Below are 55923 nucleotides of genomic sequence, written 5' to 3'. Positions count from 1 at the left end.
CCTCCCAGCTCAGGTGCTTGGGCTTGGGCATCAGCTGGTTGGACTTGACCAGGGCGATCTCGGCGAGGCCGCCGAAGTTCGTCTCGAAGCCCCAGATCCGCTGCTCGGGGTCGAGCATCGTGTCGTTGTGGCCGTCGGAGGACTCGAGCTCCACGGACAGGCAGTGCGCGACGACCTCGTCGCCCGGGCCCCAGGCGTTGACACCGGGGCCGGTGCGCAGCACGACACCGGCGAGGTCGGAGCCGATGACGTGGTAGGGCAGGTCGTGGCGCTTGGTGAGCGGGGAGAGGCGGCCGTAGCGCTCGAGGAACCCGAACGTCGACACCGGCTCGAAGATCGAGGTCCACACGGAGTTGTAGTTGACGGAGGAGGCCATCACGGCGACCAGCGCCTCACCGGGGCCGAGCTCGGGCACCGGCACGTCTTCGACGTGCAGCGACTTGCGGGGGTCCTTCTCCTTGGACGGCACGCCGGCGAACATCTCGGCCTCGTCCTTGTGCACGGTCACCGCGCGGTAGGACTCGGGGATGGTCAGCGCGGCGAAGTCGTCGCTGGTGGTGTCGGTCGCGAGGATTGCGTCCAGGATTTCGTTCACGGTGTGCCTCCGGCGAGTGGGATCTCCCCTGCTCGTCGGCGCCCCCTGCTCGACGGGAAGCCGAGAGCTGGGGCGGGCCGGGAGCTCGGGGAAGCGTTGAGGGAAACGCTTGGGTGGAACGTCGGGGGTGGTGCGGAGGTGGTGCCGTCGGTTCGGCCGGGTGGCTCCGTTTCCTCGGCTCCCGCGGTTGTCGCGGGGCGTCGGTCGCGGCGCCTGGCAGCGCTGGTGAGCGCAGTGTCGCCTGGTGACGCAGGCATCCGGGCGAGCAGCCACGGTTGGCTTGCTGGGACAGCCGGCGTACGAAGGTGCACTGCACGCCGGCCGCCCGGACACTCTCAACGTATGACACCGCGTGCCACTCGACAAGACACTGAGTGCCAACAATTTCTCTCAGATGTCATCCGGCGGGCACGCATGAGCAACAGACCCGCTCCTGGGGAGGGCAACCATCACTCTTCGCATTGATATGCGTGCGTCAGGTGGGCATGGGTGGGTTAGCCCATGCGGGTCGCAATGGAGCGGATTTCTCTCAGCGAGGGAACGCGGGCCGGCACGCCTTGCCGGAGGAAGAGCGTGGGCGGGCTCTCGGGGGAGCCGCGGGTCCTTGCGAGGGGCTGCCGTCCGGCAGCGGCCGGGGAGCGGCGATGGGGCCGTTCCGGCCGCGTCGCTCGCGTTCTCCCCCGTCGTGAAGAACGCGAGCGGATCGGTGCGTCAGCGCGTCACCGGATCAGTGCTCAGTTGCGGTCCTTGATGGCCTTGCGGATGGTGCGCATGACCTCGTCCAACGGGGCGTCGGTCCGCGCCACCGCGACCAGGACCTCGCCCTCCCGCGAGACGGCCGCCGGAGGAGCCTCACCGGCCGAGGTGCGGCCCGCGCCGATGCCCGAGCCGAACGTCTCCCGGACGATCTCGAAGGCGTGGTCGAGCTGGGCCTCCACATCGCCCTCGGCGCCCGCCCGCAGCCAGCGGCGCAGCACATGGTTGTGCGCGGTGACCACGGCGGACGCGGCGACCTCGGCGAGCAGCGGATCGTCGTCGCCCTCGCGGTGCGCGCCCTCGTCGAAGTGGCCCAGGAGGTAGCGGGTGAACAGCCGCTCGTAGCGGGCCACCGAGGCGATCTCCGCCTCGCGAAGGGTGGGCACCTCGCGGGTGAGGCGGTAGCGGGCCACGGCCACGGCCGGGGAGGCCGCGTACATCCGCATGACTTCCTTGATGCCGCGACAGACCGTGTCGAGCGGATGCTCGTGCTGCGGCGCTGCGTCCAGGACGGCCTCGGCACGTACGAGGGTGTCGTCGTGATCGGGGAAGATCGCCTCTTCCTTGGAGCGGAAGTGGCGGAAGAATGTGCGGCGGGCGACGCCCGCGGCGGCCGCGATCTCGTCGACCGTCGTCGCCTCGTAGCCCTTGGTCGCGAACAGTTCCATCGCCGCAGCGGACAATTCGCGGCGCATTTTCAGCCGTTGGGCGGCTGCGCGGCGGGTGCCGGGAGTGCTGGTCTCGGGTGTGTCGGTCGACGGCGTGCGAGCGGGCTGGGACATGTGGGGACGGTACTGCATGTTTACGCGGCCTGCGGCATCGGCTGCCGTCTGCGCCCCCCTGACCTGGGGCGGGCCGCCGGATGGTGCCAGCAGCCCGCCCCACGTTCCCCCGTCTTTCGACCGGGGATGTCCCCACCCGTCAGCGCCGGGCGTACTCACGGAAGCCGCGGCCGGTCTTGCGGCCGAGGCAGCCCGCGGCGACGAGGTGCTCCAGCAGCGGCGCCGGGGCCAGCCCGGGGTCGCGGAACTCCGCGTGCAGCACCTTCTCGATGGCCAGCGAGACATCGAGTCCGACGACGTCCAGGAGCTCGAAGGGCCCCATCGGGTACCCGCCGCCGAGCTTCATGGCCGCGTCGATGTCGTCCAGGGTCGCGTAGTGCTCCTGGACCATCTTGATCGCGTTGTTGAGGTACGGGAACAGCAGCGCGTTCACGATGAATCCGGCACGGTCGCCGCAGTCCACCGGGTGCTTGCGGACCTTCGTGCAGACCGCCCGCACCGTGGCGTGCACGTCATCCGCCGTCAGGACCGTGCGCACGACCTCCACCAGCTTCATCGCGGGCGCCGGGTTGAAGAAGTGCATCCCGATGACGTCCTGCGGCCGCGAGGTGGCACGGGCACAGGCCACGACAGGCAGCGAGGAGGTGGTGGTGGCGAGGACGGCGCCCGGCTTGCAGACCTTGTCCAGCGTGCCGAACAGCTGCTGCTTGACCTCCAGGTCCTCGGCGACCGCCTCGACGGCGAGATCGACGTCCGCGAAGGCGTCGAGCGAACCGGCCGGGGTGATCGCCGCCAGGGCGGCGTCCCGGGCCTCGGGGGCGAGCCGGCCCTTGTCCACCGAGCGGCCCAGCGACTTGGTGATCCTGGCCTTGGCCTTCTCCGCCTTCTCCAGGCTGCGGGCGGCCAGCACGACCTCGAAGCCCGCCTTCGCGAAGACCTCGGCGATGCCGCTCGCCATCGTCCCGGAGCCGGCGACTCCGACGCTGCGCACGGTGCGGCCGGCTGCGGCCTCGTCGGCCGCCGCGGGGGTCTCGGCGTCCGGCACGACCTCGCCGCTGCCGGGCTCGGCGTAGCTGTAGAAGCCGCGGCCCGCCTTGCGGCCGGTCAGCCCGGCCTCGGCCAGCTGCCCCAGGATGGGCGCGGGGGCGTGCAGCCGGTCGCGGGAGTCGGCGTACATCGCCTCAAGAACCGTCCGCGCGGTGTCCACGCCGATCAGGTCGAGCAGCGCCAGCGGGCCCATCGGCAGCCCGCAGCCGAGCCGCATCGCGGCGTCGATGTCCTCACGGGTGGCGTACTTGGACTCGTACATCGCGGCGGCCTGGTTGAGGTAGCCGAACAGCAGGCCGTCGGCGACGAAACCCGGGCGGTCGCCGACCGCGATGGGGTTCTTGCCCAGGTCGCGGGCCAGTTCGGTGACGGCGGCGACCGCGGTCGGCGCGGTGAGCACCGAGGACACCACCTCGACCAGCTTCATCGCCGGCGCGGGGTTGAAGAAGTGCACGCCGAGCACCCGCTCGGGCCGCAGGGAGTCGGCGGCCAGCCGGGTCACCGACAGCGCGTTGGTGCCGGTGGCCAGGATGGCCTCCGGCCGCACGATGTCGTCCAGCGCGGTGATCACCTGCCGCTTGAGCTCGTAGTCCTCCGGCACCACCTCGATGACGAGGTCGGCGTCCGCGGCGGCCTGCAGGTCCGAGAAGGTGCGGAACCGGGCGAGGATGTCCTGCCGCTCCCGCTCGGTGATCCGCTCGCGCTCGACGCCACGCGCGGTGGAGGCCGCGAGGGAGGCGACGGCGTGCCGGGCCGCGGCTTCGTCGGTGTCGATGCCGATGACCTCGCGGCCGGCCCGGGTGAGCACCTCGGCGATACCGGTGCCCATGGTGCCGAGGCCGACGACGGCCACGGTGGAAAGGGACGAGGGGGAGACTTCAGTTGAGAGGTCCGGTGTGGACTGAGGGCCCATCGCGAGACTCCAGAGAGTGTTCCCCTGAGGCAGGGGAGAGGTGACGACTGAGGGGTTGAGTCCGCGGACGCGGGCAGCAATGCGCTACGGCGGGGGGCGGCGGTGAGCCGCGGGGGCCGCAGCACTGCGGGAGCGCCGGCGGGAAGGGAGATCGGGCAAGCCCTGTCCCGGGGCCGTGCCGTGTTCTCCGTACAGGTGTCGTGCTGTGCGGTGCCGAACCGATGTCACTCATGGCGGCTGCGTCACCAGGCCGCCCGAGCAGGGGTGCCGCTCGTTCCAGCAGGTTAACCGGTGGGTAACCGGAGCGCCAGGGGTAGTCGGGGTCATTAGGCTGTGGCGCAGGCCACGTCGCACGGACCGGGGTGGCCCGGCGGGAGGGGAGCGACAAATGGAAGAGGAATTCCACGAGTTGACGGACCGGGTGCGGGCCGAACTCCGCTCCCCACAGGATCTGGTCGCCTACGAGCGGCTGCTGGGGCTGGCCCGCAAGAGCACCCCGGCCGCCCGGGAGGAACTGGCCAGGGTGCTGGTCGCGGTCGAACGCCCCCTGTGGGCCAGGGAGATCGCCGCCTTCGTGCTCGGCTGCGCGGGCGACAAGCGGGCCTTCGAGACGCTGGTGCTGCTGCTGAACTACCGCGATCCGGTGCGCTGCGCCACCGCCGCCCACGCCCTGGGCCGGCTCGGCGACCCCCGTACCGCCCGCGCGGCCGCCGCCCTGGCAACCAACCCGCTGCGCACCGCGTACGCCCTGCATCCCGTACGGCTGCTGGCCGAGCTGCGCGCGCCGCAGTCCGTGCCGGCGCTGGTCGCGACGCTGGAGCGGCTGCTCACCCCGCACAACCCGTACTGGCGGGTGGCGCTCGCCTGCGTCGAGGGTCTCGGTGCGCTGGGCGACCGGCGGGCCGTCCCCACCCTCGCCGCAGCCGCCGGACATCCGCGGCTGGCGGCCGCCGCGGCGGCGTCACTGGCGCGGCTGGGGGTCCAGGAGGACGCGGCGACGGCCCGGCCGGGCGATGCCGGCGGAGGGGGCGGCCGGGTTCACGCTCCCCGAAGGGGCGAGGACGAAGCGGTGCACGACGGTCCGGCGGACGGCGGGCCGGCCGCCGACGGGCGCCGGTAGCGCAGCTCGGGGACGCTCCTGCCCCCGACCTCGTACGCCTCCTCCGAACCGTCCGGCACGAACCCGGCCCGTTCGTAGAACCGCCGGGCGCGCGCGTTGCCGCGGACCACCCACAGATACAGGGTGCCGAAACCGGCGGCGCGGGCCCGGCCCATGGCCGCGGCCAGCAGGGCGCGTCCCACTCCGGTGCCGATCAGGGCCGGCATGACGTAGAGGGTGAGGAGTTCCCCCGGCGGCTCGCCCCCGGTCAACGCGCCCTCGGGCGGGGCGATATCGGGGTCACGGGCGGGTCCGACACACGCCCAGCCGACGACCTCGCCGTCCCGCTCCGCCACCAGGTCGGACATCTTTGGCGGCCGTCGCCCGAACCACGAGCGCCGCCGCTCGGCGTCGGCCGCGACGCTCATGGCGTCCAGATACGCCTGCGGCATCAGCCCGCGGTAGGCCGCCTGCCAGCCCCGTACCCGGAGCGCCGAGACGGCGTCGATGTCCGCCTCGGTCATCTCGCGTATCCGTACCCCGTCCGGCGGCCGCGCCGGCATCCGTTCCACAGACCCCTTCATGTCCGAGAGGGTAGGAAGCGTGGGTGAGGGGTCAAGGGCTTTTCGCGCTCCGGCAGCGCGGCGCTTGACCTTGCCCCAGGGGTAAGGGTTCGACACTCCCGGCATGGACAGGACCTCGCAGACCGCGCCCGGCGCGACCCGAACCCCGCGCAGAATCGTCATCGTCACCGGTGCAGGCACCGGTATCGGACGCGCCACCGCCCACGCCTTCGCCGACCGGGGAGCTTGCGTGCTGGCGGTCGGCCGCCGGGCCGCGCCGCTGGCGGAGACCGCGGCGAACGCCACCGGGGACGGCGAGATCGTTCCGTACGTCGCCGACATCACCGCGGACGGCGCACCCGAGGAGATCGTGCGCCACGCGGTCGAGACCTACGGGCGGCTCGACGTGCTGGTCAACAACGCCGCGGTGGTGGGCAGCGGGGCTCTGGGCACCTACAGCAAGGAGGGGATGGCCCCGCTCCTGGCGACGAACCTCGTCGCGCCGGTCCTGCTGACCCAGGCCGCCGTGCCGCACCTGGAGCGGACCGGTGGCGTGGTGGTCAACATCAGCACCTCGGTCGGCCAGCGGGGCTGGCCCGGCAACTCGGTCTACGCCGCCACCAAGACCGGCCTCGAACTCCTCACCCGCAGCTGGGCGGTGGAGCTGGCACCGCGTGGCGTACGGGTGGTGGCGGTCGCCCCCGGTGCGATCGAGACCCCGATCGCACTCCACCAGGGCTGGTCAGCGGAGCAGCGGGCGGCGGTCCGCACGTGGCAGATCGAGCACACGCCCATGGGGCGGGTGGGCCGTCCCGAGGAGGTCGCCCGGGCCGTCACCTGCCTGGCCGGGCCGTCCGCGTCGTTCGTGACCGGAGTGGTCCTTCCGGTCGACGGGGGAGCGGTGGTCGGCTGAGCGGACCGCCGGCCACGACCGGCCGGGGCAAAAGTCGGCACGACGACGCCACGACCCGCCACCGCCCTGGTAGAAACGGAGCCGGAGGGGGAGGTGGTTTCGTTGCGGATCGGGGAACTGGCCCGGATCACGGGCGCGTCGCCGCGGGCGCTGCGGCGCTACGAAAGCGATGGCCTGATTCATTCGGAGCGAGCGGCGAACGGCTATCGCGTCTACGACAGCGGCTCGGCCGTCCGCGTGCGGAACATCCGGCACCTTCTGGCAGCCGGGCTCACGCTCGCCGACGTCCACTGCTTCGCCGCTTGCCTGGACGGCGACATGGCCACCGCCCCGCCCTCGGCCGAGGGCCTGCGGATCGCCCGGGAGCGGCTCGCCGTCATCGACGCGCGCATCGCCGCCCAGACCGAGGCACGCGATCGTCTGGCGCGCGCCCTGGACGCGGCTCCGACCGCGGTGGCGTAGGGCCGGTGGACGCCCGGAGGCAGCCAACGAGGCTCAGAGCAGGGTCAGTTGGGTGGGCCCCGCCGTGGGCTCGTCCCGGCCGGCGGGCTCCGGCGGCGGAAGGCGACGGGTCTCACCGGAGCGGGCGGGGCCGATGCCGTACTCCGTGGCGAGTTCGTGGACCTGGCGGGTGATCCGGCGCTGGTACCACTTCGGGGCGTACGAGCCGCCGGCGTACATCCGCTCGTAGCGCGGCACCAGCCGGGGGTGGTGGCGCCCCAGCCATTCCATGAACCACTCCCGGGCGCCGGGCCGCAGATGGAGCACGAGCGGGGTGACGGAGCCGGCGCCGGACTCCGCGATGGCCCGGACCGTGGCGCGCAGCTGGTCCGGCGCGTCGCCGAGGAACGGGATCACCGGCGCCATCAGCACGCCGCACGGAATGCCGTGCGCGGTGAGCGTGCGCACCACGTCGAGGCGACGGTCCGGGGCGGGCGTGCCGGGCTCGACCGTGCGCCACAGCTCGCGGTCGACGAAGCCGACGGAGACCGAGATGCCGACGTCGGTGACCTCGGCGGCCTGCCGCAGTAGCTCCAGGTCGCGCAGGATCAGCGTGCCCTTGGTGAGGATCGAGAAGGGATTGGCGTGGTCGCGGAGGGCGCCGATGATGCCGGGCATCAGGCGGTAGCGGCCCTCGGCGCGCTGATAGCAGTCGACGTTGGTGCCCATGGCTATGTGCTCGCCGCGCCAGCGGCGCGCGGTCAGCTCGCGGCGCAGCAGATCCGGGGCGTTGACCTTCACCACGATCTGGGAGTCGAAGCCGAGCCCGGTGTCCAGGTCGAGGTAGCTGTGGGTCTTGCGGGCGAAGCAGTAGACGCAGGCGTGCGAGCAGCCCCGGTAGGGGTTCACGGTCCATTCGAACGGCATCCGGGAGGCGCCCGGCACACGGTTCACGATCGAGCGTGCCCGCACTTCATGGAAGGTGATCCCACGGAATTCGGGGGTGTCGATCGTCCGGCTGACGACGTCCGTGCCGAACAGCGCGGACGGGCTCTCGCCCAGATTGTCCCAGCGCATCGGGCCTCCTCCTGAGTCGTGCCGAGTCCCCCCGTTCATATTAGAACAGGTGTTCCCTTGAATGTCCGTCGACCCGGAATTTGGGCGTGCCGCCCGGTGGTGGTTGGCTTGGCGGCGCACCGCAGGACCGGCAGCCGATACTGGAGGAAGACACACATGGGTCAGGTCGAGGCCACCACGCAGCGCGAGATCGCGGCGGACCCGGAGGACGTGTTCGACGCGCTCGCCGACTACAACGGCACGCGCCGGCAGCTGCTGCCCGAGCACTTCAGCGAGTACGAGGTCCGTGAGGGCGGCGACGGCAAGGGCACCGTCGTCCACTGGAAGCTCCAGGCGACGAGCAAGCGGGTGCGCGACTGCCTGCTGGAGGTCGACGAGCCGACCGACGGCCAGCTCGTGGAGAAGGACCGCAACTCCTCCATGGTGACCACCTGGGTCGTCACCCCGGCCGGCGAGAAGCGCGCCCAGGTCGTCGTGACCACCACCTGGCAAGGCGCCGGCGGTGTCGGCGGCTTCTTCGAGAGGACGTTCGCACCCAAGGGGCTTGGCCGGATCTATGACGCGATTCTCGCCAATCTCGCCACCCACATGGAGAAGTGAGCGTCACGCCGGCCGCGCCGTCACCCTTTCGGGGTTTCGGCGTGCTCACCGGTTCGGGTGGTTTCCGATGTGCCGGGGTGTCCTGACCGCGTCAGGCCCGTTCGGCAGAAACCCCTGATGGGGGCCCAATAGGCGCCCCGGGCAACGTACTTGGCGCCCGTCCCGCCCCGCACGCTCCGATTCGCCGCGCTTGATCCCTGTTGTCGCCCGATGCGAGAAATGGGCGGCGACAGCAGGCGTGACGAGGGGAGCAGTACGTGGGCGGGACCACCCTGACCGAGCGGGACGAGCGGGTCGATCCGCCTGCCTCCGGCACCCCGGCGGACCCGGCGCGCGAACGGGGCCCCGATACCGGGGAGATCGGGGCGGGGGCGCACGTCCCGGCCCGCGAGGACGCCGGACCGGCCGCGACGGGTGACGAGTCCACGGCGCCCGCCCCCGGCGCAGCCACTGTCCAACTCAGCCCCCGCCGGGTGCGGTTGGTCTTCGTCGGCCTGATGCTGACGCTGCTGCTCGCGGCGCTCGACCAGACCATCGTCGCCACCGCCCTGCCGAAGGTCGTCGGCGAACTGCACGGTCTGGACAAGATGTCCTGGGCGGTGACGTCCTACCTGCTGGCCTCGACCATCGGTCTGCCCCTCTACGGCAAGCTCGGTGACCTCTTCGGCCGCAAGCCGGTCTTCGTCTTCGCCATCCTCGTCTTCATCGTCGGCTCGGCGCTGGCGGGCTGGTCGCGCTCGATGGACGAACTGATCGCCTTCCGCGCCGTCCAGGGCGTCGGCGGCGGCGGTCTCATGATCGGCGTCCAGGCGATCATGGCCGATGTCGTACCGCCCAGGGAGCGCGGCCGCTACATGGGTCTGATCGGCGCCGCCTTCGGACTGGCCTCCGTCGCCGGGCCGTTGCTCGGCGGCTTCTTCACCGACCACGCCTCCTGGCGCTGGTGCTTCTACATCAACGTCCCGTTCGGCGTCCTGACGCTCCTCGTCATCGCCGTCGTCCTGAAGCTGCCCAGGCCCGCGGGCCGGCCCAAACTGGACATCGCCGGCGCGCTGCTGCTCGCCGCGTTCTCCACCTGCCTTGTGCTGCTGACCAGTTGGGGAGGCACGGAATACGCGTGGGGCTCCCGGGTCGTCCTCGGGCTCGGCGCCGGAGCGCTCGCCTCGGCTCTGCTGTTCCTCGTCGTCGAGCGCTTCGCCACCGAACCGCTCATCCCGCTCCGGCTGTTCCGCGACTCGATCTTCAACCTCACCGGACTGATCGGCGCCGTCGTCGGCGTCGCGCTCTTCGGTGCCGCGAGCTATCTGCCGACCTTCCTCCAGATGGTCGACGGCGCGACCGCCACCGAGTCGGGGCTGCTGATGCTGCCGATGATGGGCGGCGTGGTGATCGCCTCGATCGTCTCCGGCCAGCTCATCAGCCGTACCGGTCACTACAAGGTCTTCCCGCTCCTCGGCTGCGCGGTGGCCGCGGAGGGCATGTGGCTGCTGTCGCGGATGGAGGAGGACACCTCGCGGGGTGTCTACAGCCTCTGGATGGGCATCCTGGGCCTCGGCATCGGCTTCGTCATGCCGGTGCTCGTGCTCGCCGTGCAGAATTCCGCACGCCCCGCCGACCTCGGCACCGCGACCAGCGCCAACAACTACTTCCGGCAGATCGGCGGCAGCGTCGGCGCGGCCGTCTTCGGCACCCTCTTCGCCAGCCGGCTCGCGGACGGGCTCGGCCGCGAACTGCCGCGCGACGCGCGGCTGCCCGACCCCGAATCGATCACCCCGCAACTGGTGCACGAGCTGCCCACCGCACTGCGCGAGGGCTACATCACCGCGTACGCGCAGGCCATGCCGGGGATCTTCCTCTACCTCGTGCCGGTGCTCGTCCTGGGCTTCCTGCTCGCCCTCTTCCTGAAAGAGAAACCTCTGGTGTCCCACGCCCCGCAGACCTCGCAGGCCCCCTACGCCGACCCGGACGCCCCCGCCGTGCCGCAGGCGCGTTCCGCCCCCGGTACCGACCCGGCCCCCGCCACCGGCGGGTTCGGCCCCGCGCCGGACTCCTACGGCTCGGCGACCACCTACACCCACGCCAACGCCTACGCCGCGACCGGCCAGCCCCCGGCGATGGCAGGGATCCCGGTGTGCGGCACCGTCCAACACCACGACGGCACCATCGTCCCGCGCGCCGCGCTGACCCTCATCGACGTCGCGGGCCGGCAGATCGGCCGCGGCGCCACCGGTGAGGACGGGCGGTACGCGCTGAGCACGCCGGGCGCGGGAGCGTACGTCCTGATCGCCGCGGCGGGCGGGCATCAGCCGCAGGCGGTCAGCGTCACCGTCGGCGAGCGGCCGGTCGACCTGGATGTCGTCCTCGGCGGCGCCGGCCGCCTCGCCGGCACCGTGACCACGGGCGACGGCACGCCGGTACGCGACGCCATGGTGACCCTCACCGATGTGCGCGGCGAGGTGGTGGCCAGCACCCGCAGCGGACGCGAAGGCGGCTATGTCATCGGGGAGTTGGTGGCAGGGGAGTACACCCTCGCCTCAAGCGCCCCGGCCTTCCGGCCCGCGGCGCTGCCGGTGACCGTCCAGGCCTCCCGTGAGACCCGCCAGGACATCGAACTCGCGGGCGGGGCCGTGCTGCGCGGCACGGTACGCGCGGGCGGCGGGCGGCCGGTCGAGGACGCCCGGGTCACGCTGCTGGACGCGGCGGGCAACGTCGTCGACACCGCGACCACGGGCCCCGACGGCCTCTTCCGTTTCGTGGATCTGTCGGCCGGCGAGTACACCGTCATCGCCGCCGGATACCCGCCGGTCGCCACCGTCCTCCAGGTCGCCGGCGGCGGACGCACCGAGCGGGACCTGCAGTTGGGGCACGAGGACTGACCTGCCGCCCCGGGCGCGGAGGAGGGCCCGCGCCCGGGGATGTGCCGCGGCGGTGATGCCGTGCCCGGCCGGTCAGGTCGTGAAAGCTCGCCCGTGGTGGGCGAGTTCGGCGTGTGGATCGCCGCCGCCGGTGCGGGTGGGGTCGGGATGGATGAGTGCCCCGGCCAGCCGGGGGACCGCGTGCAGCAGGGCGTGCTCGGCGGCCACGGCGACGTGGTGGGCGGCGGACAGCGGAAGTGTGCCGTCGATGACGACCGCGGCCTCGGCCCGCAGCCGGTGGCCTATCCACCGCATCCGCAACTCGCCCACCGCCAGCACACCGGGGACCTGACGCAGGGTCTGCTCGGCGGTGTCGACCAGCGCCGGGTCCACCGCGTCCATGAGGCGGCGGAAGACCTCCTTGGCCGCGCCGCCGAGAACCAGCAGGATCGCGCCGGTGATCAGCAGGCCGACGACCGGGTCCGCCAGGCGCCAGCCGATGGCTGCCCCGCCCGCGCCGAGCAGTACGGCCAGGGAGGTGAAGCCGTCGGTGCGGGCGTGCAGCCCGTCGGCGACCAGCGCTGCCGAGCCGATCCTGCGACCGGTGCGGATGCGGTAGCGCGCCACCCCTTCGTTGCCGAGGAAGCCGATCACCGCGGCGACGGCGACGGCCGGGAGGTGGCCGATCTCGCGCGGGTGGAGCAGGCGGTCGATCGCCGTCCAGGCCGTGAACACGGCGGACGCGGCGATGGTGAGCAGGATGACCAGACCCGCGAGGTCCTCGGCCCGGCCGAATCCGTAGGTGAACCGCCGCGTCGCGGTCCGCCGCCCCAGAAGGAACGCGATGCCCAGGGGCACCGCGGTCAGTGCGTCAGCCGCGTTGTGCACGGTGTCGCCCAGCAGCGCAACCGATCCGGACAGCGTCACGACCAGCGCCTGCGCCACGGTGGTCAGGCCCAGGACGACGAGGGAGATCCACAGGGTGCGCATGCCTTCCGCCGAGGTCTCCAGGGCGGCGTCGACCTTGTCGGACGCCTCGTGGCTGTGCGGCGTGACCATGTGCCGGAGCTGATGGGACCAGCGTGACCAGCGGCCCTGCGCGGGGCAGTTTTCCCCCTGGGGGTCACTGCCGTGCCCGTGCCGGTGCTCGTGGGGTCCATGGGAGTGCGGGGTGGCCCTGTCGTGGCGGTGGCCGTCGGCGGGGAGGCGGCCGTGCGCCTTGCCGGACGGGTCCTTCTCCGGGTCGTCGTGCAGGTCACTCGCGTCGTTCACGGCAGTTCCCACCTTCCGCTCCAGGGGCACCGGTGGTGGACACCGGTCGACTCCTCGGACCATTATGTGCGTATGAGCGCACGCATGCACCTATCAGATGCGCACGGTCCGCAAGAGCAAGACGAGGGCGCTCGGCTGGCCGTGGCCGCCGAGGTGCTGGGCCTGCTCGCCGACCGCACCCGGCTGGCCCTCCTGGAGCGCCTCGCGGAGGGGGAGGCGGATGTGAGCACGCTCACCGAGGCGTGCGGTGCGGCGCGCCCCTCCGTCAGTCAGCACCTCGGGCGGCTCCGCCTGGCCGGTCTCGTGACCCACCGCAAGGAAGGCCGCCGGGTCGTCTACGCCCTGCGCCACGGGCATCTGCGTCGCCTGGTGGAGGAGGCGTTGAGCGTCGCCGACCACCAGCTCGGCCACCTCCCGCCGCACGACTGACCTCACCGGTCGCGCTGCCTCGCGGGCAGCCGGGCAGAGCTCCTCACCTCAGCCTTCCGCTGTCGGGGTTGGTGAATGTCACAGCCCAACAGGTCGGGCAAAACGGACATTTCTACCTGGTTTTCGGGAGTGCTCCCGCAGGGGCCGCGTAGGGTCTTCCGTGGCGATGAACGCAGCCGCGAGCCCGGAGCAGATCGAGGCCGGCCCGCGTTCAGCGACTTCCGAGGCCCTGCACAGGCGCCCGGATCGATCGGCCCGCCCGCACCCCACTTCGCGGAACGCCGCGCGACGAAGCGCGATGAAGTGCGGCGCGAAGGCGGCAGAGGACGGCAGGCACGGCGCGCGACGCCGGCCCGTCACCGGTCGCGCCGGGCCCGGCACCGGACCTGGCGACACCCAGTGGGACGGAAACGGACGGATCATGCACGCATCACGGATGAGCCGCGGCACGCGCCGCGGGCTGGCCGCGCTGGTGGCTGCCGCCGCCCTGCTCGCGGCTCTCGGCACCGTCTTCACCATGACGCGCTCCTCGGCCGCACCGGCCCCGGCCACGCCGACCACCGCCAGTGCCGCGGTGGGCGGCGCGAAGGTCGAGTGCACCTCGAAGAAGCCGGGCCTGGCGCCCGAGCTCTCCCGGGACATCGCCCACGCCCTGCACGGGCGGCAGGGCGCGGCGGCACTGGCCGTCTACGACCGGGACACCGGCACCACCTGCGACTACCAGGCCGGTACCGCCTTCGACTCCGCGAGCGTGGTGAAGGTCACGGTGCTCGGCGCGCTGCTCCGGCAGGCCGACGAGGCGCACCGCAAGCTCACGCCCAAGGAGGTGGAGCTGACCACCGCCATGATCACCAAGTCGGACAACGACGCCACCTCCGCGCTCTGGCGGCAGATCGGGGAGGACGGGATCAAGCGGTTCCTCTCCCTGGCCGGAATGCGGCACACCGTCCCCGGCGCCGACGGGGCCTGGGGCCTCACCCAGGTCACCGCGAGCGACGAGCTCAAGCTGATGGAACTGCTCACCCGCAAGAACACGGTGCTCAGCGCGCACGCCCGCGGCTACGCGCTCGACCTCATGGAGCGGGTCGCCCCCGACCAGCGCTGGGGCACGCCCGCCGGAGTGCCAGGCGGCACCACGACGCATGTGAAGAACGGCTGGCTGCCGCGCGAGAACAACGGCTGGCGGGTGCACAGTGTCGGCGCCTTCACCGGCGGCGGGAACGACTACGGCATGGCCGTCCTCTCGCAGGGAAACCGCACCATGGACTACGGCGTCGACACCGTCGAGGAAGCCGCCGAGGTCATCCACCGGGATCTGGCCGAGGCCGGCTGACCGGTCGCCCCGGTGAGGCCCGGCCTCCCCGGACCCGCCCTACCGCGCCGGTCGATGATGTTGACGCGAGTCCGCGGGGGCCGCCTCTTCGCGGCCTCCCCGCCAGGCGATTCAGTTCAGGTGGTGGCCGGCTGTGTGGCGCGCGCGAGTTCACGGCGCTGACGCATGAAGGGGCGGGGGCGGTTCAGGGCGAGGACGGCGGTGGTGGCACCGTCGCGCTCGTAACAGGCGAGGAAGCTGCGGTCTTCGGGCGAGCCCTCGACGATCCTGGGCATATCGCCGGGCAGCCGTCGGCCGGCGAACTGGATGCGGACGCCGTACTGGTCGGACCAGAAGTAGGGCAGGCCGCCGTGGGTGGCAACGGTGCTTCCCGCGAGGAGGTTCCGCGCGGCGACCGCGGCCTGTTCCGTCGCGCTGGTCCAGTGCTCCGCGCGCGAGCCGCCCACCCGGGCGACATCGCCGACGGCCACGATGTGCGGGACCGCGGTCACACAGCCCTCGTCGCACAGCACCCCGTCGTTGAGCGGCAGCCCGGAGCCCTCCAGCCACCCGGTGTTGGGCCGTACCCCGATTCCCACGACCACCACATCGGCGAGGAGTACCCGGCCGTCGCGCAGTTCGACGCCGGTGACCCGGTCGGTGCCGCCGCTGTGCAGTCCCGCGACGCCGGTGCCGATGAGGAGGGTGACGCCGTGGTCCGCGTGCAGTGCGGAGCAGATCAGCGCCATCTCGTCGCCGAGTTGGGGGACGAGGGGGAGCGGGGCGGCCTCGACCACGGTGACGTCATGCCCCAACGTGGCGCAGGACGAGGCCACTTCGGCTCCGATGAAGCCGCCGCCGATCACCACGACCCGGGCCGGGCCGCGACCCAGGTCGTCGCGCAGCGCCTGGGCGTCGTCCAGGGTGCGCAGCGTGTGCACCCCGCTGAGCGCGGGGCCCGGCAGGCGGCGCGGTGTGGCACCGGTGGCGACGACCACGCCGTCGGCCTCCAGACGCCTGCCGTTGTCCAGGGTGACGGCGCGCCCGCCGGTGTCGAGCCCGGTGGCGCGGGTGCCCAGCAGCCACTCGGCGTCGAGTTCCGCCACCTCTTCGGCGTCGGCCAGGGCGAGTTGGTCCGGGCTCGCTGCGCCGGTGAGGAAGTTCTTGGACAGCGGCGGCCGGTCGTAGGGGCGGTGGTGCTCGTCCCCCACGATCGTCAGGCGCCCGTCGAACCCCTGTGAGCGCAGCGCCCGCGCGGCGTACAGTCCCGCCAGCGAGGCGCCGATGACTGCGATGGCTTTCATGCGGCGGTGCCCTCCTCGGCTGCGTGGTGGACGTAGACCATGCCGTCTTCCACCGTGACGGGATGGGTGCGCACCGCCCGCCGCGCCGGCAGGCAGGTGGGCGCCCCGGTGCGCAGGTCGAAGGACGCGGCGTGCAGCGGGCATTCGACCAGGCACCCCTCCAGCCAGCCGTCGGCGAGCGAGGCGTCCTGGTGGGTGCAGGTGTCGTCGATGGCGTACAGCTCACCGTCGGCGTTGAAGACGGCGATCGGAGGTGCGGTGTCGAGACGAACGGACTCGCCGGCGGGCAGATCGGCCAGGTGGCAGACGGGAATCACGGAGCCCCCCTGTTACTGTTCGGTAGAGAAGAGTTTCTTAATACGCACGGCACGTCGCTATGCGCAACAGAATCCAGATGGGGAGCCCGCGCGTCAAGCGCTCCCCTCAATGTCGGCCCGATCGGGCCGCCAGGTGGTGAGATCGCAGATGACCGACAAGGCGGAGGAAAGGGCGGCGGAGAAGCCGCCCAGAGGGCCGGCCGGCGGAGTGCAGTCGGTGGACCGGGCCGTGACCGTCCTGGAGATCCTGGCCCGGCACGGCGATGTCGGGGTGACCGAGGTCGCCGAGGAGCTGGGCGTCCACAAGTCCACCGCGTTCCGGCTGCTCGGCGTGCTGGAGAATCGCGGGCTGGTCGCCCAGGAGCAGGAGCGCGGCAAGTACTACCTCGGGGCGGGGGTGTTGCGCCTGGCCGGCGCTGCGGCCGTGCGGCTGGACATCTCCCAGGAGGGCGCGGCGCTCTGCCGGGTGCTGGCCGACGAGCTGGGGGAGACGGTCAACATCGCGGTGCTCGACCACAATGCCGCGGTCAACATCATGCAGGCGCGCGGGCCGGCCTCGGTCACCGCGCAGAACTGGCTCGGCAGGCGCACGCCGCTGCACGCCACCTCCAGTGGCAAGGCGCTGCTCGCGTACCAGCCGGCCCCGGTCCAGGACATGGTCCTGGCGCGGAAGCTGCCGCGGCTGACGGAGCGGACGATCACCTCGGCGCCGGCGCTGCGCGAGCAGCTGGCGGAGGTGGTGCGCCAGGGCTTCGCGGTGGCCGCGGAGGAGCTGGAGCTCGGCCTGCACGCCGTCGCGGCGCCGGTGCGAGCGCACGACGGCGCGGTGATCGGGGCGATCAGCGTGTCGATCCCGGTCTACCGGCTGGACGAGGAGCGGCTTCCCGAAGTGGCCGAGCGCACCGTCGAGGCGGCCCGGGAGCTCTCGCGGCGGATGGGGTACGCCTGTTGACCTCCGCATGAGCGGGGAAGGGTGCGGGGCCGGAGCGATCCGGCCCCGCTTTCGCGTGTCCGGGGCCGTAACCGGTGCTTTACCAAGAGCTAACTCCCACCCCTTGACGCTGACGAGGTGGCGTTCCCAGTATGTCTCTCATCGCGCAACCAGTCGTGCACTGCGCAACACTGAGGGGTAGGGCATGCCACACGAGGTCCGTGCCGTTGTCGCGGCGAAAAGGGGCGCACCCGTCGAGGTGCAGACGATCGTGGTGCCGGATCCCGGCCCGGGAGAGGTGCTGGTCGCCGTCCAGGCCTGCGGGGTCTGTCATACCGATCTGCACTACCGGGAGGGGGCGATCAGCGAGGACTTCCCCTTCCTGCTGGGGCATGAGGCGGCGGGTGTGGTCGAGGCGGTCGGTGCGGGGGTGGCCGATCTGGCGCCGGGTGACTATGTGGTGCTCGCCTGGCGTGCGCCGTGCGGGAGTTGCCGTTCCTGTCGCCGGGGCCGTCCCTGGTACTGCTTCGACTCGCGCAACGCCACTCAGCCGATGACCCTGCTGGACGGCACCCCGCTGTCCACGGCTCTTGGCATCGGCGCGTTCGCGGAGAAGACCCTGGTCGCCGCGGGGCAGGCGGTGAAGGTCGATCCCTCGGCGCGGCCGGAGGCGGCCGGTCTCATCGGCTGCGGGGTGATGGCCGGCTACGGCGCGGCCGTGCACACCGGCGCCGTCGGCAGCGGCGACACCGTCGCCGTCATCGGCTGCGGCGGCGTCGGCAACGCCGCCATCGCCGGCGCCTCGATCGCCGGGGCGCGCCGGATCATCGCCGTCGACATCGACGACAGGAAACTGGACGGCGCCACCCGCTTCGGCGCCACCCACACCGTCAACTCCCGTGGTACGGACCCGATCGAGGCGGTGCGCGGCCTGACCGGCGGGCACGGCGCTGACGTGGTGATCGACGCGGTCGGTCGCCCGGAGACCTACCGGCAGGGCTTCTTCATGCGCGACCTGGCCGGCACCCTCGTCCAGGTCGGTGTCCCCGACCCCGACATGCGCATCGAACTGCCGCTGATCGAGCTCTTCTCCCGCGGCGGCGCCCTGAAGTCCTCCTGGTACGGCGACTGCCTGCCCAGCCGCGACTTCCCCGTCCTCATCGACCGCTACCTCAGCGGGCGCCTCGACCTCGACGGCTTTGTCACCGAGACCATCGCCCTGGACGAGGTGGAGGCCGCGTTCGACAAGATGCGCGACGGCACGGTGCTGCGCTCGGTCGTGGTCCTGTGAACAGTCAACGGGCCGCCATCACAAGGGAGTTCAGCGGATCTGGCCCGGACGCCACCATCGCGGTCCGGTGACCGCACGTCCCCACCGCCTGAAGCGCTCGGCATCCGAGCGCCCCACCGGCCGGATTCTCCCCCGCTCCCCGCACGCGCCTGAACCCGAAGGAGGGACATGTCCCCTGCACTCGCCACCGACGCCCGGGTGGTCGTCATCGGTGCCGGCATCGTCGGCTGCTCGCTCGCCGATGAGCTCACCGCCCGGGGCTGGAGCGACGTCACCGTCCTGGAGCAGGGGCCGCTGCCGGCCCCCGGCGGCTCCACCTCGCACGCGCCGGGGCTGGTCTTCCGTACCGGCCCGTCCAGGACCATGACCGAGTTCGCGAAGTACACCGTCCAGAAGTTCGGCGCGCTGGAGGCCGACGGGCTGCCCTGCTTCGACCCACTCGGCGGCCTGGAGATCGCCACCACCGAAGCCCGCTGGGCCGACCTGCACCGCAAGGCCGGACTCGCCGCCTCCTGGGGCGTCCACGGGGAACTGCTCACCCCGCAGCAGTGCAAGCAGCTGTGGTCCCTGCTGGATGAGGACACCATCCTCGGCGGCTTCCACACCCCCGACGACGGTCTGGCCCGGGCCCTGCTCGCCTGCCGGGCGCAGATGACACGGGCCGAGGGACGGGGCGCCCGCTTCCTGGAGCGGCACACCGTCACGGGGATCGAGCGGGCGGACGGCCAAGTCACCGGCGTCGTCACCGACCGGGGCACCTTCCCCGCCGACCATGTCGTCTCGGCCGCCGGTTTCTGGGGCCCGGTGATCGGCGCGATGGCCGGGGTGGACGTACCGCTGCTGCCGCTCGCCCATCAGTACGCCACGACCGAACCGCTGCCCGAACTCGACGGGCGCGACGACGTCCGCACCGAAGCCGGACGCCCGATCCTGCGGTTCCAGGACCGCGACCTGTACTACCGCGAGCACACGGACTCCGCCGGGACCCGTCTCGGCATCGGCTCCTACGCCCACCGCCCGATGCCCGTCGACCCCTTCGCCGTCCCCGCCTTCGACGAAGCACCGGTCATGCCCTCCTCCCTGCCCTTCACCGAGGAGGACTTCGCCCCGAGTTGGCAGGACAGCGTCGGCCTGCTCCCCGCACTCGGTGCCTCCCGGGTGGCCGAGGGCTTCAACGGCGTCTTCTCCTTCACCCCCGACGGGATGCCGGTGCTCGGCGAATCCCGGGACCTGCGCGGCTTCTGGCTCGCCGAGGCCGTCTGGGTCACCCACTCCGCCGGCGTCGCCAAGGCCCTCGCCGAGTGGATGACCGACGGGCGGCCCTCCCTGGACCTCCACGAATGCGACCTCTACCGCTTCGAGGACGCCCAGCGTTCACCGGCCTACATCGAGGACCGCGGAGCCCAGAGCTTCGTCGAGGTCTACGACGTCATCCACCCCCTCCAGCCCATCGAGGCCCCCCGCCCGCTCCGCGTCAGCCCCTTCTATGCTCGCCAGCAGGAACTCGGCGCGCACTTCCTGGAGGCCGGCGGCTGGGAGCGCCCGCACTGGTACGAGGCCAACGCCCCGCTCGCCGAAGGGCTCGCCCTCCCCGAACGCGACCCCTGGTCGGCCCGCTACTGGTCCCCGATCGCCGCCGCGGAGGCGGCGGCGACCCGCGAGAAGGTCGCGCTCTACGACATGACCCCGCTGCGCCGCCTGGAGGTCACCGGCCCCGGCGCCCTCGGCTTCCTCCAGCGGATGACCACCAACCAGCTGGACAAGAAACCCGGCGCGGTCACCTACACCCTTCTCCTGAACGAGGCCGGTGGCGTCCGATCCGACCTCACCGTCGCGCGGTTGGCACCCGACCGCTTCCAGGTCGGCGCCAACAGCGGAGCCGACCTGGACCTGCTGCTGCGGCACGCCCCGGCCGGGGTGCAGATCCGCGACATCACCTCCGGCACCTGCTGCATCGGGGTCTGGGGCCCGCTGGCCCGCGACCTCGTCCAGCCGCTGACCCGCGACGACTTCTCCCACCAGGGCTTCGGCTTCTTCAAGGCCAAGCAGACCTACCTCGGTCATGTTCCGGTCACCGCCATGCGACTGAGCTACGTCGGCGAGCTGGGCTGGGAGCTGTACACCACCGCAGACCTCGGCCTGCGGCTGTGGGACACGCTCTGGGAGGCCGGCCGGGAGTACGGGGTGATCGCCGCCGGGCGCAGCGCCTTCAACAGCCTGCGCCTGGAGAAGGGCTACCGCTCCTGGGGCCATGACATGACCACGGAACACAACCCGTATGAGGCCGGGGTCGGCTTCGCGGTCCGTCCCGCCAAGGGCGAGTTCCTCGGCCGCGCCGCCCTCGAAGGGATCAGTGAGCAGAACGTCCGGCGCAAGCTCACCTGTCTCACCCTCGACGACCCGGCCGCCGTCGTCCTCGGCAAGGAGCCGGTGTTCGTCGACGGCGCCCCCGCCGGCTACGTCACCTCCGCCTCCTACGGCTACACCATCGGCCGGTGCATCGCCTACGCCTGGCTACCGGCCTCGGCCGCGGTCCCCGGCACCGCCGTCCACCTGGAGTACTTCGGCGAGAAGGTCCCTGCCACCGTGGCGGAGGAACCGCTCTTCGACCCGAAGATGACGCGCATCCGCAGGTAGCCGGCCGCGACCCGGCGCACCACCGCAGCCCGTGCACACGGCTTCCCGCCGGCGCCGGTCGGCGAGGAGCTCGCCGACCTCGCGCCGACCGGCGCCACCGAGCACCCATCGAGCTGTTCGCCCCTTCCCCTCGCTTCGCCGGGGAGACCCCTAGCCGGCCCGCCGCCGCGGCTGCTTGAGGAGACCGCACATGACGCACACACCCTCGTCCGCCACCGCCACCGCCACCGCCACCGCCGCCACCACCTCGGCGGAATCCGCGCCGACCCCCGGCACGAGCCTGATCACGACCCTGCCCGGCCCCTCCTACACCGACCCCGACATCTTCCGGCAGGAGCAGGAGAAGATCTTCGAGCGGCTGTGGTTCTGCGCGGTGCGCAGCGCGGACCTGGAAAAGCCGGGCGCGTTCCGTACGGTGCAGGTCGGCCGGGAGAGCGTCCTGATCACCCGCAACCGCGCCGGCCGGCTGCGCGCCTTCCTCAACATCTGCCGGCACCGCGGCGCGCAGCTGTGCACCGAGGAGTCCGGCGAGGTCCGGCGCAACCTGCAATGCCCCTACCACGCCTGGACCTACGACCTCGACGGCCGGCTCGTCGCCGCGCCCAACCTGCAGAAGATGCCGGACATCGACCGCACCGAGCGCGGTCTGGTCCAGGTCGAGCTGCGCGAGTGGCTCGGCTACGCGTGGGTGTGCCTGGCCGATGAGCCGCCGTCCTTCGAGGAGACGGTGATCGGCGCGGCCGTCGAGCGGCTGGGCGACGCGGCGTCCATCGAGCGTTACCGCACCGAGGGCCTCGCCCTGGGCAAACGCATCACCTACGACGTGCGGGCCAACTGGAAGCTCATCATCGAGAACTTCATGGAGTGCTACCACTGCGCCACGATCCATCCCGAACTGACCGATGTGCTGCCGGAGTTCGCCGATGGCTTCGCCGCTCAGTACTACGTGGGGCACGGCGCGCAGTTCGCGGAGGAGGCCGAGGGCTTCACCGTCGACGGCCGCGGGGGCTTCGGCCGGCTACCGGGGATCGAGGACACCCAGGACCGCCGCTACTACGCCATGACCGTCCGGCCGCAGGTCTTCGTCAACCTCGTCCCCGACCACGTCATCGTCCACCGGATGTTCCCGATGGCCGCCGACCGCACCGTCGTCGAGTGCGACTGGCTGTACCTGCCGGAGGTCGTCGACTCCGGCGCGGACCTCTCCACGTCCGTCGAGCTCTTCCACCGGGTCAACGCCCAGGACTTCGACGCCTGCGAGCGCACCCAGCCGGCCATGGACTCCCGCGCCTACCGCCACGGCGGGGTGCTCGTACCGAGCGAGCACCACATCGGCGCCTTCCATCAATGGGTGACCGACTGCCTGGCGGACAAGGGGGCTTGACCCCCGGTGGAGCGCCGCCCGATGCCCCCTGACCCGACGCCGGCCGCTCCCGCCCGTAGCCACCGACGGCGCGGGGCGGGCGGCGCCCTGTCGGACCACCGACCAGGTCAGGGCCGGTCGGACCGTGCCCGCCCCGGGGGTGGGCACCGCGTGGATCAACGACTACCATCCCAAACCTGCCGCAGGCGGATGCGGCGGATTCAGGCCGTCGGGGACCGACAGGGAGCGCCCGCCCGGCGGCCCGGCGGAACAGCACGAGGTCACACACGTCCGGCGTTACCCCGCGCTCCATGGCACCGCACTCGTTCGAAGAGGACACACGCCCCCCGCACGCCCTACCAAAGCCCTTTCCTGTCCACCACATCCGAGCCGGGACCTGGCCTCGTGCACCCCTGATCCCCTCCTCGCGCGAGGCGCACACCGCCCCTTGCCCAGGAGGCCGCTCATGGCAGACACCGACGAGGCATCGCCACCGCAGGACGACGCCCAACTCGCCGAGTTCGGCTACCGCCCCGAACTCAAACGCACCCTCGGCAACTTCCACACCTTCGCTGCCGGCATCAGCTACATCTCCATCCTCACCGGCACCTTCCAGCTCTTCTACTTCGGCTACGGCGCCGGCGGTCCGGCCTACTGGTGGTCCTGGCCGATGGTCTTCGTCGGCCAGCTGATGATCGCGCTGTGCTTCGCCGAACTGGCCGCCCGGCACCCCGTGGCCGGCTCCGTCTACAACTGGGCCAAGAAGATCGGCAATCCGCACGTCGGCTGGCTGGCCGGCTGGATGATGCTGGTCGCCTCGATCGTGTCCCTTGCCGCGGTGGCCCTCGCCTACCAGCTGACGCTGCCGCAGATCTCCTCGTCCTTCCAGATCATCGGCGACGGCAGCGGACCGTACGACACCGCGACCAACGCCGTACTGCTCGCCGGGGTGCTGATCGTCTTCACCACCCTCGTCAACGCCTTCGGGGTCAAGCTCATGGCCCGGATCAACACCGCGGGCGTGTTCATCGAACTGGTCGCCACCGTCGTGCTGATCGTGTTGTTCGCCGTGCACGTGGTGCGCGGCCCTGACGTGGTGCTGGAGACCCACCACACCGGCGCCGGACAGAACCTCGGCTACCTCGGAGCCTTCCTCACCGCCTCGCTGGCCTCCGCCTACGTCATGTACGGGTTCGACACCGCGGCCTCGCTCAGCGAGGAGTCCCTGGACCCCTCGCGCAACGCGCCGCGGGCGATCCTGCGGGCGCTGATCGCCTCGTTCGTCATCGGCGGCCTGATCCTGCTGCTCGCGATGATGAGCGTGCGCAGTCTGACCGGGGAGGGACTGACCACCGACGGCCTGCAGTACATCGTCCTGGACGTCCTCGGCGACACGGTCGGCAAGGCCATGCTCTGGTGCGTGCTGATCGCGGTCACCGTGTGCGCCCTGGCCGTGCACACCGCCGCCATCCGGCTCGCGTTCGCCATGGCGCGGGACAACAACCTGCCCGCGGCGTCCCTGCTCGCCAAGGTCAGCCCCCGCTTCCAGACGCCGGTACTGCCCGCAGTCGTCGTCGGAGTGCTCTCGCTGGGCGTCCTGGGTCTCAACATCCGCCAGCCGCAGATCTTCTCGGTGGTCACCAGCATCGGCATCATCATGATCTACGTGGCCTATCTCCTGGTCACCGCACCGATGCTGGTGGCCAGGCTGCGGGGGAAGTGGACCCCGGCCGACGGCGGAAGGTTCTCGCTGGGCCGCTGGGGCCTGCCGGTCAACATCCTCGGCGTCCTCTGGGGCGCAGCAATGATCATCAACCTCGCCTGGCCGCGCGAGGAGGTCTACAACGCCACACCGCCCCACCACTGGTACCTGCGATGGGGCGCCGTGCTGTTCGTCGGCGCGGTCGCCCTCGGCGGTTTCGCCTACTACTGGTTCATCCAGCGCCACCGCACCGGCGTACTGGCCGAGCACGCGGCCCAGGAGCCGTCCGCCGCGTCCGCCGCCGACAGCCCCGAGCCGGTCCGGGCCACCGACTGACCGCACGAGTGCGCCCGCCGACCGGATACCGCTCCGGTCGGCGGGCGCACTCGTGCGGCGTGGGGCGCGGTCAGCTCTGTGCTTCGGCGGCCACCGGCTTCGGGATCAGGAAGGACGCCGCGAAGGCGGCGGCCAGGATGACGACACCGGCGATCATGCCGGCGGCGTAGCCGGCGGGCGAGGTCGGATCCGTGGGCAGGGCCGCGGTCTGCACCGCGTAGAGCAGCGCGAAGCTGAGCCCCGCGCCGAGGTTGAACGCACCCGCGTTCAGGCCCGGCAGGAAGCCCGGGTTCTCGGCCGGGGAGAGCACGATGCCGAGCCCGTTGAGCACGATGTTCGCCACACCCGCGTAGGACACGCCCACCAGGAGGGAGGTCACCAGCATCAGCACGTGCGACTGGCTGTGGACAGTCCAGAGCATCAGCACGACGGTCGCCGCGGAACCCGCGAGGCCGAGCCGCAGGATGCGGCCGTAGCCGAAGGTGGCGGCCAGGCGCCCGGCCAGCGGCCCCATCGCCAGACCGGCGAGGGCGTACGGCGTCAGCGTCCACCACGCGGCCTGCTGCGCGGACATGCCGAGCCCCGCCTCGGCGTCCTGAGCGAACGCCGGGATCAGGCCGTTCATGACGGCGAACACACCGGTCATGGTGAGCACCGTGGTCAGCAGCGTCGCCCAGGTCGCGCGCCGCTTGAGGTGCCGGGTGGCGACCAGCGGATGCCCACTGCGGTTCTCGGTGCGCCAGAACAGCGCGAAGGCGACCGCGGCCAGGACCACAAGACCGGCGATGAGCGGCCAGTTGGCGGCGGCCAGCTTCCCCGCCTCGTTCAGCGCGATCAACAGCGAGCCGACCGACACGACGAGCAGCGCGACACCGGGCCAGTCCATCCGGGTCGCGACGCCGGCCGTGGACTCGGGGGTGAGCGTGGCGACCAGGACGGTGGCCACCGCCGCGACGGCGGCCATCGCCCAGAAGACGGACGCGAAACCGTGGTTGTCGGCGAGGTAGCCGCCCGCGAGGGAGTCGACACCGGCGATGCCGCCGTTGACCGCGGTGATCACACCCAGCAGGGTCCCGTACCGCTTCGGCTCCTTCACCTCCACCCGCAGCATGATCAGACACAGCGGGACGACGGGACCGCTCACCCCCTGGATGACGCGGCCGACGAACAGCATCGGCACGCTCGTCGCCAAGGCGGCGACCACACACCCGAGGACCATCAGGGCCAGCATCCCGGCCAGCACCCGGCGGCGCCCGATGACATCGCCCAGCCTCGGCAGGAAGAGCGAGAACAGCGCCGCCGAGGTGAAGAAGGCGGTCTGGGTCAGACCGATCTCCGCGGAGTCGGCGCCGAGGGTGTCCTGGATGCTCTTCAGCGCGGGGCTGAGCATGCTGGCGTTGAGCTGGAAGGCGAAGCAGGCCGCGAGCAGCGCGGTGAGCAGCACGCCGACCCGCACGCGGGATCCGTCCGCTGCCCCGGTGGGGCGGCTGTTGGTGGAGACACTCATGGCGTGATGTCACCGATCCGTTCGAGGGCGTCGACCACGAGGTTCCAGAACCGCTCGTGGTCGAGCCGGACCGCGACCTGGGTGGTGCAGTCGGCCGGCGCGGGCGCCCGGAAATCCGTCACGGTCATACCGCGGGTCAGGCCGCCGGTCAGCTCGATGTCCACCGGCGCCTTGCGCACCGTCATCACGTCCGGGTCGATGACGTACGCGACCGCGCACGGGTCGTGCACCGGCGGGTGGTCGAAGCCCTGGTTCTCGCGGTATGCCTCGCGGAAGAAGTCCAGCAGTTCGCCGACGAACACGGCGGGGCGGGTGCCGACCGCGGCGATCTTCGCGGCGACCTCGGGGGTCGCCAGTGCCTGGTGGGTGAGGTCAAGACCGACCATGGTGACCGGCCAGCGCTCGTTGAAGACGATGTGCGCGGCCTCGGGGTCGATGATGATGTTGAACTCGGCGACCGCGCTCCAGTTGCCCTCGTGGTAACCGCCGCCCATCAGCACGACCTCACGCACCCGCTCGGCGATGCGCGGCTCCTTGCGTACGGCCATCGCGATGTTCGTCAGCCCCGCCGTGGGGACGATGGTGATCTCGCCGGGCTCGTGGGACATCACCGTGTCGATGATCAGATCGACGGCGTGCCGACGGTCCAGTTCGAGGGTCGGCTCGGGCAGCACCGGGCCGTCGAGACCGCTCTCACCGTGGATCTCCACGGCCGTCTCGACGGTCCGTACCAGCGGCCGCGGGCAGCCGGCCGCGAACGGCACACCGGTGATGCCGGCGATGCGCGCCACGGACAGGGCGTTGCGGGTCACCTTCTCCAGCGTCTGGTTCCCGACCACGGTGGTGACGGCGAGCAGGTCGATCTCGGGATTGCCGTGGGCCAGGAGCATGGCGATCGCGTCGTCATGCCCCGGGTCGCAGTCGAGGATGATCTTTCTGGCCAACGGAAGAGCCCCTTTGCTCTGCTGTGCTGTGGATCGGGTGAGGTGGGCGCGCGGCATACCGCGGACGGCCCGGCGCCGCGCACACCGACGACGGGCCCGGGGCACGGAGGGCCCTGGGCCCGCGAGGCGGGCGGCACCGGGCGTCACGGTGGTGACGAGCCGGGCGCGGCGGTGGTGGTCTCCAGCGCGCGGTGAGGTCGCTCAGGGACCGGCGCGGCCGTGGCCGCGTGCCGGTGCGAAGACCACCGCACCCCTCCCTCGGAACACATCTTGGAAAACGTTCTCCGGAAACTTCGCCCACGGAACCGGCCGTTGTCAATGGTTCGATATCCGGCCTTCCGTGCGTAAGCGGAGCGGCACATCGGTGCACGGGCCCGAGGCCGCCACCGTGAAGGGACAACGTTTACCGCGCATTTGCCGGGGCGTATGCTCCCTCCGGCGCAGCCGAGCCGAACGAAGGGGGCTGGGAGACGGTGGCAGAAGTCACGTTGCGAGAGGTGGCCCACGCATCGGGCTGCTCCATCGCCACGGTGTCCCGCGTCCTGGCCGGCACCCGACCCGTCGGCGCCGAGACCGCGCGCACGGTGCGGGAGGCCGCCGAGCGCCTGGGCTACCGGCCCAACCAGGTGGCCCGTGCCCTGCGCAGCCGCTCCACCGGCACCGTCGGCCTGGTCCTCCCGCAGATCACCAACCCCTTCTTCCCCTCCCTCGTACGAGAGCTGGAGCACGCGCTGCACGCCGAGGGGCGGGCCGTGCTGCTCGCCGACTGCGACGACGACCCGGTGACCGAGGCGGCCCGCATCAGCGCGCTTCTCGACCGGCAGATCGATGCCCTGCTGCTGATACCGGTGGACGAACACCGCAGCCGGGACGCGGTGGCCGGCGCGGCAGCCCGGGTGCCGCTGGTCCTGCTGGACCGTGGGTGCGGACCAGGCGTCGCCGACTCGGTTGCCGTCGACAACGGGGCCGGCATGGCCCTCGTGCTGGCACATCTGGCCGCGGAGGGCCGCCGTCGGCCGTGCTTCGTCGGGGCGGCCGGCACCGCGTCGGCGGCGGTGGAGCGCCGCGCGGCCTACGAGGCCGGGGCCGGCGCCCTGGACCCCGCGGCACCCGGGCGCGTCGAACTCGGCGACTTCTCGGTGGAGTGGGGGCGCGCCGCCGTGGACCGCCTCTGGCCTTCGCGGCCGGACGCCTTCGTCTGCGCGAACGACCTCATCGGGGTCGGCGCGCTGCAACGGCTGCGACAGTTGGGCGCCGACGTCCCCGGCGAGGTGGCCGTCACCGGCTTCGACGACATCCCGCTCGCGGGTCTGGCCGACCCGGCCCTGACCACCGTCCGGCAGCCCGTCGCCGAACTGGCCGCCGAGGCAGCCCGGTTGCTCGCCCGGCCGCCCGCCGCGCACCCCGGTGCCCGGCACGCCGTCCGCCTCGCACCCGAACTCGTCGTCCGTGCCTCCAGCGCGCGCGGCGCGATGCTGCTCAGCTGACCGCCGGGCGCGGCGCCACGTCCCGGACCCGTTCGTACGCCGCGTGCCCGGCAGTGAACCACGGCTCGGTGGTGCGGAGCGCGGCGACTCCCGGCGGTGTTCCTCGGTGACGTCGATGCCCGGGACGCGCGCACGTGCGGTGATCAGGGTGCGGGTGCGGACGCGACGGTGGGGCGGGCCGCGTACAGAAAGGGCGAGGACGGCAGAAGGCGGGCATTTCGCCTTGTCGTCATCGGCCGACCACCGCGGTAAGCGGTTCGGAATCCCGCCGACCAACCCTTCGGTTGGTGCGGGTGCTGGGGGCGATCGGGCGACGCCGACGCGGCCACGCACCTTCCGGTGCGACGGGGCCGTTGACCGGCCCGGCTCGCTCAACGCCCGTTCTCCAGGCGTCTGTTCAGACGTCCACGCCGTTCCGCCGAAGAGGTCCCGGCCCGGTGGAGGCGCTCGCGCCGCGCCTCCACCCGGGTGGCCCGGCGGTTACTCCTCGGAGCGGTAGGGCCGAAGACTGCTCCAGTCCAGCGCGTCTTCCGCTTCCCGGCGGGTGTGGTCGGCGGCCTCGCGGGCCTGTGAGACGACATCACCGTGCTCTTGTATCAGCTGGTCGTAGATCGGTGGGTTCGAGGTGGTGTTCATGTCTTTCGCTAACGTGAGGCGGTGGGTTGCGGGGTGCCGCTGACGGCCGCGGGGGGCGACTGAGCGTATCGCGGCCCGTGGCGAGGAGCGGGGTCAGGCGTTGCTGAGCAGGCCGGTGCGCAGCTTGGCCAGGGTGCGCGACAGCAGCCGGGACACGTGCATCTGCGAGATGCCGAGTTCGGCGCCGATCTGCGACTGGGTCAGCTCCTCGCCGAAGCGCATGGCGATGATGCGGCGCTCGCGCTCGTCGAGCTGCGCCAGCAGGGGCGCGAGGGCGTGCAGGTTCTCGACCGCCTCCATCGCGGGGTCCGGCTCGCCCAGGACATCGGCGTAGCTGCGGCCGCTGTGGGCGGACTGGCCGTCGTCGGCAGGGTCGGTGGGCATGTCGAGGGAGCCGGCGGTGTAGCCGTTGGACGCGACGATGCCCTCGATGACCTCCTCCTCGGTCAGCCGGAGGTGGGCGGCCAGCTCACGCACCGTCGGTTCGCGCTCGGACGTGCCGGCGAAGTGCTCCTTGGCCTTGGCGATCTCCACCCGCAGCTCCTGCAGGCGCCGGGGAACGTGCACGGCCCAGCTGGTGTCGCGGAAGAAACGCTTGATCTCCCCCAGGATGTAGGGGACCGCGAAGGTGGCGAATTCCACTTCGCGGGACAGCTCGAAGCGGTCGATCGCCTTGATGAGCCCGATGGTGCCGACCTGGATGATGTCTTCCCGCTCCTCGACACCGCGGTGCCGGAACCGGTTCGCGGCGAACCGCACGAGGGAGAGGTTCAACTCGACCAGCGTGTTGCGGGCGTACTGGTGGGCGTGGGTGCCCTCCTCCAGGACCTGAAGGCGCTCGAAGAACAACCGCGACAGCTCGCGGGCGTCCTTCGGAGCGACCTTGGACGCGTCCTCCAGCCGCGGCAGGCCCTCCGCCGTGACCGGCGCGCATGCGCCGGCCGGCTGCGCGATCCCGTGCTCTTCCACACCGGTGGTCCGTGTGATCAGCCCCGCCATGACTTCACCCTCCCCAGGTAACGGTGTCGAGAAGCGCGCCTTCCCCCGAATCGGCCACTCATGCCTGTGGGGGTCGCGAAACACCTGAACGGGAAGATGATGTGGATCACAGCGTGCGTGTGGCGGGCACCCGGATCGGTGCCCGCCACACGCGCACACGTCTCAGGATTCTCCTGACGACGCGGCAGTCCCTCATGCGCGGGAGCGCCTCATATGAGCGGGAAGCCCTCGTAGTAGGCGCCGACCTGCTGCCGGGATCCCGCGCTGCCGTCGGCTCCCGAAGTGCCGTACTCGGGGGCGTCCTTGATCTCGGCCTTGGTGCGGTTCACATGGACGATCTCCGCCGCCTTGTCGATCCGTGTGATGGTGCCCGCGGGCAGCAGGACCTCCTTGCCGAAGATCCACACTCCGGTGTCGACGACGAGATGAGCCGCGTCGACCTCGTCGGAATGCTTGTCAACCTTGCCGATGTGCCCGTCCGTTGCCTCCACGGCGAACCCGACGAGGTCGGCGCCCGCCGCGTCGCCGACCGACGGCCGGTAATCCCAGATGCTGCCACTCATTGCTACTCCACTTCCTGCGCTTCGACGCCACAGCGCTTCCTCGCCGTATTCGCCGTGCTCCGCAAGGGAATGCACTGCGAATTCCGCACGGCCACGAAGCGCACTGTGACGGACTGCACGGCAACGGACTGCCGGCACGGAATGTTCTGCACAACCGCGATCGGTAACGAAATACTTCGTTCCGCAACGCTCTGGAACGGAAGCTCGTGAACGGAGCCTCGGAACCGAGTCTCGTGAGCGGATTGCTCGAAGTGAAATGCTCCGGAGCGAAAGGGAGGGCGGCCGGAACGACGTTGCCGGGGCTGCTCGCCCCTCGGCGCGGTGCGTCACTCCGGCCGTATGCCGCCTGATGACGCCATCGCTTCCGCGTCGGGCGCGGTCAGCGTCGGAAGGCGTCCCGGGTCTTGTGCCCGGCCTCACGCATGTCGGCCTCGGCGCGCTGGGCCCGGCCCTCCGCGGTCATCCGCTCGTTACCGACGGCGCGGCCCACGGTTTCCTTCACCGCACCCGTGATCTGCTCGGCCTTGACGGACATCTTCTTGTCCGAGGTCATGGTCGCGCTCCCTTGCTGTTGAGCCGTTTCCTTGACGAGAGAGCGCGTGCCCGACGGTATCGGCGACAAACCGGCAGGCACCCGCTCGGTGGCAAACGAGGTCGGCATCCGCCCTTGTGTATCCGCGGACGGTCCTCCGCCTTTTCGGCCGGTGAACTCCGGGTAAGCGAGGAGTGGAATGGACGGGCCGAGGAGAGATCTGACGGGGTGAACAGCATGGACCACGGAGTGAAGGACACCGGCCGCCTCTCGCATGCGGGTCGCGCGGACGGCAACGCCGACGCGTACACCGCTCGGCCACGCCAGGCCGCGGACGCGCGCCACGCGGTAGCCGCGTTCCTCTCCGGGCTCCAGCCACCGGCTTCTTCGGAGACCACACAGAACGTGCTCCTCGTCGTCTCCGAACTGGTGACGAACGCCCTGCGGTACGCCGGAGAGGTCACGGCCCTGCGCCTGACGGCGGAGGGCGACGCGTTGCGGGTGGCCGTCGAGGACCCCAGCCCCGACCAGCCGCGCGAACGCAGCCCCGACCTGACCGGCAGCACCGGAGGGTTCGGCCTGTCCATGGTGCGCAGCCTGGCCCGTACGGTGACGGTCCGGCCGCACCCGCACGGCGGCAAGTCCGTCATCGCGGTCCTGGCCCGCTGATCGCGCCGGGGCACCCCGGAGCCGCGCCCCGCGCCGTCACCCGTCTGTCCCTATCGCCGCCGCGCCGGATCGGACGGCCGTTCGCCCAGCTCCACGCCCCGGAACCCGGTGCGCGGCGTCGGCGCCGAGCGGTCCGCGGCAGCCGCCGGCCCGGGACAACCGGAAGGATGAGGAGACGGCTCATCAGCTGCGTCCGCCGGCCCGCGCGGGCGCGCTCCCGAACGAAAGGGCGGTGCCCCGATGGCCCCGGACCGTGGCACGGTCGACGTCCTGGTGATCGGTGCGGGCCCGGCAGGTCTCGCATGCGCTCAGGACCTGCTGTCGGCCGGGCTGACGGTCCGTGTCGCGGAGGCTTCCGACGCGGTCGGGGGCCGGATGCGCACCGACCGGGTGGACGGGTTCGTCGTCGACCGCGGGTTCCAGGTGTTCAACACCTCCTATCCGCAGGTGCGAAAGCGCCTGGACCTTCGTGCGCTGCGGCTGCGTCCGTTCACCCCGGGGGTGCTGGTGCACACCGACGAGGGCAGGCTCCGCTTCACCGACCCCACCCGCGTGCCCCGCAGGGCGGCCGATCTGCTGCCGGGCAGGCTGGCACGCTCCCGCGACCTGTTCGCCCTCGGCGCTCTGTCCGCCCGCGACATGCTGGCCCCGGCCCGGCTGCTCACCCGCGGCGCGGACCGCACCACACGGACGGCGCTCGCCGCGGCCGGAGTGTCCGAGGAGTTCGTCGAGCGGTTCTTCCGCCCCTTCCTGTCGGGCGTGTTCCTGGAGGACGAACTGGAGACCTCAAGCCGTGTCTTCCACCTCGTCTGGCGCAGCATGCTGCGCGGCACCCTGTGCCTCCCGGGCGAGGGCATCGCTGCGGTGCCACGACAGCTCGCGGACCGGCTTCCCGAGGGCACCGTGCGGCTCGGCTGTCCCGTCGACCGGCTCACCGACGACGGCGCTCAGCTGTCCGACGGTGGCGGCCTCCTGAGGGCTCGCACCGTCATCGTGGCCACCGGCGCCGCCGCGGCCCGCTCCCTGCTGCCCGGCCTCCCGGTTCCCGCGCACCGCACCGTCACGACGTACTACCACGCGGCCCAGGCGTCCCCCTTGGCGGAGCCGACGCTGCTCACCGACGCGCGGCTGCGGTTCCTCAACTCCTGTGTGCTGAGCGAAGTGGTGCCCGGCTACGCGCCCGCCGGTACCTCGTTGGTGGCCACCTCGGTCCTCGGTACGGACAGCCCGGGGCAGGAGGGCGCCCTGCGTGCCGCGTTGTCCGAGGCGTACGCCGCGGACGCCTCGGGGTGGGAGCTGGTGACGGTGCGCACCATCCGTGACGCGCTGCCGGCCATGCCGCCGCCGCACCCGCTGAGCAGGCCGTCCCGGATCGGTCCTGGCCGCTACGTCTGCGGCGACCACCGGGCGACCGGGTCCGTACAGGGCGCGCTGGCCTCAGGCGCCAGGGCCGCCCGTGAAATGCTCCGCGACCTGGGCCGGCAGCCCCGCTGACCCCGCCCGCCCTCAGGGCGGCCCGTCCCCGCGGCGCTCCTCCTCGCGCAGCAGCTCCGCCAGGTCCGCCAGGCGGTCCAGGCCCCGCACCGCGCGGCGCATCCGGCCGTTGCCCTCCAGCCGAGCCCGGTGCCGGTCGAGGAAGGCCCAGTAGCCGGCCGTGTAAGGGCAGGCGTGCTCCCCGACACGTTCGGTCGGCCGGTAGGCGCACGGGCCGCACAGGTCGCTCATGCGGTGCAGGTACGCGCCCCCGGAGGTGTACGGCTTGGTGGTCATCAGGCCCCCGTCGGCGTACTGCGACATGCCGACGACGTTCGGGAGCATCACCCAGTCGTAGCCGTCGACGAAGGAGCGGTGGAACCAGTCGGTGACCTCCGCGGGGTCCCAGCCGCGCTGGAGGGCGTAGCTGCCGAGGATCATCAGGCGCGGGATGTGGTGGGTCCAGCCGGTGTCGCGGACCTGCCGCAGCACGGTGGCCAGACAGTGCGCGGTGACCGCGTCGGCGTCCAGTTCCACGAACCAGCCGGGCAGCGGCGCGTGGTGACGCAGCGCGTTGCGCCGCCGGTAGTCCGCGCCGAAGTGCCAGTACAGCTGCCAGACGTACTCACGCCAGCCGGCGATCTGCCGGATGAACCCTTCCACACTGTTGAGCGGTGCCTCGCCCGCCCGCCAGGCGGCCTCGGCGCGCTCCACGCACTCGGCCGGATCCAGCAGGCCGAGATTGAGCGAGGAGGACAGCAGGCTGTGGCTCATGACAGGGTCGTGGGTCAGCACCGCGTCCTCGTACGGCCCGAAGGCGGTCAGCCGGTGCGCGAGGAAGCGGCGCAGCGCCGCGAGGGCCTCGCGGCGGCTCGCGGGAAAGCGCCGGGGACCGTCCCGGCCGACGAAGGCGACGTCCCCGTCGCGCTCCCAGCGGTCGAGGTCCCGCCGCACCTCCTCGTCGATCGCGTCCTCACGCGGCCGGTACGGTCCGGGGACGTCGAGGGTGCGGGCGTCCCGGGGCGGTGGTTCGCGGTTGTCGTGGTCGCAGTTCCAGCGGCCGCCGGCCGGCCGGTCCCCGTCCATGAGGAGATCGTGGCCCTGCCTGACCCAGCGGTAGAAGTCCTCCTGGCGCAGTGTGTCGGTGCTCCGGGCCTCGGCCCAGGCCCGGAAGTCCTCCTGCGGCACGAGGAAGCCGCGGGCCGGCAGCACCGTGACGTTGCCGAGCGACCCGGTCAGCGCGAGCGCCGCCCGGGACGTGGGGTGATGCACCGTCACCTCGCCGTCCCCGACGGCTTCCCGCAGTCCCTCCCGGTAGGTGTCGGCACGGACGTAGCGCACCCGGTCGCCGAGCTCGGCGGCGCGGTGGCGCATCGCGCTGAGCACGAGGTGTGCCTTGGCGCGGTGGAAGCGTCGGCGCCGGAAGACCGAGCGGGCCTCGATCATCACCAGGGGAGTGTCGCGGCCCGGGCCGCCGTCCCCCGGGGCGAGGAAGTGCGGGCCGAGCTGGTCGCCGAACAGCCAGTGCGCGGTGCCCATACCTCTCTCCTCAGTCCTTGCCGCGGGCCCGTTTGAAGCGGGCCAGACCGTCGGAGAGCTCGATGAGCGGCTCGGGGTAGTCGTACGCGGCGCGCTCGGCGTCCGGCAGCTTCCACGGCTCGTGCACCGCGCGCCCCTCGATGTCCCGCAGCTCGGGCACCCAGCGGCGGACGTAGGTCCCGTCAGGGTCGAAGCGCTTGCCCTGGGTCACGGGGTTGAGGACCCGGTTGGGCCGGGTGTCGGTGCCCGTCCCGGCCACCCACTGCCAGTTGAGCTGGTTGTTGGCGAGATCGCCGTCCACCAGGAGTTCCAGGAAGTGCCGGGCGCCGATCCGCCAGTCCACGTAGAGCGTCTTCGCCAGGAAGCTCGCGGTCAGCAGCCTGCCGCGGTTGTGCATCCAGCCCTCGTGCGCCAGCTGCCGCATGGCCGCGTCGACCACCGGATAGCCCGTACGGCCCTCCTTCCACGCCGCGATCTCCTCGGCGGCCGACCGCTCGTCGCGCCAACGGTCGTGGTGGGTGCGGTAGTCGACGGCGGCCGCGGTGGGCCTGGCGGCGAGTACCTGGTGGTGGAAATCCCGCCAGCACACCTGCCGGACGAATGCCTCGGCGCCGGGGCCGCCGCTCCGGCGTGCCCGGTGGACGACCTCCACCGCGGAGAGGGTGCCGAAGTGCAGATGCGGGGAGAGCCGGGACGTCGCGTCGCCCGGCAGGTCGTCGTGCCGCTCCCCGTAGTCCGCGAGTCCGCCGCGCACCCAGGCCGAGAGGCGCGCCCGGCCCTCCTTCTCACCTCCCGCGGCGAGCCCCGCCGAAACCCCCGGGACGTCCTTGCGGGACGGCACCGGCTCCGAGGAGACGCGGTCCGGCACGCGCACTGTTCGGGGGGCGCCCAGCGGACTGCGCAGACGTTCTCGCGACCAGTGCCGGAAGTACGGCGTGAAGACCGCGAAGTGGTCCGAGGACGCCGGTGTCAGGGCGCCGGGCGGGACGGCGGTGACGACGGCGTCGTGGACGTGCAGATGCCGGCCGTCGGTCTCCAGCGCCACGCGCAGCCGTTCCTCCCTGCGGTGCGCGTAACCACTGACGCCGGCCGCCAGGTGCACCTCGTCGGCATCGGTCTCCGCGGCCACCTTGCGCACCTGCTCCACCACGTCCCCGGACCGCACGATCAGCCGGCCGCCGCGCTCGCGCAGCCCGGCGTCGAGGTCGGTCAGGCAGTCGGCGAGGAACGCCCGGCGGTTGGGCGCGGCGAAGCCGCCCGAGGCGATGGCCTCATCGCGCACGAACAGCGGCACGACCTGATCGCCTGCCTGCAGGGCCGCGCGCAGCGGGGGATGGTCGTGCAAGCGCAGATCGGAGGTGAACAGGACGACGGCGACTGTCATGGCGTCACTCCAGGGCGAGCGGTGACGTGCACGGCGGGGCGGCTCTCACGGCGGCGCCGGCTGCCGCTCCGGGTGGGCGGCCTCTTCCTCGGCGGCGGTCCTGGCGATGTTACGGGCCATACCGCCGAAGACGACGGCATGGAACGGCGAAACGCTCCACCAGTACAGATGTCCCAGCAGCCCGCGCGGATGGAAGATCGCCCGCTGCCGGTAGCGGGTCCGCCCCGAGTCGTCCTGGTCGGCGTACATCTCCAGCCACGCAAGGCCCGGGATCCGCATCTCGGCACGCAACCGCAGCAGTCTGCCGGGTTCGATCTCCTCGACGCGCCAGAAGTCGAGCGAGTCCCCGGCCCGCAGGTGCGCGGCGTCGCGGCGGCCGCGCCGCAGCCCCACTCCGCCCACCAGCCTGTCCAGCCTGCCGCGAATCGCCCACGCGAGCGGGAAGGAATACCAGCCGTTGTCCCCGCCGATGCCCTCGATGACCCGCCACAGCGCCGACGGCGAGGCGCCGACCGGCAGTTCACGCCGGTCGGTGTAGAGGCTGCCGCCCGCCCAGTCCGGGTCGGTGGGCAGCGGGTCGCTCGGCGCGCCCGGTACCGAGGCGGAGGACCACCGGGTGGTGACATTGGCCTCCCGTACCCGCTGGAGCGCAAGCGACAGCGCGGTGGCCAGGTCCACCGGTGACCCGGGCCGGTCGGGGACGTACCGGGCGATGTCGTGTTCGTGGCACACCACCTCGTGCCGCAGCGACTCCGTCAGCGGCCGGGCGATGGCCGGCGGCACGGGCGTCACCAGCCCGATCCAGTGGCTGGAGAGCCGGGGCGTGAGCACGGGGACGGGCACGATCAGCCGCCGCGGCAGTCCGGAGATCGACGCGTACTGCCGCATCATGTCCAGGTAGGTGACCACCTCGGGACCGCCGATGTCGAAGGTCCGGCTGACCTCCCGCGGCAGCTCGGCGCTGCCGACGAGATAGCGCAGCACGTCGCGGACGGCGATCGGCTGGATGTGGGTACGGACCCAGCTCGGGGTGACCATCACCGGCAGCCGCTCGGTGAGATAGCGCAGCATCTCGAAGGATGCCGATCCCGAGCCGATGATGACCGCCGCACGCAGCACGGCGGTCGGGACCCCCGACGCCAGCAGGGTTCTGCCCACCTCGGCCCGCGAGCGCAGATGCGGGGACAGGGCCCGTTCGTCGACATCCGCGGGGGTGAGCCCGCCCAGGTAGACGATCCGCCGGACGCCGGCGGCGCGCGCCTGCTCGCCGAAGACACGGGCGGACTCGCGGTCGGTCCGTTCGAAGCCCGCGCCGGTGCCGAGGGCGTGCACCAGGTAGTAGGCGATGTCGATGTCCCGCATCGCCGCGCCGACCGACGCCGCGTCCGTCACGTCGCCCCGCACCACCTCGGCCCGCCCGGCCCACGGGTGGTCCCGCAGCTTGCCCGGCGATCTGGCCAGGCACCGCACCCGGTAGCCGGCGTCCAGCAGCTCGGGCACCAGCCGGCCCCCGATGTACCCCGTCGCTCCGGTCACCAGGCAGTGCGGCCCACGTGCCGGGTCCTCGCTCGTCATGGGAGCCTCCACCTCGCGTCGTGCCGTTGTGTCCACCTTCTCCCGCGCACAACCCTTCCGCCCGTCCTCCGCCGCCGGGCGCGGCCGCGGACACGCGGGCGTGTCGCGGGCCGCGTCAGGGCCGGTCGGGGGACCGGTGTAGGCCGTCAGTGGAGTAGACCTCTGTACTTATCCACAGCCCTGTCGGGCGCGGGGCGGAACGCGTAACGTGACGCGGCATGAAGATCCTCATCTCGGCAGACATGGAGGGCGCCACCGGTGTGACCTGGCCGGCCGATGTGCTGCCCGGCACGCCGCAGTGGGAGCGCTGCCGCCATATGTTCACCTCCGACGTCAATGCGGCGATCGCCGGATTCTTCGCCGGCGGAGCCGATGAGGTGCTGGTCAACGAAGCGCACTGGACGATGCGCAATCTGCTGCTGGAGCAGCTCGACGAGCGCGCGCAGATGCTCACCGGCCGCCACAAGTCGCTGAGCATGGTCGAGGGCGTCCAGCACGGCGACGTGGACGGCATCGCCTTCGTCGGCTACCACACCGGCGCCGGCGCCGAGGGCGTCCTCGCGCACACCTACCTCGCCAATTCCCTCACCGGGGTGTGGGTCGACGGCACCCGCGCGAGCGAGGGCCTGCTCAACTCCCTCGTCGTCGCCGAGTACGGCGTGCCGGTGGTCCTGGTCACCGGCGACGACCGCACCTGCCGGGACGCCCAGGGGTACGCCCCGCAGGCACCCGCGGTGGCCGTCAAGGACTACGTCTCGCGCTACGCCGCGGTGTGCCGCCCCCCGGCCCGTACGGCGGCCGACATCCGGGCCGCTGCCCAGCAGGCGGCGTCCCTCGCGGTGCGCCACGAACCGGTCGGCGCCCGCCCCTTCCACGTCGAGATGGAGTTCGACGCGGAGCATTTGGTGGGCGCGGCGACCTGCGTGCCCGGCGTGGAGCGCACCGGAGAGCGCCGCGTCGCGTATACCAGTCAGAACATGTACGAAGCCATTCGGTGCTTCAAGGCGGTCACCACCGTCGTCTCGTCCGCCGTGGAGGAACAATATGGCTGACCTCACCGGGCCGGTCGACCAGCAGGCCCTCGACGAGGTCGTGCGGTTCACCTCCGACCTGATCCGCATCGACACCACCAACACGGGCGACGGCACCTGCCAGGAGCGCCCCGCCGCCGAGTACGTCGCGGAGCTGCTGGCCGAGGCCGGTATCGAACCGACGCTCCTGGAGCGCACCAAGGGCCGTACGAACGTCGTCGCCCGTATCCCGGGCACCGACCCCGCAGCCGACGCCCTGCTGGTCCACGGCCATCTGGACGTGGTGCCCGCGGAGCCCGCCGACTGGACCGTGCATCCCTTCTCCGGAGAGGTCAGCGACGGCGTGGTCTGGGGCCGCGGCGCCATCGACATGAAGAACATGGACGCGATGGTGCTCGCCGCCGTCCGCCGCTGGGCCCGCACCGGCGTGCGGCCCCGTCGTGACCTCGTGCTGGCCTTCACCGCCGACGAGGAGGCCAGCGCCGACGACGGCTCGGGCTTCCTCGCCGACCACCACCGCGACCTCTTCGAGGGCTGCACCGAAGGCATCAGCGAGTCCGGGGCCTACACCTTCCACGCCGGTGGCGGGATGCAGCTGTATCCCATCGCGGCGGGGGAGCGCGGCACGGCCTGGCTGAAGCTGTCCGCCCAGGGCCGCGCGGGCCACGGATCGAAGGTCAACGACGCCAACGCCGTCAGCAGGCTGGCCGCCGCGGTGGCCCGCATCGGCGCCCACGAATGGCCGGTCCGCCTCACCCCGACGGTGCGGGCCGCGCTGCGCGAACTCGCCGTGCTGCACGTCATCGATGTCGACGTCGAGGCCCCCGACTTCGACGTCGACACCCTGCTGAGCAAGCTCGGCCCGTCCGCCGAGCTGGTCCGGCCGACGATCCGCAACAGCTCCAACCCGACGATGCTGGAAGCCGGTTACAAGGTCAATGTGATCCCCGGCAGTGCCGTCGCCTATGTGGACGGCCGGGTGGTCCCCGGCGGCGAGGCGGAGTTCCGGACGACGATGGACGAACTCACCGGCCCCGACGTCGACTGGGACTACCACCACGGCGAGGTCGCCCTGCAGGCACCGGTCGACTCCCCGACCTTCGTCGCGATGCGCGATGCCGTCGAGCTGTTCGACCCGCAGGGCCATGTCGTGCCGTACTGCATGTCGGGAGGCACGGACGCCAAGCAGTTCTCCCGGCTGGGTATCGCCGGCTACGGCTTCTCGCCGCTGAAACTGCCCGAGGGCTTCGACTACCAGGCCCTTTTCCACGGCGTCGACGAGCGGGTCCCCGTCGAGGCGCTGCACTTCGGAGTCCGGGTGCTCGACCACTTCCTGCGACAGGCATGATCGCACGACCCGCCGGGCGGCCCGGCAGAGGAGGACTTCCCGCATGGTGACCACCGCCCCCTACGGAGCCTGGCCATCCCCGATAGACGCCCGGACGGTCGCCGCGCACGACGGCCGTCCGGCCTTCATCGGCGGGGTCGGTGACGAGGTCTGGTGGACCGAGCCGCGGCCCGTCGAGCGTGGCCGCCGGGCACTGGTCCGCAGGCGGCCCGACGGCACCGAGGAGGCGGTACTGCCCGCCCCGTGGGACGTCCGCAGCCGGGTGCTGGAATACGGCGGCCAGCCCTGGGCGGGCACCCTCACCGAGCGCGGACCGCTGATCGTCTTCAGCGAGTTCGCCGACCAGCGGCTGTACGCCTGCACACCCGACAGCGGTGAGCCCCCGCGCCCGCTCACCCCGCTGTCCGCCGTCGGGGGCGGTCTGCGGTGGGTCGACCCGGTCCTGCGCCCGGAGCTGGGGGAGGTGTGGTGCGTCCTGGAGGAGTTCACCGGCGACCGCCCCACCGACGTCCGCCGGGTGCTCGCCGCCGTGCCGCTCGACGGCTCCGCGGCCGAAGACCGCTGCGCCGTCCGGGAGTTGAGCGACGACCGGCACCGCTTCGTCACCGGCCCGCGGATCTCCCCGGACGGCCGGCGCGCCGCCTGGATCGCCTGGGACCATCCGCAGATGCCCTGGGACGGCACCCTCGTGATGCTCGCCGATGTCACCGCAGAGGGCGAGTTCAAGGACATCCGGCCACTGGTGGGGGATCTCGGCCCCACCTCGCCGGGCGGGGGCGAGCGGGGCGAGTCCATCGCGCAGATCGAGTGGGCCGCGGACGGCTCGCTGCTCTTCGTCTCCGACCTCAGCGGCTGGTGGCAGCTGGAGTGCATCGACCCCGCGGCGCCGCCCGGCGCGGCCGCCCGCCGCAGCCTGTGCCCCGCCCGCAAGGAGGAGTTCGGCGGCCCGCTGTGGAATGTGGGCCAGCGCTGGTTCCTGCCGCTGGACAACGGCACCCTCGCGGTCCTGCACGGCCTCGGCGACACCAGCCTGGGGGTCCTCGACCCGGTCACAGGTGACCTGGTCGACTCCGTGGGCCCCTGGACGGAATGGGCGCCCACGCTCACCGCCCACGGCAGCCGCGCCTTCGGGATCGCCGCAGGACCGCACAGCTCCTACGAGGTCGTCGAACTCGACACCTGCACCGGCCGCTCCCGGGCGATCGCCGCCCGCCACACCGACGTCGTGGACCCCGCGTACTACCCCCGCCCGCGGGCCCGCACCTTCACCGGCCCAGGCGGCCGGGACGTCCACGCCCACATCTATCCACCGCACAGCCCCGACCACACCGGCCCCGACGACGAACTCCCGCCCTTCGTGGTGTGGGTGCACGGCGGCCCCACCACCCGCGCTCCGCTGGTCCTCGACCTGGAAATCGCCTACTTCACGTCCCGCGGCATAGGTGTCGCCGAGGTCAACTACGGCGGCTCGACGGGGTACGGCCGCGAATACCGCGAGCGGCTGCGCGGTCAGTGGGGCGTCGTGGACGTCGAGGACTGCGCCGCGGTCGCCCGCGCGCTGGCCGACGAGGGCACCGCCGACGGCGCCCGGCTGGCCATCCGCGGCGGCAGCGCCGGCGGCTGGACCACCGCCGCCTCGCTGACCTCCACGGACCTCTACGCCTGCGGCACCATCAAGTACCCGATCCTGGATCTGGCGGGCTGGGCGACGGACGAGACCCATGACTTCGAGTCGCGGTATCTGGAGTCGCTTGTCGGCCCGTTCGCGGAGGTCCCCGACCGTTACCGCACCCGCTCGCCGCTGCACCGCGCGGACCGTATCGCGGCACCGTTCCTGCTCCTCCAGGGCCTGGACGATGTCATCTGCCCGCCCGCGCAGTGCGACCGGTTCCTCGCCGAGGTCGCCGGGCGCGGCATACCGCACGCCTATCTGTCCTTCGCCGGCGAAGGACACGGCTTCCGCCGGGAGGACACCATGGTCCGGGCCGTCGAGGCGGAACTCTCCCTGTACGCCCGGACGTTCTGCTTCGTCCGCGACGACGTCCCCGAGCTGGAGCTGCACACATGACGACGCCGCGGCTGATCCGTCTACCGCGGCTGCGGCCCGGCGACCAGGTGGCGGTCGTCGCGCCCAGCGGCCCGATCGCCCCGGAGCGGCTGGACTGCGGTCTGGACATCCTGCGCGGCTGGGACCTCGACCCCGTGGCCTCGCCCGGCACCCGAGGCTCCCATGACACGCTGAGCTATCTCGCCGCCTCGGACGAGGGCCGTGCCCACGAGCTCCAGCAGGCCTGGTGCGATCCGTCCGTCGCCGCGGTGTTCGCCGCGCGCGGGGGCTACGGCGCCCAGCGCATGGTCGACCTGCTGGACTGGGACGCCCTGCGCGCCGCGGCCCCCAAGCCGCTGGTCGGCTTCAGCGATGTGACGGTGCTGCACGAGGCGTTCGCGGTGCGGGCCGGAGTGTCCTCGCTGCACGGACCGGCCGTCGCAGGTGAGGTCTTCCTCAAGGACGAGGCCACCCGCGAGCATCTGCGGCGCACCCTCTTCGCGCCGGAGACGGTCCGCACCCTGGCCTCCGGGACGTCCAGGCCGCTGGTGCCGGGCCGGGCCCGCGGAGTCACCGTCGGCGGCTGTCTGGCGATGCTCGCCAGCGAGGTCGGCACCGCGCATGCCCGGCGCGGCGTCCCGGGCGGCCTGCTGCTCCTGGAGGACGTGGGGGAGCCTCCCTACCGCATCGACCGGGCGCTGACTCAGCTGTCGCGCGCCGGCTGGCTCGACGGCGTCGCCGAGATCGTCCTCGGCTCCTGGGCCCGCTGTGGCCCGTACGCCCAGGTGCGGGAGGTGCTCAGGGACCGGCTCGGCGGTCTCGGGGTGCCGGTGGTGGAGGAGTTCGGCTTCGGGCACGGCGATTCCGCTCTGACCCTGCCGCTCGGCGTCCCGGCGGAGCTGGACGCGACGGCCGGGACGCTGACGCTGGAGATCCCGGCACTGAGCTGACCGCGTGCGCGCAGGGCTGCCGGTCCGGACACGTCCACTTGAGTGACACTCCGTCATGTCTCATGAAATACACGCCGGATGCTGTGCCCATCATGGTGAGCGGCGGGGTCGGTCACTGAACTGACGTCCTAACAGCGACGCGTGTCAGAAGCGTTGACATGCGGGTTACTCGTGTCACAGCATGAGCCCGCCGTTACCGACTGGTTGGTACGACGTGTCCTTGTGGAGGTCTGCGTGCCCAGCGTGTCCCGAGCCGTCTCCCGCCCCGCACTGCGCAGGTCACTCGCCCTGCTGGCCGGGGCCGCCCTCACCGCGCCGCTGGCCCTGACCGCCGCCCCCGCGACCGCGGCCGCGCCCTATTCCGTCACCGCCCTGAAGGTGACCGTCCGCGCGGGCGACCGCAGCTGCACCGTGGACGCGGACCTCTACCGCCCGGCCGGAGTGAGTGCCGCGCACCCGGCACCCGCCGTGCTGACCACCAACGGCTTCGGTGGAAGCAAGGCGGACGGTTCGACCGATGTCACCGCCAAGTCCTTCGCCGCCCGTGGCTATGTGGCCATGGCCTACTCGGGTCTGGGCTTCGGCAAGACCGGCTGTCCGATCTCCCTGGACGACCCGACGGCCGACGGCAAGGCGGCCTCCCAGCTCCTCGACCTCCTGGCGGGCGTCCGGGCGGCGGACGACGGCACCCGGATCGACTACGTCACCAAGGACGGTGCGAGGGACCCACGGGTCGGCATGATCGGCGGGTCCTACGGCGGTGCCATCCAAATGGCGACCGCCGCCGTCGACCACCGGGTGGACGCGCTGGTCCCGCTCATCACCTGGCACGACCTGGCGTACTCCCTCGCCCCGAACAACGCCGACCGCGACAGCGCGGCACCCGGCCCGGTGCCCGGGGCGTACAAGTACCAGTGGACGAACGGCTTCTTCCTCATCGGCGAGGCCCAGGGGCTGGCGCACCCGGGTCTGGACCGCTCACGGACCGGCGGCGCCGGCTGCCTGCACTTCGTCGCGTCGGCCTGCCAGACCAAGCGGCTGCTGGACTCCGGTCGGTACCCGGCCCAGGACACCGCGACGATGCTCCGCTACGCCCGCAGCGTCTCCCCCGTCTCCTACCTCAAGTCGGTCACCGCGCCGACGCTGCTCGTCCAGGGCCAGGCCGACAGCCTGTTCAACCTCAACGAGGCCGCCGCCACCTACCGCACCCTCTCCGCCCAGGGCACCGAGACCAAGATGATCTGGCAGGCATGGGGGCACAGCGGGGGGATGAAGAAGCCGGTCGCGGGCGAACTCGACCTCAAGCAGGGGAATCTGGAGACCAGCTACGTCGGACGGCGGATCCTCGCGTGGTTCGACCGCTATCTGCACCGCAGGACGGACACCGACACGGGGCCCGCCTTCGCCTACCACCAGGACTGGGCGCCCGAGGGCTCCAGCTACGCGACCGCCTCCGGCTATCCCACGAGCGGCAGTCAGCGGCTGTACCTCTCCGGTGACGGCAAGCTCGTCGACAATCAGACGAAGGTGGCGCGCGGCAGCCGGCACTACCGCAACCTCCCGGTGGCCAGCAGCCACTCGGAGAGTTCGCTGGCCGGGCTGCTCGGTATGCCGGACACCGCGCCGTTCGACGGTGCGGGCACCCACCTGGCGTGGACGTCCGAGCCGGTGACGGGCGGGCCGGCCGATCTTGTGGGAACCCCGAAGGTGACGCTCAAGGTCTCCTCGCCCGCGGCCGAACGGACGCAGAACTCCTCGGACGCGGCCGACAAGCTGGTGCTGTTCGCCAAGCTCTACGACGTCGCGCCGGACGGCCGCAAGACACTGGTGCACCGGCTGGTGGCCCCGGCCAGGGTGCCCGATGTGACGCGGAGCTTCACCGTGGAACTCCCGGGCATCGTGCACCGCTACCAGCCGGGGCACCGGCTGCGTTTCGTCGTCGCCGCGAGCGACTCCGCCTACACGGGCAACCGCGGTATCAAGCCGGTGACGATCACCAGTGCCCCCGGCGACACCGGGGTGCTCGAACTGCCCGTCCTGCGGGGGCATGTGGGCTAGGGGCGTCCGCGAAGTCCCGTCGTCCGCCCGTAGGGCGGGGTCCGCGGCGTCTGGTGCACTGCGCTCGTTGCACTCGCTCCGTCTCGGCTCGGAGTCGCCTTCGGAGGCCGAGCGCGGTCGCAAGGCGGAGGGTCGTCCTCGTAGTGGGTCCACGTGGGCGATCCCGACAACGCAGCGAGCGTGCGTGCCAGGCGTCGCGGGCCAGGCGGGACCTTGCGGACACGCCCCAGGTCCCGGTCAGCCGTCCGCGACCTCGATGGCCCCCACCGGGCACGCGCGGGCGGCTTCCCGCAACAGCGGGTCGCCCGCGCCGTCCTCCCGGCCGGGCAGCACCGTGCCGAAACCGTCGTCGTCCTGGGTGAAGACCCGGGGCGCGGTCAGGGCGCACTGACCGGCGCCGATACAGATGTCCTGGTCGACGGTGATCCGCACGCCGGACTCCTTTCCCGATGCTGTCGTCATCCGGTTCACCAGGCCAGTGGCAGTTCGATCATGCCCTGCAGGGTGTCCCCGGGGTTGATGGGGAGGTCGCCGGCCGGTACGGCCAGCCGCAGCCCCGGGATCCTCGTGAAGAGGGAACGCAGCGCGATCTCCAGCTCCGCCCGCGCGAGGTTCTGGCCCAGGCACTGATGGACACCGAATCCGAAGGCCACATGGTGACGGGCTGCACGGCCCAGGTCCAGGGTGCCCGGGGCCGGGTAGACGGTGTCGTCGCGGTTGATCAGGGAGGCCGGGAAGATCACGCCCTCGCCCGCCCTGATGGTCTGCCCGCCCCACTCGATGTCCTCCTTCGCCACCCGCAGGATGGCGTCGAGGATCGACAGGAAGCGCAGCAGCTCCTCCACCGCGGTGGGCATCAGGTCATCCCGGGAGCGCAACTGCGCCAGCTGCTCGGGGTGTTCCAGCAGCGTGAGGGTGCTCAGCGAGATCATGTTGGCGGTGGTATCATGGCCGGCGACCAGCAGGATCATGGCCATCCGGGTCAGCTCGTCGTGCTCCAGCGTGCCGGCTCGCAGCCGGTCCTCGATCAGGTCGCCCAGCAGCCCGTCGCCCGGATCCTTCTCCTTCCGGGCGATCAGACCGGTGAAGTAGGTCTCCAGATTCTGGCGGGCGGACTCCGCCTCCTCGCCGGTACGGCCGCGCAGGATGCGGTGGGACTGTTCCTCGAAGATCTCGTGATCGGCGTACGGCACGCCGAGGAGCGAGCAGAAGCAGCTGGACTTCCGTGCCTCGATCCTGGTCGCGGACGGCCGTGTCACGCTCGGCACGGTCGTGCGTACCCACCGCCTGAGCGGTCGGCTCTACTTCGCGCCGTACGCCTCGTCCACCCCTTCATGGCCCGGACGATGCTGCGCAGGACCCACCGCCGCCGCGCACTCTCCGCCCCCGCGGCGGGGGAGCGGGAGTGGCGGCGGACGAGGAGCGATGGGCCGCTCGATCCGGCCCGGTGACGCCGCGTCAGCGGTTCAGCGGCGCCCGACGAGCGGCGCCGTGGGAGACCTGCCTGGCCAGGCGTTCGCCCGCCTTCGTAGGATCTGCCGATGACGACCAACCCTCGCCCTCTCGCGCGCGGACCCCGTGTGGCGCTCCTGCCCTTCACCGCCGACGACCAGCGGGAGTTCACCGCGCTGGCCCGGGAGAGCAGGTCCCTGCACCACCCGTGGCTGTTCCCGCCGGAGACCCCCGCCGCGTACGACAGTTACCTGCGCAGGCTGGCGGAACCGGTACGCGAGGGCTTCCTCTTCCGGGAGCACGCCGACGGCCGGATCGCGGGATTCCTGACGATCAACAACATCGTGCACGGCGCGTTCCGGTGCGGTGCGATCGGCTACGGCGCCTTCGCGCACGCGGGCGGGCGCGGGCTGATGGCCGAAGGGCTCCGGCTGGTGCTGCGCCACGCCTTCGACGAGATGGGCCTGCACCGGCTGGAGGCCAACATCCAGCCCGCCAACGCCCGGTCGATCGCCCTGGTCGAGAGCGCCGGCTTCCGGCTGGAAGGGTTCTCACCGGACTTCCTCTTCGTGGACGGCGCGTGGCGTGACCACGAACGCTGGGCGATCACCAGCGAGATGGTGCCCGCGGAAGGTGCGCACGGGGCGGGGAAGGAGTGACCCGTGCGGCGCCGACCGGGCAGAGTGGGATCATGGGAATCGTCTTCCGCCGTACCGTGCCCGTCTTCCGCATCTTCGACCTGGCCACAGCGCACGCGTTCTACCTCGGCTATCTCGGCTGCACCGTCGACTGGGAGCACCGCTACGAGCCCGGCATGCCGCTCTACACCCAGATCTCGCGCGACGGCCTGGTCCTGCATCTGTCCGAGCACCACGGCGACGCGACGCCCGGCTCGACCGTCTACCTGGAGCTGAGCGGGGTACGCGACCTGCACGCCGAGCTGGCCGGCAAGGACTACCCCAACCTCCGGCCCGGTCTGGAGGAGGACGGGACGGGCACGTCGCTCACCCTGACCGACCCGTTCGGCAACCGGCTGCGCTTCCACGAGCGACACCAGGACGAGCTAGAGTCCTAGAGCGGTCCGCAGGGCGCGTCCGCACAGTCCCGACTGGCGCAAAGCCAACGGCCGTGCGCACCGGGCCCGTTACGATCCCGGCATGCGCCGCACCGTACTCATCGACGCTCCCTCCAACCTGGGACTGCGCCCGCCCGCGCCCGGCGCCGTCCCCGGCTGCTACAAGCTGGCCGGCGCCCTGCGCGACCAGGGGCTGCTACGGCGGCTCGGCGCCCAGGAGGGGGGAGTGGTGGTGCCGCCGCGCTACGACCTCGGGCAGTGGCAAGAGGGCGAAGGCGACTTCCACGCCGACGCCATCGCCGGCTACACCCGAAGGCTCGCCGAGCGCGTCGAGAAGCATGTACGCGACGGCGCGTTCCCGGTGCTGCTCGGCGGTGACTGCAGCATCCTGCTCGGCGCCGTCCTCGCGCTGCGCCGGCTGGGGCGCTACGGCGTGGCGTATCTCGACGGCCACGGCGACTTCCGCCACCCCGGCAACACCGAGGTGGCCGGACCGGTGGGAGCCGCCGCCGGTGAGGGCGTCGCGCAGATCACCGGGCGCGGACAGGCCGACCTGACGGACATCGACGGACTGCGGCCCTACGTACGGGACACGGACATCAGCGTCCTCGGCATCCGCGACGCCGACGAGGACCAGCCGGAGCTGACCGGCCTCGGCATCCGCCACGCCCCGGTCGGCGTGATCCGCCGCCGCGGAGCGGGGACGGTGGCGCGCGAGGCGCTCCGCCGCCTCCAGCACCCCCCGCTCGACGGATTCTGGCTCCACCTCGACGCCGATGTCCTGGACCCCTCCGTCATGCCGGCCGTCGACAGCCCCGACCCCGACGGCCTCCGCACGGACGAACTCCGGGCCCTGCTCGGCCCCCTGGCCGCCTCGCCGCGGTGCGTCGGCGTCGACGTCACCATCTACGACCCGGACCGCGACCCCGAAGGAGCAGGTGCGGCGCTGCTCGCCGACCTCCTGGAGAGCGTCTTTGCGCAACCCTGACCTCACCCGTGCGCCACACGCCCTGTGCAGACCGGCCCCGACGATGTTCCATGGTCAACAGGCGGCCACCGCAGCAGAGGTGGCCCGGTCCAACCTTGCGAGGCAGCCGTGGCCACGAGTGTGCGACGCACCACCTTGACCCTTCCCGCAGCGCCGATCGGCCCCGACAACCCCTTGCCCGCCCTGCGCGCCTCCGAAGACCTGCACCGCATCCGCATCCCCGAGGACGCCGGGCTGCCCGCCGACATGGCGCGCCAGATCGGCTACCGGCCGCTGCGCACGATCCTGCCGACGCGAATGCGCGACGGCTACGGCCGCCACCGCGTCGGCACCGATGTCGAGGCGCTCGTCATCGAGAACGAACGGCTGCGCGCCACCGTGCTGCCGGGCCTCGGTGGCCGGGTGTACTCCCTGCACCACAAGCCCACCGACCGCGAACTGCTCTACCGCAACCCCGTTCTGCAGCCCGCCAACTTCGCCCTCAACGGTGCCTGGTTCTCCGGCGGCATCGAGTGGAACATCGGTGCCACGGGCCACACCACCCTCGCCTGTGCACCGCTGCACGCCGCCCGGGTCCCGGCCCCGGACGGCGGCGAGATGCTCCGCCTGTGGGAGTGGGAACGACTGCGCGACCTGCCCTTCCAGGTGGACCTCTGGCTGCCCGAGGGCTCGGACTTCCTGTACGTCGGCGTCCGCATCCGCAATCCGCACCACCACACCGCGCCCGTCTACTGGTGGTCCAACATCGCCGTTCCCGAAGCCGAGGGAACCCGTGTCGTCGCCCCTGCCGACGAGGCGTGGCACTTCGGCTACGAGCACACTCTGCGCCGGGTTCCCTCCCCGGAGTTCAACGGCGCCGACCGCAGCTACCCGCTGCGCAGCGACGTCCCCGCCGACTACTTCTACGAGGTCCCCGACGGCGCCCGCCGCTGGATCACCTCGCTCGACGAGGGCGGCAGCGGCCTGGTGCAGACCTCCACCGACGCGCTCCGCGGGCGCAAGCTCTTCGTCTGGGGTGCCCAGCGGGCCGGGCGGCGCTGGCAGGGCTGGCTCACCGAGCCGGGAACCGGCGGGTACGCCGAGATCCAGGCGGGTCTGGCCCGTACCCAGCTGGAGCATGTGGAGCTCGACGGCGGCGGCGAGTTCAGCTGGCTGGAGGCGTACGGGCCGCTGTCCGCAGATCCTGCGGCGGTGCACGGCGACGACTGGAGCGCGGCCCGCGGCGAGGTCGCGGCCCGGCTGGAGACGGTCCTGCCGCGGGCCGATGTCGAGGCCGCCCACGCCGCCTGGCGGCCGTACGCCGATGCCGAACCGAAGGAGCAGCTCGCCACCGGCTCCGGCTGGGGCGCGCTCGAAGTCGCGCGGGCCGGCCACGACTTGCCCGGTACGCCCTTCGAAGCGGACACCATGGGCGAGGAACAGCAGCCGTGGCTGACCCTCCTCACCTCCGGCGACCTGCCCGCCGAGGCTCCAACGCCCGGCGCCACGCAGGTCGCCCCGGCCTGGCGCGATCTGCTGGAGTCGGCCCGGCCCGGCCCGGCGACCGACTACCACCTCGGCCTCGCCCAGTGGCACGCCGGTGACCGCGCGCAGGCCGTCCGCAGCTGGGAGCGTGCACTGTCGCACGGCGCGGGCTGCCTGCCGCTGTACTGCCTGGCGGTGGCCGAGTGGGAAGCGGGCGACACGGCGCGGGCAGCCGACCGCTTCGCGGAGGCGTTCGCCTGCGCCGACCGGGCCGCGCACTCCGTCACGCCCGGCCCGTCCGCCCGGGTCTGGCGAGCGGCCCTGCCCGCCCTCGCCAGGGAGGCGGTCCCGGCGCTGCTCGCGGCGAGGCGGAGCGAGGAGGCGGCGGACCTCCTCGATCGGCTGCCCGAGGAGGTGTCGGCCGACGGCCGGTTCCGGTTGCTGGCCGCCCAGGTGCTGCTCGACCGGGGACGGACCGCCGAGGCCCGCGAGATCTTCGACGCGGGCGTGGAGATCGCCGATCTGCGGGAGGGCGACGAGACGTTGAGCGACACCTGGTACGCCATCGCGGAACGCCTGGTGGCCGGTGCAGGGCCGGTCACCGACGAGGTACGCGCCACGGCCCGTGCCGAGCACCCGCTGCCGGAGCGGTACGAGTACCGGATGCGGCCGGTGTGACGACTGCCGCGTGACCGGCCGGGTCGACGGGGCCCCGCGGTCCCGGCCGGGCCTGCGTCAGGCCGACGGCTTGTCCAGCACGGCCTTGCTGTGGCTGAAGGTGTCGAGGGAGTACTCGCCGTGGTAGCGGCCCATCCCGCTCTCGCCGACGCCGCCGAACGGCAGGTCCGGCGCGGTGAGATGGGCCACCGGCAGGCCGAAGGTGAGCGCGCCGGAGGAGGTTTCGGTCAGCAGCCGGTGCTTGGTGTCGTCGGACGCGGTGAACGCGTACAGCGCGAGCGGCTTGTCGCGCTCGTTGATGAACGCGATCGCCGCGTCCAGGTCGGGCACCGGCACGATCGGCAGGATCGGGCCGAAGATCTCCTCCCGCATCACCGGGGCGTCGGGGGCGACATCGGCGAGCACGGTGGGTGCCAGATAGCGCTTGGCGCGGTCGTGGGTACCGCCGACGACCGTGCGGCCGCTGTCGAGCAGGGCGGTCAGCCGGTCGAAGTGCCGCTCGTTGACGATCCGTCCGTACTCCGGGGCGGCAGCCGGGTCGGCGCCGAACCGTTCACGTACGGCCTCGTCGAGGTGCTGCTCCAGGCCCTCGGCGGTGTCGCCGACGGCCAGGACGTAGTCGGGTGCGACGCAGGTCTGGCCGGCGTTGAGGAACTTTCCGGACACGATCCGCTGTGCTGCCGCGGCCAGGTCGGTGCCGAGGTCGACGACGGTCGGGCTCTTGCCGCCCAGTTCGAGAGTGACCGGCGTCAGGTGCTTGGCGGCGGCCGCCATCACGATCCGCCCGACGGTGCCGTTGCCGGTGTAGAAGACGTGGTCGAACCGCTGCTCCAGCAGTGCGGTGGTCTCCGGTACGGCGCCCTCGACGACGGCCACCGCCTCGCCGTCCAGATGGCGCGGCAGCAGCCGGGCGAGGGCGGCGGAGGTGGCGGGGGCGAGTTCACTGGGCTTGACGACGGCGCAGTTGCCCGCGGCCAGCGCCCCGACCAGCGGGGCGAGTGCCAGCTGCAGCGGGTAGTTCCAGGGGGCGATCACCAGGACGACGCCGAGGGGCTCGCGGACGACATGGCCGGTGGCCGGCAGCAGCCGCTCGGGGAGGTCCGCGGGCCGGGAGGCCAGCCAGTCGTCGAGATGGGCGAGGGTGTGCTCGATCTCGTTGATCGTGAAGCCGACCTCGGTGCGGTAGGCCTCCTTGGGGCCCTTGCCCAGGTCCTCGTGGAGCGCCGCGACGAGGTCGTCGGTGTGCTCGGTGAGCAGGGTGCGCAGCGCCTCGAGCTGTCCGCGCCGCCAGGCCGTCGACCTGGTGCGGTGGGTGGCGAAGGTGGCGCGGAGCCGGGCCACGACGGCGGCGGCGTCCAGGGGAGTGGTGGGGGTGAGAGGTGCCATGCCCCCGAGGCTACATGAAACGAAAATGTTTCGTTTCGTATTGAAGTGGCTAGACTCCCCGTGTGGCCGAACGCACCGAGAGCAACGACACCGCGACCGCCGAGCGGCAGCCCGCCCGCGGCCGGCCGCGCGACGCCGGCCGTGACCGGGCCCTGCTGGAGGCCACCGTGCAGGTCCTCCAGGAGAGCGGCTACGGCGGGCTGACCACCGCGGCGGTGGCCAAGCGGGCCGGGGTGTCCACCGCGACGCTCTACCGCCGCTGGCGCTCCAAGGAGGACCTGGTCGTGGGCACCGCCGTCCGCTGGGCGGCCGACCTCGGCCCGCAGCCGGACACCGGAAGCCTCGAAGGCGACCTCGCGGCACTGCTGCGGGACAAGGCCGACACACTGGAAGGGCCGGGCGGCCGGCTCCTGCATGTGCTGATCGGGGAGGCCGCGCACAACGAGGCGCTGGCCCGGGTCCTGGACACCGCCATCGTCCAGCCCGTCCGCGACCGTGCGGCCACCGTGGTCCGGCGCGCGGTCGCCCGCGGCGACATCCCGCCGCTGGACGACGCGCATGTCCTCGCCGACCTCGTCGTCGGCTCGATGGTCAGCCGTCTCTTCCTCACCCCGGACGCCCGGTCACCGGAGTCCCGCGCCCCCTCGTCCGGGGAGGCGATGGCACGGGAGCTGCTCCCGTTCCTGCTGCGCGCCCTGGGCGCGTCCACCGCTGTCGACGGGGGATGAACCTCCAACGCACCCGCCCGGCCGCCGTGCTGACGCGTACGCCATTCGGTGACCGTCCCGGCCGTGAGGGAATGTTCCCGAGTCGTCACTCGTTGTCACGATCATGAAGGCGATCATCACCAACAGCTATGGCGGACCCGAGGTCCTCGAATACACCGATCAGCCGGACCCGAAGGTGGCTCCCGACGCGGTCCTGGTCCGGGTGAAGACGGCCGGCGTCAATCCCGTGGACTGGAAGATCGTCGCGGGCTATCTGGACGCGATGATGCACATGCACTTCCCCCTCATCCCCGGCTGGGACGTCGCGGGCGTGGTCGAGGCGGTCGGTGTGGATGCCACCGAGTACGCGGTGGGCGACGAGGTTATGGGCTACGTCCGCAAGGACGAGGTCCAGCACGGCACGTTCGCGGAGCTGGTCTCCGCGCCGGTCCGCACCCTCGCGCGCAAGCCGGTCGCGCTCAGCTGGCAGCAGGCGGCGGGCCTGCCGCTCGCCGGACTCACCGCCTATCAGGCGCTCAAGAGGGTCGGCACCCGGCAGGGCGAGACGGTCCTGGCGCACGCCGCCGCGGGCGGCGTCGGATCGCTCGCGGTGCAGATCGCGGTGGCCCAGGGGGCTCGCGTCATCGGCACGGCCAGTGAGCGCAACCACGAGTTCCTGAGGTCCCTCGGCGCCGAGCCGGTGAGTTACGGCGACGGCCTCGCCGCTCGGGTGCGGGAGATGGCCCCCGAAGGGGTGGACGTGGCGGTCGACTTCGTCGGCGGCGGCGCCGTGGACGTCTCGCAGGAGGTCCTCAAGGACCGCACCCGGGTGGCGTCCGTCGCGGACGGCGAGGTCAAGGCGAAGGGCGGGCACATGGTGTGGGTCCGCCCCGACAGCGCGGATCTGACCGCGCTCGGCGACCTCGCGGAGGCCGGCAAGCTCACCGTGCCGGTCGACGCGACGTTCCCCCTGTCCGAGGCGGCGGAGGCATTCCGCCGCAACATGGCGGGCCGCACCCGCGGCAAGATCGTCCTGGACGTGTCCTGACCAGCGGCCGGTGGGCCCGCCGTTGCCGAGAGGCAGGCGACTCGGCCGCTTGAGGAGAGCGGCCGAGTCGCGCGGCGAGCCACTGCGCCCGGCGTCGACACGGCGGGGCGCCGCGGGGGGAGTTGCTTTCAGGCGTCCTGCCGCCGGTCGACATACTCGAAGACCGAGCCGTCAGGGTGGCGGGCCACCAGGTTGCGGCCGATGGGGGTGGACAGCGGGCCCGCGATGATGTCCGCGCCGACCGCCGACAGATCGGCGACCGCCTCGTCCACGTCCTTGACGGCGAGGGTCGCCGTGATCTTCCGCAGTACCGACAACTCCGCCTCGGGGCCGCTCATCAGGAAGAAGCACCCGACGGCAGCCACCGCGACGCCGCCGCGCTGGAAGCGGACCGCCTCGGCGCCGGTCAGCCGTTCGTAGACGCCGACCGCGGCATCGAGATCGCTGACGCACACCCGCAATGAGGTCCCCAGAATGTCCATGCGGGCAAGCCTAGTTGGCGTGCCTCGGGGAGCGCGATCACTTGGACATGATCAGACCGTCCTTCGCCGCGCCCCGGGAGAGCACGATGTCCCGGATACTGTCGCGGGCCGCGGTGTAGTCCGCCCGGCCGGGCTCCCGGGCCAGGGCGTCGGCGAGGTTCACCACCCGGAAGCGGTCCTTGAGATCGGTGAGCTGGGGTATGAACTCGGCTTTGCTGACGGGCCAGCGGTCACCGGGCCGGGCCGGGCGGGCGAAGGTGAAGCGGGCCATCGAGCTCTGGTTGCCGCGCCCGTCGACCACGTCCGGCGGGTTGTACATATAGCCCGCCAGCTGGTCGCCCATGCCGTAGACGACCCAGGTGCCGTTGACCTTCTCGTAGGCCTGCGGGACATGTGCGTGGGTGCCGAGGATCAGGTCGATGTCGGGTCGTCCCCCGGTGCGAGAGGCGGTCAGGGCGCGCGCCAGGGTGCGCTGCTGCTCGTCCGGCTCCTGCTGCCATTCGGTGCCCCAGTGGACGCTGACCACGACGACATCCGCTCCGGCCGCACGGGCGGACCGGGCATCCGCGATGATCTTCTTCTGGTCGATCAGATTGACCGCCCACGGCTGTCCTTGGGGCAGCGGTATGCCGTTGGTGGCGTAGGTGTAGGACAGCTGCGCGACCTTGGCGGGACCGGCCTGCATCAGCGGTATTCGGTGGGCTTCGGCGGCGGAGCGGGCCGAGCCGGCGTGACGCAGCCCCGCGGCGTCCATCGCGCCGAGCGTGCGCCGCACTCCGTCCGCGCCGTCGTCGAGGGTGTGGTTGGAGGCGGTGGAGCAGGAGTCGTAGCCGGTGTGCTTGAGGGCGGCGGCGACCTGCGGCGGAGACTTGAAGGCGGGGTAGCCCGTGAACGGCCCGCCGTCCTTGCCGTACACCGTCTCCATATGGCATATCGCCAGGTCGGCGCGGCTGACCACCGGCCTGACCCCGGCGAGCATGGGGCGGAAGTCGTGGCCGTCGCCGCCGGCGTCCGCTTGGGACTGCTTGATTATCTCGGTGTGCGGGAGGACGTCCCCGGTGGCCAGGAGGGTGAAGCCGGGCCCTTTGGCGGCCCGGGCGACATGCGGCGGTGCCGGGTCCGAGGAGCGTGCGGGACCGGCGGACTGCTGCGTTCCGCAGCCCGCCGCGAGCAGGGTGAGTGCCGCCATCGCGGCCAGTCGCTGTTGAGTCACGACTGACCTATACCGGGATAAATAGGATTATATGCCGGACGGGGGAGAGGGTTGGGGGGGGCCTGGTGGGGCGGGACCCCCCCCCCGCCCGCCAGGTGGCGCGGGGGGGGGGACGCGCGGGGGTCCCCGGGCCACGCGTGCGGCCGGGATGAA

At 72.1% G+C, this 55923-nt stretch carries 47 protein-coding genes and 2 pseudogenes (1 of these 49 running past the window's edge); 27 read left to right on the top strand and 22 right to left on the bottom strand.

Annotated features, from left to right (window positions below; translation table 11 throughout):
- From ccrA to ACGFZW_RS05855, 3 genes are all read right to left on the bottom strand, one after another.
- Positions 1 to 595, bottom strand: partial view of a crotonyl-CoA carboxylase/reductase gene (ccrA, locus tag ACGFZW_RS05865; RefSeq protein ID WP_393891773.1) — the 5' portion only. It extends 743 nt beyond the left edge of the window; the window shows 595 of its 1338 coding nt (coding positions 1-595); it begins with the start codon at positions 593 to 595; the stop codon falls past the left edge of the window.
- Positions 596 to 1329: 734 nt separating this feature from the next.
- Positions 1330 to 2133, bottom strand: coding sequence for a TetR family transcriptional regulator (locus tag ACGFZW_RS05860; RefSeq protein ID WP_393891772.1), 804 nt, complete (start codon positions 2131 to 2133; stop codon positions 1330 to 1332).
- Positions 2134 to 2272: 139 nt separating this feature from the next.
- A complete protein-coding gene (locus ACGFZW_RS05855) occupies positions 2273 to 4093 on the bottom strand; it encodes a 3-hydroxyacyl-CoA dehydrogenase family protein (RefSeq protein WP_393891771.1) in 1821 nt (606 codons plus the stop codon).
- Positions 4094 to 4481: 388 nt separating this feature from the next.
- On the opposite strand from ACGFZW_RS05855, the gene ACGFZW_RS05850 reads away from it, so the two are divergent.
- Positions 4482 to 5213 (top strand): HEAT repeat domain-containing protein, encoded by a 732-nt coding sequence (locus ACGFZW_RS05850; protein WP_393891770.1) that lies wholly within the window; start codon positions 4482 to 4484, stop codon positions 5211 to 5213.
- Here the strand turns inward: ACGFZW_RS05850 and ACGFZW_RS05845 are convergent.
- Complete coding sequence (locus ACGFZW_RS05845; protein WP_393891833.1) at positions 5132 to 5716, bottom strand: GNAT family N-acetyltransferase; 585 nt, start codon at positions 5714 to 5716, stop codon at positions 5132 to 5134. The two genes, ACGFZW_RS05850 and ACGFZW_RS05845, sit on opposite strands and share 82 nt — an antisense overlap.
- Positions 5717 to 5879: 163 nt before the next feature.
- On the opposite strand from ACGFZW_RS05845, the gene ACGFZW_RS05840 reads away from it, so the two are divergent.
- Together ACGFZW_RS05840 and ACGFZW_RS05835 are read left to right on the top strand one after the other, a co-directional pair.
- A complete protein-coding gene (locus ACGFZW_RS05840) occupies positions 5880 to 6668 on the top strand; it encodes an SDR family NAD(P)-dependent oxidoreductase (RefSeq protein WP_393891769.1) in 789 nt (262 codons plus the stop codon).
- Positions 6669 to 6770: 102 nt separating this feature from the next.
- Positions 6771 to 7130: a MerR family transcriptional regulator gene (locus tag ACGFZW_RS05835; protein ID WP_393891832.1), complete on the top strand. Its 360-nt coding sequence runs from the start codon at positions 6771 to 6773 to the stop codon at positions 7128 to 7130.
- Positions 7131 to 7163: 33 nt separating this feature from the next.
- Here the strand turns inward: ACGFZW_RS05835 and ACGFZW_RS05830 are convergent, their stop codons facing one another.
- Positions 7164 to 8186, bottom strand: coding sequence for an Rv2578c family radical SAM protein (locus tag ACGFZW_RS05830; RefSeq protein ID WP_393891768.1), 1023 nt, complete (start codon positions 8184 to 8186; stop codon positions 7164 to 7166).
- 156 nt (positions 8187 to 8342) lie between these two features.
- Between ACGFZW_RS05830 and ACGFZW_RS05825 the strand changes: the two genes are divergently transcribed.
- A complete protein-coding gene (locus tag ACGFZW_RS05825) occupies positions 8343 to 8786 on the top strand; it encodes an SRPBCC family protein (RefSeq protein WP_393891767.1) in 444 nt (147 codons plus the stop codon).
- A 257-nt stretch (positions 8787 to 9043) separates the two neighbouring features.
- Complete coding sequence (locus tag ACGFZW_RS05820; protein ID WP_393891766.1) at positions 9044 to 11662, top strand: MFS transporter; 2619 nt, start codon at positions 9044 to 9046, stop codon at positions 11660 to 11662.
- 72 nt (positions 11663 to 11734) lie between these two features.
- On the opposite strand, the gene ACGFZW_RS05815 is transcribed toward ACGFZW_RS05820, so the two are convergent.
- Positions 11735 to 12913, bottom strand: a complete 1179-nt coding sequence (locus tag ACGFZW_RS05815) for a cation diffusion facilitator family transporter (protein WP_393891765.1) — start codon at positions 12911 to 12913, stop codon at positions 11735 to 11737.
- Positions 12914 to 12985: 72 nt separating this feature from the next.
- Between ACGFZW_RS05815 and ACGFZW_RS05810 the strand changes: the two genes are divergently transcribed.
- Complete coding sequence (locus tag ACGFZW_RS05810) at positions 12986 to 13342, top strand: ArsR/SmtB family transcription factor (RefSeq protein ID WP_393891764.1); 357 nt, start codon at positions 12986 to 12988, stop codon at positions 13340 to 13342.
- A 436-nt stretch (positions 13343 to 13778) separates the two neighbouring features.
- Positions 13779 to 14675 carry a serine hydrolase gene (locus tag ACGFZW_RS05805; protein WP_393891763.1) on the top strand — a complete coding sequence of 299 codons (897 nt, stop codon included), beginning with the start codon at positions 13779 to 13781 and terminating at the stop codon, positions 14673 to 14675.
- A 116-nt stretch (positions 14676 to 14791) separates the two neighbouring features.
- On the opposite strand, the gene ACGFZW_RS05800 is transcribed toward ACGFZW_RS05805, so the two are convergent.
- Complete coding sequence (locus ACGFZW_RS05800) at positions 14792 to 15958, bottom strand: NAD(P)/FAD-dependent oxidoreductase (protein WP_393891762.1); 1167 nt, start codon at positions 15956 to 15958, stop codon at positions 14792 to 14794.
- On the bottom strand, positions 15955 to 16275 hold the full coding sequence (locus ACGFZW_RS05795) for a bifunctional 3-phenylpropionate/cinnamic acid dioxygenase ferredoxin subunit (RefSeq protein ID WP_393891761.1): 321 nt from the start codon (positions 16273 to 16275) through the stop codon (positions 15955 to 15957). Before ACGFZW_RS05795 ends, ACGFZW_RS05800 begins: the two co-directional genes overlap by 4 nt.
- 148 nt (positions 16276 to 16423) lie before the next feature.
- On the opposite strand from ACGFZW_RS05795, the gene ACGFZW_RS05790 reads away from it, so the two are divergent.
- From ACGFZW_RS05790 to ACGFZW_RS05770, 5 genes are all read left to right on the top strand, one after another.
- On the top strand, positions 16424 to 17227 hold the full coding sequence (locus ACGFZW_RS05790; protein WP_393891760.1) for an IclR family transcriptional regulator: 804 nt from the start codon (positions 16424 to 16426) through the stop codon (positions 17225 to 17227).
- A gap of 184 nt (positions 17228 to 17411) precedes the next feature.
- A complete protein-coding gene (locus ACGFZW_RS05785; protein ID WP_393891759.1) occupies positions 17412 to 18497 on the top strand; it encodes an S-(hydroxymethyl)mycothiol dehydrogenase in 1086 nt (361 codons plus the stop codon).
- A gap of 168 nt (positions 18498 to 18665) precedes the next feature.
- Positions 18666 to 21134: an FAD-dependent oxidoreductase gene (locus tag ACGFZW_RS05780; protein WP_393891758.1), complete on the top strand. Its 2469-nt coding sequence runs from the start codon at positions 18666 to 18668 to the stop codon at positions 21132 to 21134.
- A 190-nt stretch (positions 21135 to 21324) separates the two neighbouring features.
- Positions 21325 to 22518, top strand: a complete 1194-nt coding sequence (locus tag ACGFZW_RS05775) for an aromatic ring-hydroxylating dioxygenase subunit alpha (protein WP_393891757.1) — start codon at positions 21325 to 21327, stop codon at positions 22516 to 22518.
- A 445-nt stretch (positions 22519 to 22963) separates the two neighbouring features.
- Complete coding sequence (locus ACGFZW_RS05770) at positions 22964 to 24535, top strand: APC family permease (protein WP_393891756.1); 1572 nt, start codon at positions 22964 to 22966, stop codon at positions 24533 to 24535.
- A 70-nt stretch (positions 24536 to 24605) separates the two neighbouring features.
- Here ACGFZW_RS05770 and ACGFZW_RS05765 read toward each other — a convergent pair whose 3' ends face one another.
- Together ACGFZW_RS05765 and ACGFZW_RS05760 are read right to left on the bottom strand one after the other, a co-directional pair.
- On the bottom strand, positions 24606 to 26042 hold the full coding sequence (locus ACGFZW_RS05765) for an MFS transporter (protein ID WP_393891755.1): 1437 nt from the start codon (positions 26040 to 26042) through the stop codon (positions 24606 to 24608).
- Positions 26039 to 26986: a nucleoside hydrolase gene (locus tag ACGFZW_RS05760; RefSeq protein ID WP_393891754.1), complete on the bottom strand. Its 948-nt coding sequence runs from the start codon at positions 26984 to 26986 to the stop codon at positions 26039 to 26041. The genes ACGFZW_RS05765 and ACGFZW_RS05760 overlap by 4 nt, the downstream gene beginning before the upstream one ends.
- Before the next feature lie 497 nt (positions 26987 to 27483).
- Between ACGFZW_RS05760 and ACGFZW_RS05755 the strand changes: the two genes are divergently transcribed.
- On the top strand, positions 27484 to 28473 hold the full coding sequence (locus ACGFZW_RS05755; RefSeq protein WP_393891753.1) for a LacI family DNA-binding transcriptional regulator: 990 nt from the start codon (positions 27484 to 27486) through the stop codon (positions 28471 to 28473).
- 480 nt (positions 28474 to 28953) lie between these two features.
- On the opposite strand, the gene ACGFZW_RS05750 is transcribed toward ACGFZW_RS05755, so the two are convergent.
- The 4 genes from ACGFZW_RS05750 to ACGFZW_RS05735 all read right to left on the bottom strand — a co-directional run bounded on the left by ACGFZW_RS05750 (position 28954) and on the right by ACGFZW_RS05735 (position 31224).
- Complete coding sequence (locus tag ACGFZW_RS05750) at positions 28954 to 29109, bottom strand: hypothetical protein (RefSeq protein ID WP_393891752.1); 156 nt, start codon at positions 29107 to 29109, stop codon at positions 28954 to 28956.
- Between the two features lie 93 nt (positions 29110 to 29202).
- Entirely contained in the window at positions 29203 to 30108 is a 906-nt protein-coding gene (locus ACGFZW_RS05745; protein ID WP_393891751.1) for an RNA polymerase sigma factor SigF, read from the bottom strand.
- A gap of 209 nt (positions 30109 to 30317) precedes the next feature.
- Positions 30318 to 30671, bottom strand: a complete 354-nt coding sequence (locus ACGFZW_RS05740; RefSeq protein WP_393891750.1) for a PRC-barrel domain containing protein — start codon at positions 30669 to 30671, stop codon at positions 30318 to 30320.
- Positions 30672 to 31050: 379 nt separating this feature from the next.
- The gene (locus tag ACGFZW_RS05735) at positions 31051 to 31224 is read right to left on the bottom strand and encodes a CsbD family protein (RefSeq protein WP_393891749.1); all 174 of its coding nucleotides are present in this window, start codon (positions 31222 to 31224) and stop codon (positions 31051 to 31053) included.
- 216 nt (positions 31225 to 31440) lie between these two features.
- Between ACGFZW_RS05735 and ACGFZW_RS05730 the strand changes: the two genes are divergently transcribed.
- Positions 31441 to 31872: an ATP-binding protein gene (locus ACGFZW_RS05730; RefSeq protein WP_393891748.1), complete on the top strand. Its 432-nt coding sequence runs from the start codon at positions 31441 to 31443 to the stop codon at positions 31870 to 31872.
- A 240-nt stretch (positions 31873 to 32112) separates the two neighbouring features.
- Positions 32113 to 33366: an NAD(P)/FAD-dependent oxidoreductase gene (locus ACGFZW_RS05725; RefSeq protein WP_393891747.1), complete on the top strand. Its 1254-nt coding sequence runs from the start codon at positions 32113 to 32115 to the stop codon at positions 33364 to 33366.
- 12 nt (positions 33367 to 33378) lie between these two features.
- Here ACGFZW_RS05725 and ACGFZW_RS05720 read toward each other — a convergent pair whose 3' ends face one another.
- From ACGFZW_RS05720 to ACGFZW_RS05710, 3 genes are read right to left on the bottom strand one after another with little or no spacing between them, the layout of a single operon-like run.
- Positions 33379 to 34884, bottom strand: a complete 1506-nt coding sequence (locus tag ACGFZW_RS05720) for a cryptochrome/photolyase family protein (protein ID WP_393891746.1) — start codon at positions 34882 to 34884, stop codon at positions 33379 to 33381.
- 10 nt (positions 34885 to 34894) lie between these two features.
- A complete protein-coding gene (locus ACGFZW_RS05715; RefSeq protein WP_393891745.1) occupies positions 34895 to 36268 on the bottom strand; it encodes a cryptochrome/photolyase family protein in 1374 nt (457 codons plus the stop codon).
- A 45-nt stretch (positions 36269 to 36313) separates the two neighbouring features.
- Positions 36314 to 37843, bottom strand: a complete 1530-nt coding sequence (locus ACGFZW_RS05710) for an SDR family oxidoreductase (protein ID WP_393891744.1) — start codon at positions 37841 to 37843, stop codon at positions 36314 to 36316.
- 218 nt (positions 37844 to 38061) lie between these two features.
- On the opposite strand from ACGFZW_RS05710, the gene ACGFZW_RS05705 reads away from it, so the two are divergent.
- The 5 genes from ACGFZW_RS05705 (at position 38062) to ACGFZW_RS05685 (ending at position 45277) form a co-directional block, all read left to right on the top strand.
- Positions 38062 to 38895: a M55 family metallopeptidase gene (locus tag ACGFZW_RS05705; protein ID WP_393891743.1), complete on the top strand. Its 834-nt coding sequence runs from the start codon at positions 38062 to 38064 to the stop codon at positions 38893 to 38895.
- Complete coding sequence (locus tag ACGFZW_RS05700; protein ID WP_393891742.1) at positions 38888 to 40222, top strand: M20/M25/M40 family metallo-hydrolase; 1335 nt, start codon at positions 38888 to 38890, stop codon at positions 40220 to 40222. Before ACGFZW_RS05705 ends, ACGFZW_RS05700 begins: the two co-directional genes overlap by 8 nt.
- A 43-nt stretch (positions 40223 to 40265) precedes the next feature.
- On the top strand, positions 40266 to 42290 hold the full coding sequence (locus tag ACGFZW_RS05695) for a S9 family peptidase (protein ID WP_393891741.1): 2025 nt from the start codon (positions 40266 to 40268) through the stop codon (positions 42288 to 42290).
- Positions 42287 to 43219 carry an LD-carboxypeptidase gene (locus tag ACGFZW_RS05690; protein WP_393891740.1) on the top strand — a complete coding sequence of 311 codons (933 nt, stop codon included), beginning with the start codon at positions 42287 to 42289 and terminating at the stop codon, positions 43217 to 43219. Before ACGFZW_RS05695 ends, ACGFZW_RS05690 begins: the two co-directional genes overlap by 4 nt.
- A 243-nt stretch (positions 43220 to 43462) precedes the next feature.
- Positions 43463 to 45277: a CocE/NonD family hydrolase gene (locus ACGFZW_RS05685; RefSeq protein ID WP_393891831.1), complete on the top strand. Its 1815-nt coding sequence runs from the start codon at positions 43463 to 43465 to the stop codon at positions 45275 to 45277.
- A gap of 237 nt (positions 45278 to 45514) precedes the next feature.
- Here ACGFZW_RS05685 and ACGFZW_RS05680 read toward each other — a convergent pair whose 3' ends face one another.
- Positions 45515 to 45739, bottom strand: a complete 225-nt coding sequence (locus ACGFZW_RS05680; protein WP_393891739.1) for a ferredoxin — start codon at positions 45737 to 45739, stop codon at positions 45515 to 45517.
- Between the two features lie 5 nt (positions 45740 to 45744).
- Positions 45745 to 46497: pseudogene (locus ACGFZW_RS05675) on the bottom strand (cytochrome P450); the annotation flags it as partial.
- On the opposite strand from ACGFZW_RS05675, the pseudogene ACGFZW_RS05670 reads away from it, so the two are divergent.
- The 5 genes and pseudogenes from ACGFZW_RS05670 to ACGFZW_RS05650 all read left to right on the top strand — a co-directional run.
- Positions 46493 to 46728 (top strand): annotated as a pseudogene (locus ACGFZW_RS05670) (hypothetical protein); the annotation flags it as partial. The pseudogenes ACGFZW_RS05675 and ACGFZW_RS05670 sit on opposite strands and share 5 nt — an antisense overlap.
- Positions 46729 to 46818: 90 nt before the next feature.
- The gene (locus ACGFZW_RS05665; protein WP_393891738.1) at positions 46819 to 47388 is read left to right on the top strand and encodes a GNAT family N-acetyltransferase; all 570 of its coding nucleotides are present in this window, start codon (positions 46819 to 46821) and stop codon (positions 47386 to 47388) included.
- Positions 47389 to 47420: 32 nt separating this feature from the next.
- A complete protein-coding gene (locus ACGFZW_RS05660; RefSeq protein ID WP_393891737.1) occupies positions 47421 to 47804 on the top strand; it encodes a glyoxalase superfamily protein in 384 nt (127 codons plus the stop codon).
- Positions 47805 to 47886: 82 nt separating this feature from the next.
- Positions 47887 to 48792 carry an arginase family protein gene (locus ACGFZW_RS05655; protein WP_393891736.1) on the top strand — a complete coding sequence of 302 codons (906 nt, stop codon included), beginning with the start codon at positions 47887 to 47889 and terminating at the stop codon, positions 48790 to 48792.
- A 108-nt stretch (positions 48793 to 48900) separates the two neighbouring features.
- Positions 48901 to 50934 (top strand): DUF5107 domain-containing protein, encoded by a 2034-nt coding sequence (locus ACGFZW_RS05650; protein WP_393891735.1) that lies wholly within the window; start codon positions 48901 to 48903, stop codon positions 50932 to 50934.
- Positions 50935 to 50991: 57 nt separating this feature from the next.
- Here ACGFZW_RS05650 and ACGFZW_RS05645 read toward each other — a convergent pair whose 3' ends face one another.
- Positions 50992 to 52320 (bottom strand): aldehyde dehydrogenase family protein, encoded by a 1329-nt coding sequence (locus ACGFZW_RS05645; protein ID WP_393891734.1) that lies wholly within the window; start codon positions 52318 to 52320, stop codon positions 50992 to 50994.
- A 62-nt stretch (positions 52321 to 52382) separates the two neighbouring features.
- Here ACGFZW_RS05645 and ACGFZW_RS05640 point away from each other — a divergent pair, with 62 nt between their 5' ends.
- A complete protein-coding gene (locus ACGFZW_RS05640; RefSeq protein ID WP_393891733.1) occupies positions 52383 to 53048 on the top strand; it encodes a TetR/AcrR family transcriptional regulator in 666 nt (221 codons plus the stop codon).
- A 103-nt stretch (positions 53049 to 53151) separates the two neighbouring features.
- The gene (locus ACGFZW_RS05635) at positions 53152 to 54075 is read left to right on the top strand and encodes an NADP-dependent oxidoreductase (protein WP_393891732.1); all 924 of its coding nucleotides are present in this window, start codon (positions 53152 to 53154) and stop codon (positions 54073 to 54075) included.
- Between the two features lie 128 nt (positions 54076 to 54203).
- Here ACGFZW_RS05635 and ACGFZW_RS05630 read toward each other — a convergent pair whose 3' ends face one another.
- Positions 54204 to 54557: a VOC family protein gene (locus tag ACGFZW_RS05630; RefSeq protein ID WP_393891731.1), complete on the bottom strand. Its 354-nt coding sequence runs from the start codon at positions 54555 to 54557 to the stop codon at positions 54204 to 54206.
- 37 nt (positions 54558 to 54594) lie between these two features.
- On the bottom strand, positions 54595 to 55746 hold the full coding sequence (locus tag ACGFZW_RS05625; protein WP_393891830.1) for a CapA family protein: 1152 nt from the start codon (positions 55744 to 55746) through the stop codon (positions 54595 to 54597).
- Between the last annotated feature and the right edge of the window lie 177 nt (positions 55747 to 55923).

The sequence above is a fragment of the Streptomyces sp. NPDC048248 genome, assembly GCF_043201875.1.
GTDB lineage: Bacteria > Actinomycetota > Actinomycetes > Streptomycetales > Streptomycetaceae > Streptomyces.
Note: the sequence above shows the minus strand (reverse complement) of the source record. Positions and strands in the feature narration are given on the sequence as shown.

What these genes read in the sequence shown, in the direction of transcription:
- ACGFZW_RS05810 (WP_393891764.1), top strand. Translation starts at nt 12,986, where the DNA reads ATGAGCGCACGCATGCACCTATCAGATGCGCACGGTCCGCAAGAGCAA.
- ACGFZW_RS05790 (WP_393891760.1), top strand. Translation starts at nt 16,424, where the DNA reads ATGACCGACAAGGCGGAGGAAAGGGCGGCGGAGAAGCCGCCCAGAGGG.
- ACGFZW_RS05630 (WP_393891731.1), bottom strand. Translation starts at nt 54,557, where the DNA reads ATGGACATTCTGGGGACCTCATTGCGGGTGTGCGTCAGCGATCTCGAT.
- ACGFZW_RS05825 (WP_393891767.1), top strand. Translation starts at nt 8,343, where the DNA reads ATGGGTCAGGTCGAGGCCACCACGCAGCGCGAGATCGCGGCGGACCCG.
- ACGFZW_RS05775 (WP_393891757.1), top strand. Translation starts at nt 21,325, where the DNA reads ATGACGCACACACCCTCGTCCGCCACCGCCACCGCCACCGCCACCGCC.
- ACGFZW_RS05660 (WP_393891737.1), top strand. Translation starts at nt 47,421, where the DNA reads ATGGGAATCGTCTTCCGCCGTACCGTGCCCGTCTTCCGCATCTTCGAC.
- ACGFZW_RS05720 (WP_393891746.1), bottom strand. Translation starts at nt 34,884, where the DNA reads ATGGGCACCGCGCACTGGCTGTTCGGCGACCAGCTCGGCCCGCACTTC.
- ACGFZW_RS05845 (WP_393891833.1), bottom strand. Translation starts at nt 5,716, where the DNA reads ATGACCGAGGCGGACATCGACGCCGTCTCGGCGCTCCGGGTACGGGGC.
- ACGFZW_RS05680 (WP_393891739.1), bottom strand. Translation starts at nt 45,739, where the DNA reads ATGACGACAGCATCGGGAAAGGAGTCCGGCGTGCGGATCACCGTCGAC.
- ACGFZW_RS05765 (WP_393891755.1), bottom strand. Translation starts at nt 26,042, where the DNA reads ATGAGTGTCTCCACCAACAGCCGCCCCACCGGGGCAGCGGACGGATCC.
- ACGFZW_RS05715 (WP_393891745.1), bottom strand. Translation starts at nt 36,268, where the DNA reads ATGACAGTCGCCGTCGTCCTGTTCACCTCCGATCTGCGCTTGCACGAC.
- ACGFZW_RS05710 (WP_393891744.1), bottom strand. Translation starts at nt 37,843, where the DNA reads ATGACGAGCGAGGACCCGGCACGTGGGCCGCACTGCCTGGTGACCGGA.
- ACGFZW_RS05665 (WP_393891738.1), top strand. Translation starts at nt 46,819, where the DNA reads ATGACGACCAACCCTCGCCCTCTCGCGCGCGGACCCCGTGTGGCGCTC.
- ACGFZW_RS05830 (WP_393891768.1), bottom strand. Translation starts at nt 8,186, where the DNA reads ATGCGCTGGGACAATCTGGGCGAGAGCCCGTCCGCGCTGTTCGGCACG.
- ACGFZW_RS05745 (WP_393891751.1), bottom strand. Translation starts at nt 30,108, where the DNA reads ATGGCGGGGCTGATCACACGGACCACCGGTGTGGAAGAGCACGGGATC.
- ACGFZW_RS05785 (WP_393891759.1), top strand. Translation starts at nt 17,412, where the DNA reads ATGCCACACGAGGTCCGTGCCGTTGTCGCGGCGAAAAGGGGCGCACCC.
- ACGFZW_RS05655 (WP_393891736.1), top strand. Translation starts at nt 47,887, where the DNA reads ATGCGCCGCACCGTACTCATCGACGCTCCCTCCAACCTGGGACTGCGC.
- ACGFZW_RS05840 (WP_393891769.1), top strand. Translation starts at nt 5,880, where the DNA reads ATGGACAGGACCTCGCAGACCGCGCCCGGCGCGACCCGAACCCCGCGC.
- ACGFZW_RS05850 (WP_393891770.1), top strand. Translation starts at nt 4,482, where the DNA reads ATGGAAGAGGAATTCCACGAGTTGACGGACCGGGTGCGGGCCGAACTC.
- ACGFZW_RS05625 (WP_393891830.1), bottom strand. Translation starts at nt 55,746, where the DNA reads ATGGCGGCACTCACCCTGCTCGCGGCGGGCTGCGGAACGCAGCAGTCC.
- ACGFZW_RS05645 (WP_393891734.1), bottom strand. Translation starts at nt 52,320, where the DNA reads ATGGCACCTCTCACCCCCACCACTCCCCTGGACGCCGCCGCCGTCGTG.
- ACGFZW_RS05855 (WP_393891771.1), bottom strand. Translation starts at nt 4,093, where the DNA reads ATGGGCCCTCAGTCCACACCGGACCTCTCAACTGAAGTCTCCCCCTCG.
- ACGFZW_RS05725 (WP_393891747.1), top strand. Translation starts at nt 32,113, where the DNA reads ATGGCCCCGGACCGTGGCACGGTCGACGTCCTGGTGATCGGTGCGGGC.
- ACGFZW_RS05780 (WP_393891758.1), top strand. Translation starts at nt 18,666, where the DNA reads ATGTCCCCTGCACTCGCCACCGACGCCCGGGTGGTCGTCATCGGTGCC.
- ACGFZW_RS05700 (WP_393891742.1), top strand. Translation starts at nt 38,888, where the DNA reads ATGGCTGACCTCACCGGGCCGGTCGACCAGCAGGCCCTCGACGAGGTC.
- ACGFZW_RS05690 (WP_393891740.1), top strand. Translation starts at nt 42,287, where the DNA reads ATGACGACGCCGCGGCTGATCCGTCTACCGCGGCTGCGGCCCGGCGAC.
- ACGFZW_RS05750 (WP_393891752.1), bottom strand. Translation starts at nt 29,109, where the DNA reads ATGAACACCACCTCGAACCCACCGATCTACGACCAGCTGATACAAGAG.
- ACGFZW_RS05860 (WP_393891772.1), bottom strand. Translation starts at nt 2,133, where the DNA reads ATGTCCCAGCCCGCTCGCACGCCGTCGACCGACACACCCGAGACCAGC.
- ACGFZW_RS05735 (WP_393891749.1), bottom strand. Translation starts at nt 31,224, where the DNA reads ATGACCTCGGACAAGAAGATGTCCGTCAAGGCCGAGCAGATCACGGGT.
- ACGFZW_RS05800 (WP_393891762.1), bottom strand. Translation starts at nt 15,958, where the DNA reads ATGAAAGCCATCGCAGTCATCGGCGCCTCGCTGGCGGGACTGTACGCC.
- ACGFZW_RS05705 (WP_393891743.1), top strand. Translation starts at nt 38,062, where the DNA reads ATGAAGATCCTCATCTCGGCAGACATGGAGGGCGCCACCGGTGTGACC.
- ACGFZW_RS05740 (WP_393891750.1), bottom strand. Translation starts at nt 30,671, where the DNA reads ATGAGTGGCAGCATCTGGGATTACCGGCCGTCGGTCGGCGACGCGGCG.
- ACGFZW_RS05770 (WP_393891756.1), top strand. Translation starts at nt 22,964, where the DNA reads ATGGCAGACACCGACGAGGCATCGCCACCGCAGGACGACGCCCAACTC.
- ACGFZW_RS05805 (WP_393891763.1), top strand. Translation starts at nt 13,779, where the DNA reads ATGAGCCGCGGCACGCGCCGCGGGCTGGCCGCGCTGGTGGCTGCCGCC.
- ACGFZW_RS05730 (WP_393891748.1), top strand. Translation starts at nt 31,441, where the DNA reads ATGGACCACGGAGTGAAGGACACCGGCCGCCTCTCGCATGCGGGTCGC.
- ACGFZW_RS05695 (WP_393891741.1), top strand. Translation starts at nt 40,266, where the DNA reads ATGGTGACCACCGCCCCCTACGGAGCCTGGCCATCCCCGATAGACGCC.
- ACGFZW_RS05635 (WP_393891732.1), top strand. Translation starts at nt 53,152, where the DNA reads ATGAAGGCGATCATCACCAACAGCTATGGCGGACCCGAGGTCCTCGAA.